Origin of the sequence: Aureispira sp. CCB-QB1 (genome assembly GCF_000724545.1) — a bacterium.
In the GTDB taxonomy this organism is placed as follows: Bacteria; Bacteroidota; Bacteroidia; order Chitinophagales; family Saprospiraceae; genus Aureispira.
The window spans coordinates 1-52,417 of sequence record NZ_JHBV01000139.1 but is presented as its reverse complement, the minus strand read 5'-3'; the positions used below and the strand labels follow the sequence as shown (position 1 = coordinate 52,417).

At 32.3% G+C, this 52,417-nt stretch carries 44 protein-coding genes and 1 pseudogene; 13 read left to right on the top strand and 32 right to left on the bottom strand.

The features are described 5' to 3' along the window. On the top strand, positions 1-261 hold a 261-nt coding region (locus CG11_RS30705), incomplete at its 5' end, for a zincin-like metallopeptidase domain-containing protein (RefSeq protein WP_255351995.1). Between the two features lie 314 nt (positions 262-575). Next, complete coding sequence (locus CG11_RS27070) at positions 576-2,195, top strand: hypothetical protein (protein ID WP_052600039.1); 1,620 nt, start codon at positions 576-578, stop codon at positions 2,193-2,195. A 389-nt stretch (positions 2,196-2,584) separates the two neighbouring features. Here CG11_RS27070 and CG11_RS27065 read toward each other — a convergent pair whose 3' ends face one another. After that, positions 2,585-2,923 (bottom strand): hypothetical protein, encoded by a 339-nt coding sequence (locus tag CG11_RS27065; protein WP_052600038.1) that lies wholly within the window; start codon positions 2,921-2,923, stop codon positions 2,585-2,587. 75 nt (positions 2,924-2,998) lie between these two features. Then, positions 2,999-3,730, bottom strand: coding sequence for a ParA family protein (locus tag CG11_RS27060; RefSeq protein ID WP_052600037.1), 732 nt, complete (start codon positions 3,728-3,730; stop codon positions 2,999-3,001). 204 nt (positions 3,731-3,934) lie between these two features. Here CG11_RS27060 and CG11_RS27055 point away from each other — a divergent pair, with 204 nt between their 5' ends. Beyond that, a complete protein-coding gene (locus tag CG11_RS27055) occupies positions 3,935-4,807 on the top strand; it encodes a Bro-N domain-containing protein (RefSeq protein WP_197043995.1) in 873 nt (290 codons plus the stop codon). Between the two features lie 885 nt (positions 4,808-5,692). Here the strand turns inward: CG11_RS27055 and CG11_RS27045 are convergent. From CG11_RS27045 to CG11_RS26995, 11 genes are all read right to left on the bottom strand, one after another. Then, a complete protein-coding gene (locus CG11_RS27045) occupies positions 5,693-6,586 on the bottom strand; it encodes a tyrosine-type recombinase/integrase (RefSeq protein WP_081909673.1) in 894 nt (297 codons plus the stop codon). Between the two features lie 299 nt (positions 6,587-6,885). Beyond that, positions 6,886-7,773 (bottom strand): tyrosine-type recombinase/integrase, encoded by an 888-nt coding sequence (locus CG11_RS27040; RefSeq protein ID WP_052600033.1) that lies wholly within the window; start codon positions 7,771-7,773, stop codon positions 6,886-6,888. A 113-nt stretch (positions 7,774-7,886) separates the two neighbouring features. Next, positions 7,887-9,176, bottom strand: a complete 1,290-nt coding sequence (locus CG11_RS27035) for a type IV secretory system conjugative DNA transfer family protein (protein ID WP_052600032.1) — start codon at positions 9,174-9,176, stop codon at positions 7,887-7,889. A 20-nt stretch (positions 9,177-9,196) separates the two neighbouring features. Continuing rightward, a complete protein-coding gene (locus tag CG11_RS27030; protein ID WP_052600031.1) occupies positions 9,197-9,949 on the bottom strand; it encodes a relaxase/mobilization nuclease domain-containing protein in 753 nt (250 codons plus the stop codon). 27 nt (positions 9,950-9,976) lie between these two features. After that, entirely contained in the window at positions 9,977-10,459 is a 483-nt protein-coding gene (locus CG11_RS27025; protein ID WP_052600030.1) for a hypothetical protein, read from the bottom strand. Between the two features lie 347 nt (positions 10,460-10,806). Continuing rightward, a complete protein-coding gene (locus CG11_RS27020; protein WP_052600029.1) occupies positions 10,807-12,078 on the bottom strand; it encodes a relaxase/mobilization nuclease domain-containing protein in 1,272 nt (423 codons plus the stop codon). Between the two features lie 5 nt (positions 12,079-12,083). Beyond that, positions 12,084-12,626: a plasmid mobilization relaxosome protein MobC gene (gene mobC / locus CG11_RS27015; RefSeq protein ID WP_052600028.1), complete on the bottom strand. Its 543-nt coding sequence runs from the start codon at positions 12,624-12,626 to the stop codon at positions 12,084-12,086. A gap of 23 nt (positions 12,627-12,649) precedes the next feature. Further along, positions 12,650-14,230 (bottom strand): type IV secretory system conjugative DNA transfer family protein, encoded by a 1,581-nt coding sequence (locus tag CG11_RS27010; RefSeq protein ID WP_197043994.1) that lies wholly within the window; start codon positions 14,228-14,230, stop codon positions 12,650-12,652. 59 nt (positions 14,231-14,289) lie between these two features. Continuing rightward, positions 14,290-14,988 carry a hypothetical protein gene (locus tag CG11_RS27005; protein WP_052600026.1) on the bottom strand — a complete coding sequence of 233 codons (699 nt, stop codon included), beginning with the start codon at positions 14,986-14,988 and terminating at the stop codon, positions 14,290-14,292. Between the two features lie 62 nt (positions 14,989-15,050). After that, complete coding sequence (locus CG11_RS27000) at positions 15,051-16,235, bottom strand: hypothetical protein (RefSeq protein WP_156039938.1); 1,185 nt, start codon at positions 16,233-16,235, stop codon at positions 15,051-15,053. 132 nt (positions 16,236-16,367) lie between these two features. Then, positions 16,368-16,790, bottom strand: a complete 423-nt coding sequence (locus CG11_RS26995) for a hypothetical protein (RefSeq protein WP_052600024.1) — start codon at positions 16,788-16,790, stop codon at positions 16,368-16,370. A 133-nt stretch (positions 16,791-16,923) separates the two neighbouring features. Between CG11_RS26995 and CG11_RS26990 the strand changes: the two genes are divergently transcribed. After that, positions 16,924-19,242: a hypothetical protein gene (locus CG11_RS26990; RefSeq protein ID WP_052600023.1), complete on the top strand. Its 2,319-nt coding sequence runs from the start codon at positions 16,924-16,926 to the stop codon at positions 19,240-19,242. Positions 19,243-19,277: 35 nt separating this feature from the next. Then, positions 19,278-19,841: a JAB domain-containing protein gene (locus tag CG11_RS26985; protein ID WP_052600022.1), complete on the top strand. Its 564-nt coding sequence runs from the start codon at positions 19,278-19,280 to the stop codon at positions 19,839-19,841. 58 nt (positions 19,842-19,899) lie between these two features. Here CG11_RS26985 and CG11_RS26980 read toward each other — a convergent pair whose 3' ends face one another. Genes CG11_RS26980 through CG11_RS26970 form a run of 3 tightly spaced genes read right to left on the bottom strand, consistent with a single transcriptional unit; the run spans position 19,900 to position 21,903 of the window. Next, positions 19,900-20,325 (bottom strand): hypothetical protein, encoded by a 426-nt coding sequence (locus CG11_RS26980; RefSeq protein WP_052600021.1) that lies wholly within the window; start codon positions 20,323-20,325, stop codon positions 19,900-19,902. 24 nt (positions 20,326-20,349) lie between these two features. After that, on the bottom strand, positions 20,350-21,381 hold the full coding sequence (locus tag CG11_RS26975; RefSeq protein ID WP_052600020.1) for a hypothetical protein: 1,032 nt from the start codon (positions 21,379-21,381) through the stop codon (positions 20,350-20,352). Between the two features lie 18 nt (positions 21,382-21,399). After that, positions 21,400-21,903, bottom strand: a complete 504-nt coding sequence (locus tag CG11_RS26970) for a hypothetical protein (RefSeq protein WP_156039937.1) — start codon at positions 21,901-21,903, stop codon at positions 21,400-21,402. Between the two features lie 140 nt (positions 21,904-22,043). On the opposite strand from CG11_RS26970, the gene CG11_RS26965 reads away from it, so the two are divergent. Both CG11_RS26965 and CG11_RS26960 read left to right on the top strand, forming a co-directional pair. Further along, positions 22,044-22,310 carry a helix-turn-helix domain-containing protein gene (locus CG11_RS26965; protein ID WP_052600018.1) on the top strand — a complete coding sequence of 89 codons (267 nt, stop codon included), beginning with the start codon at positions 22,044-22,046 and terminating at the stop codon, positions 22,308-22,310. A gap of 63 nt (positions 22,311-22,373) precedes the next feature. Further along, entirely contained in the window at positions 22,374-22,688 is a 315-nt protein-coding gene (locus CG11_RS26960) for a hypothetical protein (protein WP_052600017.1), read from the top strand. Positions 22,689-22,790: 102 nt separating this feature from the next. On the opposite strand, the gene CG11_RS30700 is transcribed toward CG11_RS26960, so the two are convergent. Both CG11_RS30700 and CG11_RS26950 read right to left on the bottom strand, forming a co-directional pair. Next, complete coding sequence (locus CG11_RS30700) at positions 22,791-23,048, bottom strand: hypothetical protein (RefSeq protein ID WP_052600016.1); 258 nt, start codon at positions 23,046-23,048, stop codon at positions 22,791-22,793. Position 23,049: 1 nt separating this feature from the next. After that, entirely contained in the window at positions 23,050-23,982 is a 933-nt protein-coding gene (locus CG11_RS26950; protein WP_052600015.1) for an ArdC family protein, read from the bottom strand. A gap of 530 nt (positions 23,983-24,512) precedes the next feature. Here CG11_RS26950 and CG11_RS30265 point away from each other — a divergent pair. The 3 genes from CG11_RS30265 to CG11_RS26940 all read left to right on the top strand — a co-directional run bounded on the left by CG11_RS30265 (position 24,513) and on the right by CG11_RS26940 (position 29,685). Then, positions 24,513-24,686, top strand: a complete 174-nt coding sequence (locus CG11_RS30265; RefSeq protein ID WP_156039936.1) for a hypothetical protein — start codon at positions 24,513-24,515, stop codon at positions 24,684-24,686. 732 nt (positions 24,687-25,418) lie between these two features. Continuing rightward, entirely contained in the window at positions 25,419-26,696 is a 1,278-nt protein-coding gene (locus tag CG11_RS26945) for a helix-turn-helix domain-containing protein (protein ID WP_052600014.1), read from the top strand. 91 nt (positions 26,697-26,787) lie between these two features. Then, entirely contained in the window at positions 26,788-29,685 is a 2,898-nt protein-coding gene (locus CG11_RS26940) for a type IIL restriction-modification enzyme MmeI (protein WP_156039935.1), read from the top strand. A 14-nt stretch (positions 29,686-29,699) separates the two neighbouring features. Here CG11_RS26940 and CG11_RS26935 read toward each other — a convergent pair whose 3' ends face one another. The 14 genes and pseudogenes from CG11_RS26935 to CG11_RS26860 all read right to left on the bottom strand — a co-directional run bounded on the left by CG11_RS26935 (position 29,700) and on the right by CG11_RS26860 (position 50,249). Next, positions 29,700-31,028: an HlyD family secretion protein gene (locus tag CG11_RS26935; protein WP_052600012.1), complete on the bottom strand. Its 1,329-nt coding sequence runs from the start codon at positions 31,026-31,028 to the stop codon at positions 29,700-29,702. A 3-nt stretch (positions 31,029-31,031) separates the two neighbouring features. Further along, positions 31,032-33,224: a peptidase domain-containing ABC transporter gene (locus CG11_RS26930; protein WP_052600011.1), complete on the bottom strand. Its 2,193-nt coding sequence runs from the start codon at positions 33,222-33,224 to the stop codon at positions 31,032-31,034. Positions 33,225-33,230: 6 nt separating this feature from the next. Then, a complete protein-coding gene (gene gwsS / locus CG11_RS26925; RefSeq protein WP_052600010.1) occupies positions 33,231-34,328 on the bottom strand; it encodes a grasp-with-spasm system SPASM domain peptide maturase in 1,098 nt (365 codons plus the stop codon). A 168-nt stretch (positions 34,329-34,496) separates the two neighbouring features. Further along, positions 34,497-35,471, bottom strand: a complete 975-nt coding sequence (gene gwsG / locus CG11_RS26915) for a grasp-with-spasm system ATP-grasp peptide maturase (RefSeq protein ID WP_052600008.1) — start codon at positions 35,469-35,471, stop codon at positions 34,497-34,499. Then, on the bottom strand, positions 35,468-36,331 hold the full coding sequence (locus CG11_RS26910) for a hypothetical protein (RefSeq protein WP_052600007.1): 864 nt from the start codon (positions 36,329-36,331) through the stop codon (positions 35,468-35,470). The genes gwsG and CG11_RS26910 overlap by 4 nt, the downstream gene beginning before the upstream one ends. Positions 36,332-36,402: 71 nt before the next feature. Further along, complete coding sequence (locus CG11_RS26905; protein ID WP_052600006.1) at positions 36,403-36,627, bottom strand: hypothetical protein; 225 nt, start codon at positions 36,625-36,627, stop codon at positions 36,403-36,405. Positions 36,628-36,660: 33 nt separating this feature from the next. Then, positions 36,661-36,864, bottom strand: a complete 204-nt coding sequence (locus CG11_RS26900; protein ID WP_052600005.1) for a hypothetical protein — start codon at positions 36,862-36,864, stop codon at positions 36,661-36,663. Positions 36,865-38,041: 1,177 nt separating this feature from the next. Then, on the bottom strand, positions 38,042-38,452 hold the full coding sequence (locus CG11_RS26895; RefSeq protein ID WP_052600004.1) for a hypothetical protein: 411 nt from the start codon (positions 38,450-38,452) through the stop codon (positions 38,042-38,044). A 698-nt stretch (positions 38,453-39,150) separates the two neighbouring features. After that, complete coding sequence (locus tag CG11_RS26885) at positions 39,151-41,499, bottom strand: BACON domain-containing carbohydrate-binding protein (RefSeq protein WP_052600002.1); 2,349 nt, start codon at positions 41,497-41,499, stop codon at positions 39,151-39,153. A gap of 144 nt (positions 41,500-41,643) precedes the next feature. Then, a pseudogene (locus tag CG11_RS26880) lies at positions 41,644-42,225 on the bottom strand (recombinase family protein); the annotation flags it as partial. Positions 42,226-42,439: 214 nt separating this feature from the next. Next, positions 42,440-45,433 carry a caspase family protein gene (locus tag CG11_RS26875; protein ID WP_052600000.1) on the bottom strand — a complete coding sequence of 998 codons (2,994 nt, stop codon included), beginning with the start codon at positions 45,431-45,433 and terminating at the stop codon, positions 42,440-42,442. Further along, complete coding sequence (locus CG11_RS26870; protein ID WP_052599999.1) at positions 45,430-46,356, bottom strand: DUF6615 family protein; 927 nt, start codon at positions 46,354-46,356, stop codon at positions 45,430-45,432. Before CG11_RS26870 ends, CG11_RS26875 begins: the two co-directional genes overlap by 4 nt. A gap of 91 nt (positions 46,357-46,447) precedes the next feature. Then, entirely contained in the window at positions 46,448-48,427 is a 1,980-nt protein-coding gene (locus CG11_RS26865) for a UvrD-helicase domain-containing protein (protein WP_052599998.1), read from the bottom strand. Then, the gene (locus CG11_RS26860; RefSeq protein WP_052599997.1) at positions 48,411-50,249 is read right to left on the bottom strand and encodes an ATP-dependent endonuclease; all 1,839 of its coding nucleotides are present in this window, start codon (positions 50,247-50,249) and stop codon (positions 48,411-48,413) included. The genes CG11_RS26865 and CG11_RS26860 overlap by 17 nt, the downstream gene beginning before the upstream one ends. 112 nt (positions 50,250-50,361) lie before the next feature. Between CG11_RS26860 and CG11_RS31090 the strand changes: the two genes are divergently transcribed. From CG11_RS31090 to CG11_RS26850, 3 genes are all read left to right on the top strand, one after another. Continuing rightward, positions 50,362-50,610 (top strand): HNH endonuclease, encoded by a 249-nt coding sequence (locus CG11_RS31090; protein ID WP_072011017.1) that lies wholly within the window; start codon positions 50,362-50,364, stop codon positions 50,608-50,610. A 213-nt stretch (positions 50,611-50,823) separates the two neighbouring features. Further along, a complete protein-coding gene (gene dcm, locus CG11_RS26855) occupies positions 50,824-51,465 on the top strand; it encodes a DNA (cytosine-5-)-methyltransferase (RefSeq protein WP_076784554.1) in 642 nt (213 codons plus the stop codon). Between the two features lie 130 nt (positions 51,466-51,595). Then, positions 51,596-52,363, top strand: a complete 768-nt coding sequence (locus tag CG11_RS26850; RefSeq protein ID WP_052599995.1) for an ArdC family protein — start codon at positions 51,596-51,598, stop codon at positions 52,361-52,363. Positions 52,364-52,417 lie beyond the last annotated feature (54 nt).

Sequence of the window (52,417 nt, the reverse complement as noted above, 5' to 3'; positions counted from 1 at the left end):
TGGAAGTTTTGGCTGAGAGAGCAATTTCGATATTACAACAGTACGGTAAAGAATATACGATTACTTATTTCTGAGTACTTAATAGCTGAACTTGGGGCTTGTGTTCTTGCTGCTTTGACAGGAATTCAGAAGGAAAATCTTTTGCACAACTCCGCAGCTTATTTACAATCTTGGTTAGCTTGTATGAAGGAGGATAAACGATTTATTTTTCGAGTCGCTCCACAAGCTGAAAGCGCTGTCAAATATATTCTTGGCAACTAAAATATAAACTTATTTATTCTAATCTTGGTGGAATGGAAGTAGCTTAGAGGCTGTTCTTTTGGACAGTCTCTTTTTTATAAGAAAAGAGATTATAACATCTTTTTTGATAACTTATTTTAATAAAAAATATCAACGGAGTAAAATTGTAATACGAATAAGTGTTATGCAGTAATAGTCATTTTTCAGATAAAAAACCTTATCTTTGATAGAAGTTAATACTCTAGTAACTTACTAGGTAAACTTAGTTTACTTGGTTTTTCAGATTTATTTTATTTACCCAACAAACTTGTTTTATCTCTCAAAACGAACTCATTATGTCGAAAGAAAAGGAAACTAAAAAGCATATTGTTCCTGTAAAAAAGGAACCACTGACTCCTGAACGACAATCAAACATGAGTATTGATGGGTTCAATCTTGCAGAATTTTCTTTGTCGCCCCTCACCTATCAAACACGAGAATTTGCTCATAAAGAACTTTTTTACGAATGGGAACAAGTCTTAGATGGCGAACTGCGCCAGTGTTATTTTAAAATCTCTTATGGAGAGACACCTCCCAATGCAGACACAGAAGATTACTTATTATTACTGTTTTTTCTTGGTCAAATAAAAAATACTCCTCTCGCTTTAGAAACAAGTTTTTATGAAATTCTAAAAACAAAAGGAATAGATTATACACCAAACAAACAACAAATTCATAGTATTATCCGTCATTTAGATGCTCTTATGGATTTGAAGATTGAGACCAACTTTATTTATGATCGGAAGACAAAGAAATGGAATAAAGGAATTAAGACAGGTGTTATTAGTGGATATGAGTATAAAAGCAAAAAACAACGCTTAAAGAGACTCTCTGCTTCAGATACTATTGAGGATATCCAAGAGCTTGATACCATATATTTTGACCCTGCTTTCTATAAATACTTTGTGGCAGATAATATTTCTTTTGACCTTGCAACGTATTTTCTCTTAGAAAACCCAACTCCTAAACGGATGTATCGGTTTGGGAATAAATATGCAAAAAATTTTGGATCATTTGGTCTTGACCTTGTTCATTTTTGTATCACTCGCCTTGGAATGAAAAAATCATATGTTGATGGTTTTAAGTATATATCCAAACTAGCCTCAAAACTTCGTCCTCATGCTTCACGAGTAAATGAAACTGTAGACGAATTAGAAATTACCATTCAGAAAGATAAAAAACAGCCTTCTGGGTATAAAATATACTTTTGTGACAATACAGAAGGCGAGCAGAAAAAGGCTTCTCTTGAAGGTTTTACAAAAGCAGAGAAGAAACTCTATGAAGAACTTTGTAAAGAAGGTATTTATCCAAGTCCTGCGAGAAACTTAGTAGTAAAACTACGAACATACCTTGGAAGACTTGGTGCTGCTTATGCGGAGTATACAATCAAAGCATTTAGAAAATACGAAAAGAAGGGGCTTAAAATAGATAAGAAAAATCGTGGGGGTGTTTTGCTCCAGGCATTCAATGACCATTGGTATTATCCTGCCTTTATGGAATGGCATAATAGTAAAGAAAAACGAGAAGAAGCAAAAGCACTCAAATATCCTGAGAAAAATGCAGTTCAGCAAGTTATAAATCAAAAACCCCAACAAACTTTGAATTTCCCTAAAAAAGAAACGCCAATAAAGAAACCTAAAGCACAAGATGCCCTCAAAACACCTTCAGTAGAAATTAAAAAGACAAAGTTTAGGCTAGAAAAATTTAAAGAACTATACCCTGATGTTTTTGCAAAAATATACCAATACCAATTAGAATCTGCCAAACGAGCTTTAGCAACTTTTGGTGAAGCTATTGTAACCAATAATGGAAAAAACACCTTTGACGAAGGTGTTTTACAGAGAGTTGAGTTCTATTGCCATCAGTGTCATAGAGAGTTTGAGAAAGGGCGTTCTGACTACTTCCCTCCTATGTAAAATGAATTACATTGTTCTTATCGGATACTTAGGGGTAAAAATGATAAAACAGCTCTCGGATACTTAAGGATAAAATACTGTCGGATACTTAGGGGTAAAAACACAAAGTATCGGATAGTTAAAGGTAAAAAAGTATCGGATAGTTAAGGGTAAAAAAATAAAATAGGTGCTCAATCTTCGATAAACAAAGGCTTTCAAGCTATTCTTTTTTTCTCTAAGTCTTTTATATTTAAGTATAAAGATTTATATAACATAAGTGCTTTTTATTTTTTCTTTTAAAATTCAAAAATTGAAATGAAAAAAGAATATACTTGAGTTTACTTGGTTTACTTTGAAATTTTAGTATACTCTATAATCTCAATAACTTAAGTTTACTTAGTAAACTTAAGTTATCTTCTTTTCGATTTTCGTTTCTTTTTTGCTCTAAATTCTTCGTTTTCTTTTTCCCAAGCTTCTACGTATTCTTCAAGTGCTTCTTGGATAATCTCTTTTAGCATAGCTCTTTCCCAGTATGCGATGTCTTTAAGTTTATTTACAGTACTTTGTTTGATTATATAAGTCGCACGGACTTCTGGATCTACTTCTTCTTGGTGTTCAATAATAGACTCTTTTGTCTTGGATTTTTTAGGTGCTTCTTTCTCGTTGATATTTTTTTCTTCTTTGTTTTTTTGTTCTGGAGTATTTCCTAGAAGTTTATCGAATCCAGAGCTAAAATTTTTTTTTGCCATAATATACTCTATTTATTAAGTAAACTTAGTTTACTAAAGTTTTTTATTTTACTTGGTTTGCTTTATTTATTGAGATTACTTGCAATAGGCTATAACTTCTTTTACAAGTGCTCCATAATCTTTTGCACCATTACTTTTAGGGCTATATCTATAAATATCGATTCCATTTGAAGGAGCTTCAGCAAGTGTTACATTGCTTCTTATAACAGTTTTAAATGCTTTTTCTTTTAGTGCATCTTTTACGCTATCGTGTACGTTTCGATTCAAAATTTTCCGACTGTCGTAACGAGTAATAAAAACCTTGTCTATTTCAAGACCTACTTGAGATATTGCCTCTCCGAGAATTGTATAGCCTTTTAAAGCCAAAAATTCAGACTCAATAGGAACAAAAATTTTGTCTGATGCTACAAACGCATTTATTGTTAAAAGACCTAAAGAAGGAGGGCAATCAAGAAGAATGAAATCATATCGTTCTTTTATCGGCTCTAAGAGTTTGGTAAGAATGCTTTCTCGTTTAAATTCATGACTTAGTTCTATTTGAGCTTTGATTAAGTCCAAAGAAGAAGGGACAACGTCTAAGTTTTTAGTAACATTAATAGGCTCTAGTGGATATTGCCCTCTAAGAGCCCCATAAATTGGCTTTTCTGCTTCATTTATGCCAAGGCTCTGTGAAAGATTAAACTGTGGGTCTAGATCTATCAACAGAACCTTCTTTTTCTTTTTGGCGAGCCCTGCGCCAATATTGATAGTTGATGTAGTTTTCCCTACACCACCTTTAAAATTGGCAATAGAAATAATAGTAGTCATTTTAGATTATTGCATTTACTTGGTTTACTAAGATTCTTAAGTCATCTAAAGATACTAGGTTTTTTGAGTTTTCTGATATTATTGAATCAATATTTTTTATCTTGTGAGAAGAATAATGATACAATTTTTAATAGAAGAGGTGACCTCTTTGATGAATCAGTAAAAAAAATTCGTACAATTTGTTTGGTAATATAATTTATGACTATGGCATCTATTAAAATATTTGATGGGAATAAAGTTCGGTCTTATTGGGATGAAGAAAAAGAAGAATGGTTTTTATCCGTTGTTGATGTAATAGCTGCTTTGACAGACTCAAAGAACCCTCGAAGATATTGGAGCGATCTGAAAAAGAAGCTTAAAAAAGAAGGGTATGTTGAAGTGTACGATAGAATCGTACAGTTGAAAATGGAAGCGTCCGATGGAAAGATGCGGAAAACAGATGCTATTGATTTACAAACATTTTTCCGAGTAGTGCAATCCATCCCTTCTCCCAAAGCAGAACCTTTTAAACGTTGGTTGGCACAATTAGCTACAGAGCGTTTACAGGAAATAGAAGACCCATCTCTTGCCGTTGAACGTGCAAGAGCCTTATACAAGCAGAAGGGGTATGATGACGAATGGATAGAAAAGCGTCTTAAAAGTATTGCGATTCGTGAATCACTTACTAATGAATGGAAAGATAGAGGTGTAAAAGAAAGTATAGAGTATGCAATTTTAACCGCAGAGATAAGTAAAGCAACCTTTGGGCTTTTACCGAGCGAATATAAATCACTTAAAAAATTGGATAAAACTCGCGAGAACCTTCGAGATCATATGACGGATCTTGAATTGATTTTTACGATGCTTGGAGAGGCTTCTACAACTGAAATTGTAAAAAGAGCCGATGCTCAAGGGTTTGAGGAAAATAAAACTTCTGCTCAAGAAGGAGGGAAAATAGCAGGTGAAGCTCGAAAGTCTTTAGAAGAAAAAACAGGGAAGAGCATTATTTCTGGGGACAATTATTTGGAGCAAATTGAGGCTTCTAAGAAGAAGCAGAAGAAGTTGGATTTTGGAAAAGAGGAAAGTGAATTGGATTAACATTATAAATGATTCTGCCAAAACTTAAAAAAAAAGAAAAACTGTGTTTATGTGTGACACAGTTTTCTTTTTATATGCTCTTGACTTCTTTTGCTTAAAAGCAGATTGAAAAAGAAGAACTAGCTTTTAATGCTAGTTAAGAAAATAAATATAACTCAAAGTGAGAAATCCTGCAATAGAAATTTCCGTGGCAATCACTATAATTTCATAAATACTGATTGTGATAATCACATCATTCTGTAAAATATATCGTATTTCGTGTAATACCTTATCAAAATATACAAACATCTTGTCTATGTATGTAGTCAATACTGTAAAGCCTTTTTTTGTTTGTTGAAACACGAAGGCTCGTAATTCAGAGAAGAGAGCAGCTTTAATCATTTCTAAAATAGAGAACAATAATAGTTTTATCATAAAATAAAGAATATTTAATAGCTGCTAGTTCTTTCTATTCCCTTTTACGCTGTGAAAGGAAATCCATTCTATATTTAAAAGCAGAAATGTGTGCAAACGGCACACTCGTCTCGAGCATTGGATTTGGAATCAGACGATTCCCAATTTGATTTTTCATAATTGAATTTTTTTGATATGAAAAAATAATGCTCTTATTCCCAAAAGTAGAATGGAAGACAGGATCTTGACAAGGTATTTTATTTTACTATTCTGTCGTCGTGTGCTTCTTAGAGTTTCTTAGGTTCATAAAGAAGCATCGTGGCTCTTTTGAGTAATCCCATCTACTTTGTGTAGGTGGGATTTTTTTTGAGCTTTTTGATTTTTTTTTATACGGTTAGTGTTGAGGGAATGTTTTGTTAATTTTGTTTTTTTATTCAATTTTAGGATATTATTCCAATTAATTCTTTCTAACTTGCTCCACGAAAATAAAAATTACCAACACAAAGGATGCTTATGAATTTGCTTTTGTAGATGAGTAACTGAGGCACTTAAATAAAGCGTTGTTGTCGTAATATCTGAGTGTCCTAGCATTTTTGACAAACTGTAAATATCACAACCGCCTTCAAGCATAAGGGTAGCAAAAGTATGCCGCAGTAGGTGAGGATAAAATTGAATGCCACTAGCTTCTTTTAATTTTGTAACAAGTTTACGAACAGTTGTTTGCCCCATTTTATCATTCTTTTTAAGGGAAACAAAGAAATAAGGACAAGTTCTATTTTTCTTGGCTCGTTCTCTAATGTATTCTTTTAGAATGGTGATTAGTCGAATATTCAGAGGTATAACTCGGTCTTTATTTCCTTTTCCAGATCGAACGGTTAAGGTTTTAGAGATAAAGTCTACATCAACGATTTTTAAGTTATACAGCTCTTGTAATCTTATGCCTGTGAAAATGAAAGTTGCAATAATTGCTGTTGCTCGATAACGTTCAAAAGAGAAGTGATAGGGATAGTTTTCAGTCCAATCAATCAAACTTAAAGCCTGTTCTTTATTCAGAGAGGAGGGCAGTTTTCTGGATACTTTTGGTTTAGGAATTAATTTTGAAAAATTCTCTTTAATGTGTCCTTCTTTGACACACCAGTCTAAGAATATACTTATGTATTGCAAGTGATTTCTCGTTGTTTTTGCTGTCCACTTTCGGTCTAATCTTCCTTGTATAAGAAATTCTTCAATGGTGGCTTTGTCAAGCTGTTCAAGAAAGTCGATTTCCATCGTTCTTATAAAATCTAAAAAACCGAACCGCATGGATCGGATAGTTCTTGGAGAGTTATTTTTGAAGACTAAAGCATACTGACAAAACTGTTGGTGGAGGGGTATAATATTGACCATTTTAAACTAATCGGGTTATTCCCGACAGAGCTACTTTGTCAAGTTCCGTTTTAATTAGATGCTATTATCTCAGTTATAGACTCAAAAATGGAGGTGGGAGAGTAGTAGAAAATTTCGTCTGTCATATTATGAGCCCGACGAGCTACCGCTGCTCTACTCCGCGATGTGTACTTAAGTCAATGGTAGTCTGTAATAATAGCCAATTGAAAGGGAGAGAAAAGTATATCGCTCTGCGCCTGTCGGGTTAAATTAAGTAGTATTGCCATTATGCTTTTTTCTCTATTCTTGTAAAGGAAAATTTATGGAAAATGAATTTGATAGAAACTTTCTTGTAATCCCTTCATGGAAATGGAAGCATATCGCTCGGTTGTTGTAATACTACTATGTCCCATAAGCTGTTTCAGCTTAAAGAAAGGAAGGTTTTGATCGGTACAGTTCCGTCCAAAGGTATGGCGTAACATGTGTGGAGTAAATTTTATCCCTGATTGAATAGAAATTGTTTTACACAATTGATGAATGTATTTTGCGCTTATTTGTGCTTGTTGCCTGGTGCTTGCAAAAAGCCAATTATTGGCTTGTTTTCTCTTTTCTAAAAGTGATATATATCGTTCCATTAAAGGAAGTAAATGCGGATGAATAGGAATGAGTCGCATTTTATTTCCTTTTCCTTTTTGAATGCAAAGTGTTTTTTCCTGAAGACTTACATCGTGACATTGTAGATGTCGTAGCTCATTTAACCGAATACCTGTTTGCAAAAATGTTGCAATAATCAAATGATTTCGAATTGCAATGAAAGACGATTTACATACAATCTGTTTCGATTGTTGCATAATTATGGCAACTTGTTGTGCTGTTAAGTAACGAGGTAAAGAAGTAGGCAATTTGGGTTTTTCTATCTGCCGAGCAGGGTTAAAAGAAAGATAGTGCTTTTTTATAGCCCAATCATAAAAGCTGATAATACTTTGTAGGTGATTTCGAAAGGTTTTGGGAGACCATCCCTTTTGTCTAGATTGGGTATAAAGGTATTCCCGAAGTTGCGCTGTCTTTATTGTCTTTAGATTGTCGTTTTCTAGATAAAAAAGACAAGTATGTATATTTTGAAGAATTGTTTTATAGGATTTTACTTGTAGCCCCTTTTCACGAAGACAAAATTGTTTGAACTCTGGAACTAATGAATGAAACTGCATGGATAGAAAGCTAGAAAATTAAAAGAGAAGGGAAATATCCCACCCCCAAGTATGCGATTGAACCAGTTTTTTATTTTTTGAACACAATATTTATTCAAAAACAGATGATTTTATTACACTCTTTTTTGGAGCATAAATTGTTGAAACCAAGCTTTGGTTTTAAGTAAAATAGGGCGTTGATTTCCAGTAATAAATAAAGCACGATGGATAGGCATGGTTCGAATAGCATCGTTGCTCATGAGTGGTTGTTGAGTCGTTCTTATTTTTCCGTTTTGTTGTTTAGAAACTATTTTCGTGCCCAATATTTTTTCGAGTTGTTGGCAGGTGTTGAGTCCTAGTGCTGGATAATAAATATGATTGTTGCATCCACCATTGATAATGGTTTGTGCTTGGTTTTTATATTGAAATTCAAGTTGTTCGAGTTCTTGAATAATAATGCTAATAGAAACCTTTCTTTTGCGAAGGACAGTGAGATAAGTAGGAAAATTGGGAATGTTCATATTTCCAAACTCGTCTAAGAAAAAACGAATGGGTAAATAGGTGTTTTTTCCTGTTGGCATGGAGAGACAGAATCGAAATAGTTGACTGTATATCAAAGAGAGCAAAAAGCTAAAATAGGCCAATTCTTGCTCTGGGACGATAATAAAAAGAACAGAGGGCTGTGTCCGTAATGTTTCAAACTGAAGTGTTTCTTTTGCTGTAATATTTCTAATAAATACATCAGAAAGAGGGTGAAGTGCTGTCTTACAGGTAGAGAGAATACCAGCTATTGTTTTTCCATCTTGAGCATGAAAGGCTTTATAGCGTTCAAATTGTTCTTGGTTGAGTACTTGGCTAAATTTCTTGTATAATTGTTTTTGATTGAAGCTCATCTGTTGTAAGAGTTGATAGAGTTTTAGTAGGGTAGGAGGATCTTCTTTTTGTTGTGCAAGATATTCGATCAATAAGCCTAAGAAAGCTTTGGCAGAATCTACCCAAAAGGTATCGCCTCCTTGAGTAGGATAGGCAGCATGGATGATAATATGAGCCATTTTTGCTGCATGAGAAGAAGATTTAATCCGAGTGAAAGGATTGTATTGTAGACTTGGATACTCTTCTCGTAAATCAAAGCATTTGACCTGATACCCTTTCTTTTTTAGATAGCGATGGGTTGTGGCATAGATTTCCCCAGAAGGGTCGGTAAATACGGCAGAACAGGTACCATCCAATCGTAATGCGTTGGTCAAAACATAGCGACTGGTTTTTCCATATCCTGTGGGAGCCACTAATAAAAGGTTCTCATAAGACTTGTTTAGTGGTATTTTATTTTTTCCATCAATAACCAATCCTTTGTTCCAAGGATTGAGTAAGAGCCAACGTTTCCAAAAGGGTAAAAAATGAGCAGATTTAAAATGTTGTGGCATAGAAAGGGATAAAGAAATAATTAGCGTTCTCGTGATGTACCTCTTGTAAAAGCACGGTCAATTTGATGAAGTTCTTGTAGGCGTCTAAAAATCTTAAGATCAATCCCAAAATCTGAGAACGTATATTGTTGATTTTGATAGGAGAGGAGTTGCTGTTTTTTATCAATGGAAAGCATATTGGGGAGTGCTCTGTGTAGGAATTGGAAAAATTGCGTTTCATTTTCTGCTTTGTCGTAGGCATGAAAAAGTGTTTGTTGGAGTTTTCTTTTTGGAAAGGTTCTCATTCTCTCATACACTAAGCTATGCTGTAATTGTGGGTAGTGTTTTTGTTGATACTGCTCTAAAGTCACTCGAAGTTGATAAAATTCTTTTCTACTCTGCCTGGTTGTCTGGACGCTTTTGTATTGATTCCCTGCAATGAGTGCATGGATATGAACATGCTCTTTATCGTGATGACTTTGTGCAAAGCAAGGCGTATGTGGAGCCCTCAATTGGATGTATTTTTTTATTAAATCATAGAGTATATTTGGTGTGATAAAGGAATTATCTAGGGTATGAAAGGAAAGAATGGAGTGGTAACAAGCATTGCCATTTTTGCGGGGTATTCGATAGGAATCATTTTCTTGAAATGCTTGGATAATAGCCTCTGTTTTTTGAGAGGGGAGGCACTGAAAAAAACGTAAAGGGTGTTGATTATGTGGTCTATCTTGGGTAATGTAGTGAATTAATTGAGCAAAATTGGGAGATTTACGAGCAAAGGTTTTGATAATCATGTCATCAAAAAGGGAATAAAAAGACGCTTATGGAGACATTCTTTTTTCGATGATTTCTAGACGCTCTTTTACCCAAGTATGAAGATGAGGATGGTTTTGAACCATTTCTTCTAAGAGTGTTTCTAATTTTTGTGGTTGGTGGAAAATACGATGCAATGAAGTTTCAAGAATGGTGATTAAATCTTGAATTTCTTGAAACTGGTCTGCGGTAAAGTCCTGTCCTTTTTGAGCAATATGATGAATGGCATCGCTGACTTGTCGAAGGCTTCTTTCAAAGTGTTTGATTTGTGAATCATCTGGTAGAATATAAACGCCTTGAATGTATGCTAAAGCAGCTTGTTTGATGAAAACAGTAATTCGTTTTTTGTGAAGTTTGGCTGCTTTTTGAAAGGCTGAAAGTTCATCAGCCTGAAGTCGTATTTCTTTTTTGATTAATTTCCTTTTGGAAGCTTTTAGTTTACTCCGTTGTACTTTTTGCACTACAGCTATTTTTTCTAATGGCTCTGTCATAGAATAAAAATGAGAAGATAAAAAAAGCAGCCTCTGAATTAAAGAAGGGGCTGTTTGGTAGAATGGACTATATACAGAGTTACTGGTTTGACCAAAAGTTTTTGAGAAATTTTGAGTAGCGTAAACTTTAAAAGATCATAAGCGTAAACTTTAGAGAGAGTAGGAGGTCGATTGCAAGTATGCAAGTTGTAACCAAACTCAAAGAGTTTGAAGCTTTCACTTGCCCAATCATACTTATGATTGGTTTGCAAGGGGATCCCCCTTAGACCCCTTCAATGCAAAAGAGTTTGACTCCAAACATAGTTTTGGAGTCAAACTCTCTTTTTAATTTAGGTTGTAAAACAGGCTTAGAAAAAGAACCCTAATCCATCGATATAAAGTTGTGACTCTATATCTTGCTGAATGGTGTTTTGTTGTTTATTCTGTTCTTTTTTCTTTTGGTAAGCATCGAATATTTTTTGTTTTTCACGAATGTTTTCTTGGAGTTGAAGGTCTTGAAATGTATATAGATTTCCTTGGTGTTTTATGCCAGTAAGTTTCCTGTTTTTGATAATAGGTTGCAACTCTACTTTTGAAAAAAAGTAAAGGAGTTGTGGCATACTCCGTGATGTCTCAATGAGTTTTTTGAGCACCTTTTTTAGTTCCTGTTGTTGGTGTTTTTTTGTTTTTGCATTGATGGAGCGAATATGGTTTTTATATTGTTCAAGAGATTTATTTTGAATTTCTTGGCGATTGGATTTGAGATACTCTTGGAGTTTTTCATTGCTTATTACCATACTGAGTAAACTCGGTTTTTCTTGTTGATGTGTTTTGGGGGGAACAATTGTTTTCTGCTCAAGACTACGAAGCATCTCTTTACTTATACCAAGCGTTGTAAAGCGATATTTTCGATTATGATAGCGCACTCCTGCTAACTTTGATCTGTAGTAATAATGGCTTAATTGTGGCTGTTGGTTGATAATGTCAATGAATGTTTGTACGCTAGAGCTTTGCTCATACATCTGTATTATAGCTTGAGCCAAACGCTCTTTATCTAGTTTTTGTGGGCGGTTTGTTCTTTTTTGTGCTTGTCTATATTTGTCTTGGCGTTTTGCTTTCCCTCTTGGTCGTGCTTTATCAGAGTTTTGGTATACGAGAGAGTGATTCAGTAGAGGATACTGCTTCTTTTGGTAGGTTTCTATAGATTTTCGAAGTTCTTTAAACTGATTTTTACTCATCCGCATGGACTTCTTGCTTCGTACCTTGTTGCCACTGATAAGTAGGTGCACATGTGGATGTGGTTCGTGTATATGGGGAACAGCCAAAACAAGACCATTCCCCTTTGTACGAAGCTGTATATACTGCTCTGTAAGATCTTTCATCGTTTCTGTATTTAGTCCCTCCCATTGCTTCCAGGAAAGAATTTCATGATGCAAGACGGTTCCATTTTTGCGAACTTTACGAAAAGCATCATTGGCAAGAAAAGCTTGTTTGTATGCTTTTTGGGTATAGCCAATGATGTTTTGTGTGATGACAAAAGAATTATCTTTTTCTGTTCTCCTTCCTTTATCGTGGAGTACATATTCTATCAATCGTGTAATGTCAGACCTGTTTTTGCACGAAAGTGTTTTGATAACCATATTCTCTATCTATTTGCGGTGCGGATGATCTCTAGCATACGTCGCTGATCGTTTGGAAATGCTTTGATGTGATTTTGTAGAAGGGTATCTAAACGAGGTGGTGTACAGAGTGCGTTGATAATAGTTTCCTCAATCGTGTAAAGGAGCTTGTAGATGATGTCCAATTGTTCTTGGGTAGTTGTATGATATGTGTTGGCATGGTGTGCTATTTGGTTTATATTTGTACCAATCTTTCGTATCTGAATAATAAGTTGCTCGATGATTTCTGGCTTAGGAACAACGTATGTTTGGTTGAGGTAGGCAAAGACAAATTGTTTGATGCCATCATTAAGCTTTAGATCATATTCTTTGAGTATTTTTTTTAGCTGACGATCTTCTGATACACTAAGCGTAATTGTTTTTCGGATGCGTTTTTTACTGTAGGTTTTGTGATAATACTTCTGGTAGTCTTTCCTCCATTGTTTTTGAAGGCTTTTGCGTTGTGCATCGTTGAGCGAATCGGTTAAATCGTGTGCCAAGAGGTATTCTTGAAAACTTTTGTATTTCATAATGAGAATTTTTAGTCGTTGTGTTAAAGGTCAAAAGAGATATTAGGAGGACTGTCTTTAGGAGGTACTTGAGGTTTTGATAAGTCGGGTAATGGGATTAAGGGAACAGAGGGGAGTTGATTGGAATAAAGTGGTGGCGGTTTTATCGCTGCTCGTCTACTAAGCTCTTTATCTTCATAGTAACCCCTAAAGTTTTTTAGCTTCACAGGAAGATAAGCACCATGAACAAAGATAGCTTCATCGGATTTGAGTCGTTGGACTTCTTGGGTAAGCATCAAGTCTCTTGGGTATGGATTACTCTTATTTTGTGTCCAAGGATCAATATCTTCGTATGTATGGGTGCCAAGTTGTTTTGAGATTTCTTCGGCTGTGTCATAATCAAGCCCTCCAAGATAGAGTCTTGAAGCAATAGCACCTTTTATAAGTGTATTGGCTCTATCCCTTCCATAGAGAGCATGAAGTTGGGATGTTGATTGGCATACCAAAATACAGGCTATGCGGTATTTTCTGGTGATAGAAAGGATAGAATCCATGTTTTTGATGCCCATGGCAGGAAATTCGTCCATGTAGCAGAAAACATCTCTAGAAGAGGAGGTAAAGTTTTTTGTGAAGAAATCGAAGAGCTGTTGATAGAGACAATTAATAAAAAATTTCAAGTGCGGAATATCGGTTTCTTTTGCGGTGATATAGAGGATGCTTTTCTTTGTGCGAAGACTCTCTATATCCAGCTCGTTTTTACTCGTAAGTGCACAGAGCTTTTGGTCTGTAAACACTCGTAAAGCTGTCCGCGCATTTGATAAAATGGTTTGGAGTACTTTGGGGTGTGTTTGAAGAATACCTAAAAATTCACTATACAGTGTTTGTAGTACTTTGGGGTTTTGGAATAACGGAAGAAGTATCGAGCCATCACCAAAGTTATTTATGAGCCACCGTACATTGGCGAGGTTCGTATATTGGGGCTCGTCAATGGATTTAAGCAGTTTGATAAGAATCTCAATAAGAGAAGCTGATGATTGATTCCAAAATGCATTATCTCCTGTATCAGGAAGGGCGGAGCTAATGAGGATATTGGCGAGATTTCCAATTTCTCTGTCTGTTGTCGCAAAATGAAGCGGATTATAAAAGATAGACGTCTCTGGCGAAGAAAAGTCAATCCTTTGAATAGAGTAACCACGAAGTTTTCCATACCCAGCCGTTGCCTTGTAAAGCTCGGATGACACGTCTGTAACAATAATGCTTGCATAACGATCCATCTGATTTAGAATTGATGGAATGATAACGCGACTTGATTTGCCTCCTCCGCTAAAACTTGAAATCAATAAATTAGAATATGATTTCTTTAGGTTTAATGTGTACTTAGGCGAATTGAGACAAATACCAGAAAAGTTAGAATCGAGTAATTTTGAGTCAATCATCTCTTGATCGGTCATGAAATGCGTCTGCCCATATCGGTTACTAGGGGATTCTAACTTGTTTTTGATGTATTTGCCTGCATACTTTCCTGTATGTTTTCCTAGAGACACGGTAGTATCTAGAGCTGTCTTGGCAGTTTTTTGCGTAGCACCAAGCAGTATTTTAGTCGTAAACTTAAAGAGTTTTTTCATTGTTGTTTGAATTACCCCATGCAAGAAAAGTCTTTGCATGGGGTTGTGAATGGAATAAATTAAAGTTGCGTTGTAAATCTTATGTTAGTACCTTTCAGTGCTTTTTTCCAAAGAGGTTGTATAACTTCTTTATGAAGTTTATCTTGTTGTACTGTTTTTGGGGTAAAAACAACAATAATTTCTAGATTAGTAGGGATCTCGTAGGAGGTTTTACTTACCATATCCAGAAAGGCAGTAGTGTCTTTATACAAAGAACCTCCTGTATGGGAGTGATGCATTAAATCTGAAAAAATAATAAGAGATTTTTTACTCCCTTGCTTTCCATCTAGTTCTTTTATTGCATCTACAATAGGTTGGTACAGGTTAGATGATTTTTTTTGTTGATTTTCTACCGTTTTTACTAGCTCTAATGCTGATTGAATTTGCTTATAAGCTTGTTTCTGATTCTCAAGACGTTCTTTGGTAATTTGCGTAAACATGGAGTTTCCTAATGGTAGTTCTACTGATGCTAACATTGGATTCTCATAACGATCCGATAATGCTGAAAATCCTATGCTAAATCCATTATTAGAAACTTCATCTATACTTAATTCTAATAGTTCTCGAAATAAAAAATTGGCAGAACTTTCTATATCAATTTGTTGTGTGATAGTTGTGTCGGTAATATCAGTTAAAACAAGTACATGATTATAAGAAGAGTGGGGTGGTTGGCAACCTGTAATGAATAGGAAAATTAGCCCTTGCACTAAATATTTCATATTGATAATTGTTTGGTGTACCAACTGAATAGAGTTCAGTTGGTACGTTATGATAAAATTTATTATTTCAAAGGTGCTTCGTGTTGTTTTTCTAGAAGACCTTCTTGGTGGTGTACATCATATGTTTTTAGAATGGCTTCTTTTGAGGTCTGAATTCTTTTCTGAAAGCCTTCTGCATAGGTTCGTATTAATTTGCACCAATAATCTGCATCTTCGATAGAATAATTTAGGGGTATACTTTTTTGTTTTGTTGTTGTTTGTTGGGTCGATTTTTTTGTCTCTTCAATGAGAGCAGTAATTTCCTTATCTCGCTTTTTTCCTATCTTTTCAATTTGAACAAGAATACGTTTCTTTTGAGAATAAGCGTCTTTCATTATTTTCTCATTAGAGCTGCGTATTTTTAGGGTCTCTATTTCTTCATTGGAAAAGGCATATTCATGAGCAGCGATAGATGCAACACCATAAAAAGTGATATTGAATAAGGTAAGTAAGATATTATCTTCGAAAAATAATCGAAGTAGGAGTAGTATAGTAAAAGTTCCAATTGCAATTAAAATTGAGAAAAAAGCAGCTCTCATTTTATCCTCTTTAAGGGCTTTTCCTGTTCTATGTGCAAGATATCCGAAACCTAGAGCAATAGCCGTAGAAAATAAGAGTGACATTATCTTTGGCATTTCCCCAACCAATTCAACAATTTTAAAATTGACGAAAATATCTGCGGCGAGCAAAAAGATTAAAAGTGCATAATATAACGCTGTAGATATTAGTGTTCGATATGGAAAGCCATTGATAGCGTTTCGTAACTCTGCTAATTTTAGTTTTGCATTTTCAATAGCAGCATTTAGAATATTGGCTCGTTGATTTAGATCATTAATATGACGTTGGGCGTTGTCATTACAATTGACGATTCTTTTATCAAGTATTTCTTGATCTAATTCCGTGATTTGTTTTACTTCTTGTATTTGGTTCTCTGTGATGTGAATTTCAGCAAAGTGTTTTTGTGCCTTACTGTTAGGAACCATTGCTTCATCAAAAAAGGTTTGGGCTTGTATAGCAACGTCAGAGTATACGGCATCAATTTCATTTTTAGTTGCGTTTTTACCTTGTTCCAACGGAATGCCATTATAACCATCTTTGAATCCTTTTTTGTGCACGTACAAGGTCATTTTTTTATTTGTGTCTATTAGAACTTGTTCCATTTCAAGACTCTGCATGTTGGTAGTCCGTTTAAAATGTATTCGTTTCATGATTTTATATTTTTTGTTTTAAAAAAATGCTAGAGCTGACGCTAGGCTCTTTGTGCGTTGATGTATTAAACTTGGGTTTTATGTTTAGTTGTTAGATTTGTTATTCCCGATTAGGTACTAGCTTCTTGGTAATTAAATCTGATTTCTTGGATGCTTTTCTTCTTCGAGGTTAAGTTGAATAGTTCTCTCTGCCTTATCTATCACAGCAATTTCTTGGAGTGAAGTAGTTGCTTTGTTTGTACTTGTTCCCTTTATATTGTATGTTCTATTGGTTGCAAGTCTGACGTACTCACGAATAGATTCAGGAGTACGAGCCTGCTTAAATGTGTTATGAGCGACAATTTTCAATTCTTGAGTTTTGTACTTGATCTTGTTTCCCATAGAAGTGGGGATACCCTTAGTATTATTGTAGTGAGGAATATTTTTGCCTCCATCTTCAACACCCCAAATTTTGGCTTCTAAGGTGAGTTCGTTTTCGAGTTCTTTGTAGAGTCGCTCTAATTTCGGAAATCGAATGACGGATGAAATAGATGCTTCAAAATTGTTTGTTGACATAATTAAAATGTTTATTTTTATAAATATTACACAATGAGTTATGTTGTGTGATTTTGATTATGTCTGCAAGATAGTTGAGAAGGTAGTGGCATCGGTGGCATGCCACTTTGCCACTAAAAAAAGTATAAAAACTATGGATTTTCGTTTTCCAAAGTCCTATTTAGAGGATTTTTTCAAAAAAAAAGTAAAACCTGATTTAAACGAACGCCCTAGCTTTTTTCGTAAAAAATATAAAAAAGGCAAAAAACTTAATCCTTACGATAAGGATGTATACAAAGCCATTGAAGAATTTTTATCAACTCATAGAGGTGAAAATTTTCCTCCATATATAGACTATGTATATTGGGAATCGTCAGATGAAAAGTACAGTACGTTCAGAAGGTTTTTTTCTAAATCTGCATCAAATTCAGGATTCTCAATAGAACTAATGGATGCTGTAACTCGATATCTCGCTGATAATACTGATACATCTTTATTTATTCAGTTCAATATTGACTCAACTACTAAGTTGAGAGAATTTGTCCATCCCAAATCGCTAGAAGAATTTGAGCAGATACGAACAGATGAAGACATATTGAAACTATACAAGGATTGGGAAAAAGGCTTGCCAAAGTATCTTGAGGATCATATAAAAAGTATGGAGATTGACCATTTTGAAAAGATGGAACCGGATTCTCAAGATGCCCCAAACGAAGAAAATGATGAAGAGTTCCAAGATCAACCAAATGAACAGCAACAAAACGGAAGTTGGTGGGTTTATATTCAGAATCTGTTCCAAATCAATAAATATTTGGAAGATAAAAGCCAACATGTTCATTATCATTACAGCAATGAGCATGATTCAAAAAATCTTATAGAAGATCGATCTAATAAGAGGTTGCAAAAAAATAATTGGTGGAAAAAAATAATACCAGTTGTACTTCTAGCTCTTTTGGGTATTTATTATTGTACCTCTAGTAAAGAGAGAATTGATATGCCAGAAAATGAAGAGCCTGTATTAATTAAAAATGATGATGAAATACTGGTTGTAATTCCTTCTTTTTCTAATTCAAAAGATAAAGATTTTCTGAAAGTAGAGCAGATTTTAGCGCAAGAAATGGGAAACTATCATCAAAAATTATTCGAAAATAAAAATCTGAAATTTCGAGTTGAAGTTTTGGATACTACAAAGTACAGAGAGCTTGTAAATAGGTATTTGAATAAAGAAGAAGCAAGAAAATTAGGAGAAAAATTTAAAGCAGATATTGTAGTTTGGGGGAGTTATGAATATGATGGGGATACAGCTTTTTCTTGTGGAATAGAAAGTTTGTGGTTACATGATATTGGGGATATTATTCCTTCAACTAATAGCTTTTTGAATAGTCTTTTTGATGGAGTGTTTGATCATAAAAATAGAAATCATTTTAGTGTTCATATATCAAGACATAGAAGAGGGGAGAAGTATCTTGAGGATTTGATTCCTTTAATTGAGCAATTTTTTGCTTTGGAATATATAAAAAGAAGACAGTTGGAGAAAGCTTTTGATGTTTTAAAAGGAACTACAGATAAAAGGAGCTTATATCTATTAATGCAAATTTCTCTTTATTCTGAACCAATTCTTGAGAAATTTGAGTCTTTTTATGTTGATAGTATTGAAACAAAAGATCTAAATGTAATAGGCATATTGGCAAATGCTTTTCATGTGAATTCGTTATATAATAAAGCAAATAAACCACTGTATAAAGCAAATTATGCTAAAGCTTTTTCTCATGCTAAGGAATTTTTAGAAAAAACAAAAAATGTTCCGGCTCAATTAAAAGCAGGTAATTTGATGCAATTTGATTTGTTATCAAAACAAGCTTTAAGAGTAAGTTGCTTATTCTTATTAACACAATATATTTATACTGAATTAGGTGATAGAGAAAGAGCTTTATTTTGGGGAGTAAAGACAGAAGAAGAATACCAATTTTTTTGTGAGCAAGCAGATTTTAAGAATGAAGAATTATTAATGCATATATACCGATTAATGATGGATATTTTTATGAGAAAAGGTGATTTTGAGAAAGCTATTAATGTAGCTTTACTCTGTCTAAAAATAAGACAAAGATCATGTATAGATTTCTCTCAAATTTTACGTGAAATAGATTTTGATAAAGGATTTCCTGTAGGTGATATATACGCAAAAATTTTATACAATTTCTACCGAATGAAAGAAATCCAACGTTGTGAATTAATACACTATAAAATTTCATTGTGCTACACTACAAGTGATAGAAATGAAATGGAGCAAAAATTTTATGCTATTGAGTGCAACTCATTTGCTAGTGAATATAATAAAAGAATAATAAAAGCTTTGAATGAGCAAAGAATACGTATTTTAGATTCTTTAGACTTTGATATGTATGAAGCTAATATTACCAAAGGCAAATCAAATATATCTACCATAGACATGGTGAAATCAAACTGTGAATAAATTGTACATATTTTTATTTTTATTATAAGATATTGATGAGTAAAATATTTCATCAATACAAACTCACTTGTTCTTTACAGGATATATATGAGTTTAATATAAAAATTATGTTCTTCTTTCAAAAAAATGCAAAAAAACAAATAGGAAAGATACCTCAATTATTCAATTCAAAATCAGATGTTTTATTGAATCAACCAGATTTGGAAAAAACACATATTATAGACTCGTCGAAACTTGCTTGGCAATTTTTTCATCAATACTGGAATCACAGTATGATAAACTTACGTGAAGATTATATGGTTTTGTTTTTAACAAAAGATTTGTGTGCACTAGGTTATAGTATCGAAGATGAAGGAGATCACTGCTCATGCACCGTGAATTTAAAAAGGGTCATATGTAGGGCTAAAGCAATAGGTTCATCGGCTATTATAACCGCTCATAATCACCCCAAAAGTTTAGGGTTGCCCTCAATAGCAGATATAAAAGCAGAAAGAGCTTTAAAAAAATTTGCAAGTTTGAGAGGTATACGACATCTAGAGCATATTATTTTGTCAAAATCGAAATGGCATTATTCTTTCGCATCAATGTTTATTCTCTAAAGACATTTTACTACTAAGGCTTGCTCTAGAAGCAAGCCTTATTTTCTTTAGTCATTGACTAAAGGCGAACAGGATATTTCACGAATACCCGCATTTTTTTAGGCAAAAAAGATAGAGATCGTTTAAAAGGTTTGTATTGAAGCCATTGCCTACCAACTTTTTTAGAAACACTAAACTCAAAATGATCGCTCATTGTATTACAGGATAACTTATAAATAACATCTTTTCTTGTGATAGAGAATTGATCAAATGTGTGCATTTTTCCTTGAAAAACGTTTGTACCCCTCGACCAAGAGATAGAGGGGTCTTTTTTTGAAATATAATAGATCATGTTTTGTTGGTTGGATGTTTCTATCCGTTTCATATTTTTGATAGCAGGGTATAGGTTTAGGAAATCGTCAAAATCCCTTTGGCTAGTAATTTGACCTAAAATATTCGTTACTACAATGCAATTGATAAAAAAGAGATAAAAAATTGTTTTCATAATTCTTCTAAGTTGATGGAGTGATTAAAGAGTTGGGAAATTGAGGGTATAGCGGTAATGTGCTTGACGAGAAGATGTACTGAACCGAGCAAATGTTCGAGTTACCAGTTTTTTTGTTTCTTTATGTATTATTTCATAAAAACCAAAAGCAGAAGGGTCTTTATCGGGTGACCAAGGGTGGCTCATATTTTCTTCAAATACGTATCCTATGATTTGATATTGAGTAGGATTAGCGCGTAATAGGCGTGCTTGGTTTATAGGAGTACCCAAATATTGAAGGTGCCATCCATCCTTACATACAACATCATCAAAGCGTCCTTTGTCAGCGTTGTATTTTCCAAGCTGTTCAATATCAAATATCATTGTATGGAGCTTTCTAGGATTCCGTTTTTTTTCGATTTCTTTTTGATAAGGTTGCACAATATCTTTTCTAATTGTGTAAATGTAACTGGTTATGTGCTTTTCAATCAGCTTATCTAACACAGAATTGATGGCTTTTGACATATCTTCAAATCGTTGACGTTGAGCCTCTGTCGTTTCGAACTCGTCTCCTCCAGTAGAGGACGAAACAACTACCTTGAGTGTAGACTGAGCTTGATGTGAAGACATATAAAAAATGAGTCCAAGTTTGTACGAAGGAAACTGTTGTTGGAGTTCTTTTTCAATGGATTTTTTGATCTGCTCTTTTGTTTCGGACCAATTTTTTTCTTTTAGAAATATTTTGAAATTGGTGGTTTGTAGATGCCTTGGATTCTTTTGCTCATAGACATGTATGGAGAAGCGTTCTAACAAATCATTTTTCTTTGTAGAAACTTGGGCAATCTCTCCATCTAATATGGAAAAATAGTCATGTGTATTGAGGCTAAAATAACTTCCAGAAGCATCTGTTCTTTTCTCTACAATTCTCGCTTCATTAAATTGTGTGCAAGACATATTTTCTATTTCATAGAATGGTATGCTGATATCAACTTTTTTTTGAGTAACAACAAGTGACTTATTTTGTGCTAGGCTTTGAGTGAAAACTCCAAATAGGAGGAGAAAAATTAGAGTATACATAATAAATGTTTTTAGAGGTTATCTTTTAGGGGGGGCAACTTTGTTTTGTGCTTTTATTCTTGGGCAGGAATCGGTTTTGTAAACTACTTTGTCTCGTGTAAGTACTTTGATCGCCTCTCCCGTCAGTGGTCTAAGGTAATAGGCTTTTTTTCTGTAAAGATTTTCTTTACTTAAATCCCAAATTTCTGTGGCGACTAGTTCGCCTGTATAGGAGTATTTTTCTACAGTAATTTTTGTTGTTTGAATCCATGTATCAGAAGTATCTGAGCAGGTATATAGAAAATACTGGGCTTTTAAATCCGCATGTCCATATCGTGTATCCTGTGTTGTTACATATCCTGCGATATATAAAGGAACTTTGAATTTATAAATGCCTCGAGGTATAGGACCATCTAGTTTTGAAAATTGTTGTTCATCCATTTTAAAAAAAGCAGTGTTTCCTGTCTTTATTTTTTGTGCATAAGAGAAATAGGGAAGCATAAAAATGGAGGTTGCTAGTAGGTTGAATAGTATTGATTTCATCAGAAGAAGTTTAGAAATAAATGAGTTGATACATTCAAAAGTAAGAAAAAAAAACAAAAAGCCTGTTTAAATAGGCTATTAAAAATAAGGGTCTATTTTTTATGTTTAGTAATGAGCACTATTTATCGGATTTTTGCTAAATGACACGAAAAATAGAACAACATATAAAAGATAAGCTCTTAAAGGTAGGAGCACGTTTGCGATCTGTCCGAAAGCAAAAAGGCTATACTAATTATGACCATTTCGCATATGAACACAATATGTCTCGATCTCAATATGGAAAATATGAGACGGGGTCTGATATGCATTTAAGTACACTTTTCAAATTGTTAGAAGCCCATAATATGACAATCCAAGAGTTTTTCTCGGAGGGTTTTGAAATACCACCTAAAGAGGAGGATAGTTGACACCTTTTTGAATCATAAATATCCTTTTCCTGCTAATCTAATTTTAACCAAAAAAGCAATGAAATGGATATTACAGATGTTGGTTGGGAGCATAAACCTCCTGAATATACAACAGGAGATTACTGGTTTGATGGAAAGTTCTTTGTGACGAGGAATGTTCAAAACACCTTGTCAGAAGAAGAAATTACTTTAATTTATGCGCATATTATAAATTTAGTACAGCAAAAAGGTGGGCAAGACTATTTGCAAGTATTTGAGCAAAAAGAAGCAGAATACAAACTCTTCTTTATTGACCAAGTCACAAGAGAGTCGCTCCAAAATGGAGAACAGCCCAACGAACACAATTATTGTACACTCTTGTTTGATTGGGAGTACTAAGGATAATTGCCAAGGTGCCAGAAATATCTGGCGCCTCTTTTTTATTTAAAAAAGGAGGTTGTTATTAGACAACCTCCCTGCTATTTCCCCACCAAAATAATATTATAGTAATTCGTAAAAAAAGTGAATTCGAGACCATTCTACGCAAAGCAATTGTTTTTCTTTATAGAAAAACTGCTTGACTGTTACATGGTAGTCTCGAAATAAGGTTTCATTGTCAAAATCACCTGTGTCTATAATCGCTTGTTTCTGTACTCTGGTAGCATTTTTCAAACTAAACCAAAGTGACTCATAGGCTTCAATTATTTGAAGTTGTTGAGAGGTGCAATAAATACAATTGAATATAAATCGAACCTCCATATCAACCTCGTCTTCCTTCCAAAATGTAATCGACTGCTTGTTGAGCTCTAGATGCTACACGAAAGATGAAGCGCTTATCTTCCTCCAAGGCTTGTAGCCATGAAGAAATATAGTCCGAGCCTTCTTCTAACTGTGTAAGTTGCTCTATGCCAACGATTGCTGTTAGCATACAAGCTCCTAGTTCTGCAATCAAACTTTCTTCTACATAAATACTTGTTTCACCTAAGGTATTATCCATAATTCCTGGGCGTGCCAGTCGTTTGATATTACCAGTCCAATGAATCAAGTGATGAAACAACAACACATAATAAGTCTCGGGGTCATTGAATGCTTTAAATTTGGGCAATACGATATGATCTAAGACAGGATTGTAATAGGCATCAAAATCTTCTTGATGTTTGAGAATGGGAGCTTCTTTGAGCGCATCAAGAATCAAATCACAATGACTAATGACATCCTTTTTGTGTCTTTCTTCTGGTGCTTCCCATACAATACCACGAGTATACGCAATGTTAAAAACATGGTGTTTTTTTAAGTACGAAATTCGTTGTACTTCTTCGTGGCGTGCCTCTAGTTGCTTTGCTTGAACAACCGAAATCAAATGTCCTGCTCGGTTTCTATAGTAAGAATTGAAGTAGAAAACCTCATTGGCTTTTGTTCCCTTCAATACGTTACCACCGAGTTTTTGGACTTGATTCCAAGTTAAATAGAAGGGCACTTCATGAGAGGTCATAAGGTTGAGTAGTAGCCAATTTATTCCACGGTATTTTCTAGAAGAAAAAAAATTCTTAGCAAATCCAGTATAAGGATGACTTAATGTTCTTCGCCATGGTATTTTACCTTGTTGAAGCTCCTCAATAATTCTTCTCGTCACCACTCGGTAGAAATCTACTCGTTGAGAAGAAGAAGAGTTCTCTTGATTTGTCTTTTCCATAAAATTTTCATTTTTGTTTGTCAATGGTAGGTCTGTGAAATAGCAAAAACAGCCCTTTCAAAAGGACTGCTTGTGGTACTCTAACACAGGTGTTATATCTGCCGAAATGAAAATTTGGAATTCCTCAAAAACAGGATAACAGCTAATCGCAAATCCAATTACAGCCTAGCAGACCTAGTCCAATAACAGGTATTAGTGTTATCCTGTTATTAGGGACTATTGTGATGGGATGGTAGGGTTGCTCTGTATAGAACTGTTTTTGGATTTGCAATTAAATTTTAGAAAGAAAAAAAGCAAAGTCAATTCTTTTGTCTAGAAGATGTGTTGCCATACATTCTCGTATAGAAAGCAAGTGAAATTTTGGATGCTAAACCGCTTTAATACTTGTTGTAGAAGATTTGAGGCTTGAGGGAAGAAAAAAGCATTTTGTGTGAGCAGGTATTTGAGTAGAATTATTCCTGCTCTTACTTTTTGTCAGAAAATTTTCTCGCACATGTTTGTGCGTTTTTTTATTCTTCATTTTCTGACCTATGAAATCTCTTATAGTTTGCCAAACACTTTATGCCGAAAGTACAGAAATTGGTTCTGGTGCTTTTGTTGCTTTAGACAAAGCAACACCACCCATTATTAATTTGCTTAAAAGATCTTACTTAAATGATCCACAAACTCTGATAGGTGACATTCCCTACTTATTCTCTCTTTAGAACTGCTATTTCTTGAGACAAGAAGTAAGAGCATCAAAAAGAAGCGTTTTTCTATTTTTCAAACTCTTTTACACAACATAACCAACTTTGTACTTTCTGCTTTTTCTTTCTAACAAAAATCGTAATAGTTTGTCAATGAATCAGTGTATTACTTTAGATCAATAAATCTAGAAGAACGTAGTCAATTGTTGTTAGAAGTTTGTTCTTTTATTTAATACTTCGTTGATTTTTTAGTTTTCCTACGAAAAACATAAAAAAGCATCTTGCATTAGTTTGATTATCAGTCTTTTACCACAAAGGTTAACAGAAGCACATCTTACTGATAATCAAACTAATACGATTTTTCAACGGAGTAATGTTTATTTGGACAGAGATTTAGTTCATCTTAGTTAGGGATGACAATGATTGTTAAAATTACAACACAACGTAGGATAAAAGAACAGACCAGTCAAGAAATGAGATTTTATATTTAGTAGAAAAAAGAATATACAAAATTTCATCTATGAGATGGAGGTTACTTAGGCACAAGCATAGAATAGATTTAAAAGTAAGTACTCTCTCTAAGATTCATAATTACTTTCGTACCTTAATAAATATTCAAAGAATATTCTATCAGAGTAGGATAAATAAGGTGTAGTTTATATATTTAGAATAATTTCATTGTTCTTATTATATTTTGTTTTGGACACACGAGTCATGTGTTCTTACATGAATACTAAATTAAACGACATAATGTTTGCTAAACATGTATCTGACTTAAAATACTCTGATATAGAATATCTTGTAAATGATAGAAAAGAACAGGAAGGGTATCACTTAGATTATAAAAAAAGTTTAGGGAACCCTGATAGGGCAAAAAATGAACTTGCAAAGGATATTTCATCTTTTGCAAATAGTAATGGAGGTTACTTAATTATTGGGGTTAATGATAATTTAGAGATACTTGGAGTTGATAAAGAGATAAACAATAAACCTATTGATGAATGGTTAAATCAAGTTGTTGGGTCTAATATAGAACCAAATGTTCTTTACTATGATCCTAAAATTATTGATATACCAAGTTCAAATAAGGTATTAGTTGTCATACACATTCCCGAAAGTACAAAAAAGCCACATATGGTAAGCAGCCTATATACTTATTATGTAAGGATTAACGACAGCTCAAAAAAAGCAAATCACTATCAAATCAGAGATATGTTTGAATTTTCAAGAAATAGAACAAGTGACTTTAATAAATTTCTTGAGAAAAAAAATTTATTAGATGAGGATGATCCTAATTTTGGAATAAATAGAAATTCTAAAAAATTATGGAGTATGGTACCTGAGAAAACAGGAAAACCTAAACCTGTAATTTTATTTTCATTGATTCCTCAGTACCCTAACGAAGAAAAAATCAAGCTTCCTATAACCGATTTAAAAATGTGGTTAGAGCAAAATAAATCGGGTTTAGATCCTTTACCATCTAAATCGCTTTATTATACATATCAATATGATTTAAAACTTGATAGTATAGTGCTTAAAGTTATTAACAATAATTCTTTTTCATCCTATTTTGAAATTGCAAATAATGGGTATGTAGAAGCTGGTTTTTCAGATACTTTTACTTCTCTTTTTAAAGACTATACCCAAGAATGGAAAATATCCACCTACCTAAGCCATATTATTAGTTATGAAATGCTTCTTTTAGAGTGGGCAAGAAAACTCTATGAAATGATGGATTCATTTGATGATGTTTTATTGCAAATAAGCTTTAATAGTATATTGGATTTTAAACTCTATGGATTCAATTCACTATGCCGAGAAGATACTATTGGTATTGGTAAAAATATCAATAAGCAACATACTAATTTGAAACTCAATTTTGCTTTTAATCCTAGGAAATTGACAAAAGAAGATATACTTGATGTTGCGAAAAGGCATAGTGAGCAAATTTGTAGAGTTTTTGGAATAGAAAAGGAATGTTGCTTTGTTGAAAACAAAATATCGCCAAAAACACTTTTTCAACTTTAAGCGTAATAATAATCAAATTCTGAGGGAATTTTTTAAAACAAAAACTACATTTTGTAGTGCATTTCTCTCTTACAGCTTTAATAGGACAACATTGAAGAAACAACAACCTATCATCGAAGAGGATTTTCTAAAGAATCATTTAAACCTTTTTCATCTTAGTACAATTGATGGACTCGAATCAAAAAAGGTCATTCTGAATGATTGGTTTTTGAAGTATCGATCTGGGAAACTTGAAGGACAAAATGAGACCTCAATAGCAGCTGATTTTATTAATGATATATTTGGGGACGTGTTAGGGTTTAATTATAGAAATCCTAATAACTGGAACCTTCAAAAAGAATTAAAGACTCTTATTGATAGTAGGAAGCCAGATGGTGCAATTGGTTATTTTAATGTAGAAGAAGATCTAAGCACAAATGTATATGGAGTTATTGAAATGAAATCTGCCAATACAAATTTAGATAAAAAGCAGAATAGAGCTGACAATAAACAGACCCCTGTTGAACAGGCTTTTTCGTATGCCCCTAAATATGGAAAAAAGTGCAAGTGGGTTATAGTTTCTAATTTTGTTGAAATTCGATTATATAAAAGTGATGATGCCAGTAAATATGAAGCTTTTTATTTGGATCAACTGAAAGATGAGTATCAATTAAAAAGATTCTTTTTTCTTCTTAAAATAGAAAATTTATTAAGTAAAGATGGCACCCCTAGACTTGAACGACTGATAGAGAAAAGTCGAGAATTTAAAAGCCAAATGGCAAATAAGGATTCATCTCATATACTTGATAGAATATACAATCTCATCAAGAAATTCGATGGACTCATGTATGTAAATCCTAATATTTTAGCAAATGCAATGCCTTTCAATAAAGGGAATAGATATGTGCACCATTATTCAAGTTTCACTTTAGAGTCGACTGAAAAAGACATATTTAGTCTGTTTAGTGGTATTACAATAGAATCTCAAAAAATCCTACTAAGCGAACCTCTTAGAAAAGAATTAACAGAATGGGGAGTTGTTGAATTTCAAGATAAAATATCCTTTTTAATCAAACGATTTAATGAATGTTTGATATTTAAGATCAGATGTTATGAAAATGTAGACCTAGTTCACGAGCACCTTAGTCAAAGTAATTCATCTATCGAAGGTATTTTAAGCCATGAAATGAGAGATTATTGTGGTCAGATGCGAGAGTTCTCAATAGACTTAAGTAATCACGAAACAAGATGTGAGTGTTTAAGGTGTTGCTATAAAAGGCTTGATTTTAGTACTGTACTAAAAACTTTAAAGGCAAGAGAAGGAAAAGAAGAGCATAACACGCTTGAATCTGGATATTTTCATCATATCGTTGGCACCAATAGATTTAAAACGAGCTTTCTTATCTATAAAAATATTGCACGCCAAGAAAAAGGGGGAAATCAATTTCTTTACTTTATTGCAAAATACAATCTCTTAAGACTTCATAATTTAGTAGATAGAGCATATTCTTTAGAGGATAAAGAAGAAATCATGAACGAAATAAAGTCTATTGATTTAGATGCTATTTTACATGAATTAGATGTTATTGATTTGGATCAAAGAAAGGCTTTAATTGAAATAAAAGATGAGACGATAAAAAAAAATACAGAAAAAAATATTGAAGAAAAAATAATTAATTTAAAGAAAGCTAAAGCTTCTTTTGAAAGAGGTCCAGATGGAAGCTTTCCAGACTATACTTTTCAATTAAATAAATCACTGGCTGCATTTTTATCTCATTATTCAACCAATTATATTTTGGGAGATACTTTTACAGGATATAAGAATCTTTGTAAAAAAGTATTAGAGGGGTATTTAATTAGTTACTCAAGTCATGGTTATCCTGCTCAGTTGAAACAATTAGAAATTTTTCATGTAAACCTTATAGTCTTTGATCTATATTCAGAAACCGTTAAAGAACTTTGCAAGACATATAAAATAAATGATATTGCTCTTTCAGAGAATGCAAAGAATGATTTACTTGAGAAAGTAAAGAATTTTTTACAATCTAATCATGGTCGAATAATATGGTTTGAGCCAATAGAAAATGTATATTTAATACAAGCATTAACAAGCCTTCATTTTAAGCAAATATATGAGCATATATTCTTTAATTTATTCTTTCTTTTGAGTAGAACAGAACTCACAGAAGATCAATGTAGAACATTTATTCCTGTTATAATTCCTTTTTTGAAAGCAGATAATACACTTTATGCTCCTCGATTGAAAACTTTGTCAAAGTTCATTACTAAATATGGAAATTACTTTAAATCAAATGAACTTACAAGCATTTTAAGTATAACTCTTGATAAAAGAAGGCTATCAGATAATTCTTTGATCAAGGCAATTTTTTTCGCATTAAATACCTTTCATTCTGATTTTAAATTGGAAGATGAAGTTATTATACAGAAAGGAATTTTACGTTCGATTGAAGATCATAAATATCATGACAATTTAGTTCTATTTTGGGCTGTTTCAACAGATACTAATAAGAAAATTTTAGAAACAGAATTTTTCAAAAAACTAGATCGAAAATTTGCACCCTATTTCTACCGAACTCTTCTTTTTTATAATGTTATAAATATTGATTACAAGGATTATTTTTGTCAATATGTTAAATCGGTTAATGCGTCTAAAGGGAACGGTAATTATAAATTATGGAATGGTGAGCCAAATATTCGGAATTTTGACTTTATTAACTTTGCATTGCTTCTTTATAGTTTAAATATAGATACCAATGATACTAGGATTAAACAGCTCTCTAACCTATGTGAGTGGCATAATTGGCTCATTAATTTAGACTCTTTTGATTATTCAAAATTTAAAGTTGAATGGGTACTTATTTTTCATCACGAGGTTATTCTGAAACGACTTGGAGATGTTCCAATTATCAGAAATAAAGTAAAAAAAGAACTGACAGAAAATTATCACCCAAGATTAGCGGATATATATATTAAATATCTTAACAAATAAACATATGTATTAAATTATGTATTTTTGAGAATGTTATTCAGTTTATCAAAAACACGCTCTAAAATTCTTCTATCCTCTGTTATTATATTAGCTGTTCCTTCCATTTTTTGCCGAAAAGGGATTGTTTTACTGTAGGTAGTTACAAGGTTGTCTGGGAGGATAACTTCAACTAAATAATTGGTAGTTTTTTGCTCTATTGAGGTAATAGGAACAAGGGAAATTCCACCAACTTTTGCCTTTATAACACCATATTCTTGAAAGGGAAATCCATCTAATTGGATATTTATATTTTGACCTATTTTCACCTTACCCGAATTGGCAATAGGCAGTTCAGCTCTACCGATAACTTTTCCTTGTTTTTCATTAGGAACAACTGTAAAAATAGCTTGATTGGCATTCACAAATTGTTGCTCACTCCATATTTGAGAAAAAGATATTGTTCCATTTATTGGAGCCACTATCAAATAAGATTCCTTCCAAGTTTCTATTTTACTTCTCAAATCTTCTATATTAGTGATAATATTTAGTTCATGCTCTGATTGTAGATTATTTCTGTTTTGGTTAATTTCTGTGATTTGAGTTTGTAACTGCTCTATATTGATGTTGTTGGATATAATTTGATTTTCAACACCCTCCAATTGTCTTTTGTATTGTAAAAAAGCAGTTTCTACTCTTTCCAATTCAACATTTGAGATAACCTTCTCTAAATGTAGTTTTTTATTACGATTTAGGTCTTTTTTAGAAAGATTTACTTCTTCTAATAAGGTAAGCTGTTGTTTCCTTAAATTTGTGTTTAATTCACTTATATATTGAATTTGAGCCTTTAAAGATTTACTCTTTTGAATACCATCTTCTTGTTCTAAAAAATATTGATAAGCATTTATTTTTTGTACTAAAGAAGCATAACTTCCTTGTAAATTACCTAGTGCTAAATTGGGGATAACTGGTATTTTTGTATGTTCATTTTTTTCAATAACAATATTTTCTAAGAAATGAGATAATCTAATAACATCGTCTGCGGAGGTTGGGTTGTCTAATCTGGCTAAAATATCCCCTTTATTTACTTCTTGATTGTTATGAATGAAAAGACTATCAATTTTCCCACTTGCTCTAGCTATAACTTGAATAACTGGTTTTTCTGTAATAATCGTAATTTTTGTTGGAATAACGTCTGGGTATTTTATCAACCATGCAAGCCAAGCAAAAATAAGTACTGTTAAGAATATAATCGTAATCCCCCATCTTAGCAGCCAATTTGGGGGATTACCTAAAATTTGGTCAATTTCATCACTATTATTGAGTTTAATATTTTCCGCTTTTTCTATCAAAGGTTTTGTTGCCATAATCTAATTTCCTAATTCTAATTGATCCTTGATTAATTTAAAATATAACCCTTGATTTTGGACTAGTTCCTGGTGCGTTCCAATTTCTTTTAGTTCGCCTTTTTCAAGAACAACTATTTGGTCAGCATTTTTAACTGTACTAAGCCTATGAGCGATAATAACAACTGTTTTTCCTGCAAAAAATTGGTCCAAATTTTCTACAATAATTTTTTCATTTTTACTGTCTAAAGCATTAGTAGCTTCATCGAAAAAGAGAAAATCAGGATTTTTATAAACTGCACGAGCAATTAACAATCGTTGTCGTTGTCCTTGACTAATTCCATTTCCTTTTGCTCCAATATTGGTATTGTAACTCAATGGTAAGTCTTCTATAAATTCTTGAATATTGGCTATTTTTACCGCTTTTAGTAGCTTATTTTTATCTACTGATTCATCACTTTCTGCAATATTATTAGCGATGGTATTTGAAAAGATATAGCCATCTTGCATCACAGCTCCACATTTCTCACGCCATAGGCTTTTTTTAATACTGCTAATTGGTGTATTCCCGAGTTTAATACTACCTTTTCGTGGTTTGTAAAAACCAAGTAATAATTTAACTAGAGTTGTTTTTCCACTTCCACTCGTGCCCACTATGGCTGTTACTTTACCCGCTGGAATTGTTAAGTCAATCTCCTTTAATACATCATCATCGAGTTCATTATATCTAAAGTTTACGTTATCTAGCCTTATAGCGACATTTTTAGGCACAATATCTAATTCAAGTCCATCTTTTTCTTCCTCTTCTTTGCCATGGATTTCATTCAATCGCTCTAAACTAATTTTAGCATCTTGAGCCGTCCGAATGAAACCAATCATTTGATACAAAGGAGTATTTAATTGTCCTACAATATATTGAACTGCTAGCATCATCCCAAGTGTCATACTACCTTCAATGACTGCTTTTGCTGCGATAAATGATATTAAAATATCTTTTACCCTATTGATAGAATTAGCTCCTGTATCTTGATACTGGCTAATGGAGAGAGAACGAATATTAGCATTGAAAAGTCTTGCTTGAATATTTGTCCAATATCGTTTATGCTTATGTTCACTATTTTGAAGTTTTATTTCTTGCATACCGTTGATTAACTCAATAAGTGTACTTTGATTTTGAGATAGTTCACTAAAGAGTTGGTAATCGACCTCCTTTCGTTTTTTTAGGAAAATAAAAATCCATAGAAAATAAATAACACTAAAGCCTAAGAAGAGTAGAAAAATAGTACTATTATAAAGTAATAGAACGACTCCAAAAATCAACAAATTAATTAAAGAGAAAAGAATATTTAGTGTTGATCCTGTTAAGAAGGATTCAATACGTTTATGATCTCCTATTCTCTGTAATAAATCACCAATCATCTTAGTATCAAAAAAACCAATAGGTAATTTCATTAGCTTTACTAAAAAGTCTGACACTAGAGAAATATTAATTCGAGTGCTGATATGCAATAATATCCAACTTTGTAATAGACTTACTCCTGTTTGTCCTACAAAGACCATTAATTGAGCAATCAAAATTAACCATATAAAGCCAATATTTTGATTCTGTATTCCTACATCAACAATAGATTGGGTTAGAAATGGAAAAACAAGCTGAAAAAGACTTCCCAACAACAACCCTATCGATAATTGAAAAATTAATTTTTTGTAAGGGGATAAGTATTTGATTAAAAAACCAAATCCTCTTTTTTCAATTGCTTCTTTTTCTTGCTCAAAAAACTGGGGTGTTGTTTCTAGTAGTAAAGCAATACCTTTTTTATCATCACTAATCCAGTTTTTTTGAAATGTTTTATGCTCTAGTTTGTGTTTACCACTTGCTGGGTCGGCAATCCAAATATATTTTTTGCTGTATTTGTATACTACTACGAAATGCTTTTGGTTCCAATGTACGATACAAGGCAAAGGCGCTTCTGACAATCCTACAATATCATTTCCTTCACTATAAAGTGGAACTTTAATTGACATAGTACGAAAACCAATCGTTTCTGCGGCTTCCATTATACCCTTCAAAGAAACCCCATTTCGAGAGAAATAACTTTTAGAACGTAGGTGTTCTAATGTATAGTTTTGACCATAATAAGCAGCAATCATCTTTAGACAAGTTGGACCACAATCCATTGTGTCATGTTGTTGATAATACGGAAACTGTAAGGGCATAAAATATTATGATTTGAGTTCAGATTCTGTTATTATAGTATTTAGTTTGTAATGTTGTATGGCTTGCTTTTTTAATGGGTTTTGACTCCATTCCTCCCATTCTCCTGTTATTGGATCATAACCACATTTCAAAGGAGCCGAGTAAATATCATCAGGGTTCTCTAAATAAGCTCTACAATCTGTACAGATATATCTAAATTCACAAGTTTTGCATTTTTTTATATCATCCTTTTTTATATTCCAAACTTCTTTAAATATAGAACTTCTAATAACTTCATCTAAGTCTGTTGTTTCTACATGACCATAAGAGTTTTTCATAGAAGGGCAGTTTTTAATTTGACCATTCTTATCAACGGATATTTTTCTATTAAGGCAAGTATTATATACTTGAGCTTCTGTAAATGTATTGACATTTACAGCAAAAAAACCTGTATTAATAGCACCACAATGGGACTCACTATGTATTTGGTTAGATATTAAATATACTCCTACATCAGCAAAGTACTCGCTTTTATATAATTGTTCATCTTTAGGAGCAGAATGAATAAACAAAGACGAAGTCCGTTGGTTAGAAACAAATATTTTCTCAAAATTCCAATTATATACATCTGGATTGTAAGCAAAGAATACTTTAACATCTCTTATTCTTGTTTTCTTGAAATAGGATAAAATTTCATACAGTCGTTCTTCATTAATACTATGAAAACAACGAACTTCTATACCTTTGCACCCCCATTCTGTCAATTTATCTACAAACAACCCTACATCGTGAGTTGACTTTTCATCAAAATCTAATATTGCATTTGTAATATTACTAGGATGTTTCCATTCAATATTTAAAGCTGGAAAATTCTGAGGAGTAGAAGTATAAAATGCTAAATCTTGCATTTCTAAATAATCAAAAAATTCCTGTATCCGATTATGAATATCCTTATCGTATTTTTGAAAAATAGCATCAATCGATAAGTTCTCATATTTTGTGAATATTTCTACAATACCATCAGGTAATGAAAAGATTTCTCCTCGTTGTAAATCACACAAAATGCTTCTAGAAATTCCTTTTACTATGATACAGTTCGCATGTAATTTTATATAATTACTCATGATAATTTTGAAATGGGTTTACTGAATTTATGACAACTAGACTGTGTACTATTATAAGATTCAAATATTTCTATTCGACTACTATTTTTTGATACGTCAGATATATCTTCAGTTGTTAGATAACGAAAATTTAGAGGTAGTTTTTTAATAATGTGTTCAATATTAAAATTAGAGGTTTCTTTCTTCATTTTGTTGGATTAAATATTGGGCTATTTTTTCTTCTAAAAAATAATTACAAGGGCTAGATGTCATACCAAACTGACCGATTGGATTTACTTCCAAAAACACATATTGATTATCTAAAGTCTTAATTAAATCCAATGACCCACTTGTCAAACCAAGTTTATTAACGAGTATATGAAGCGCATTTTCTATATCCTGTTCTAATAGATAAGGTGTTTTTCTATTTGGACGATCTAGGTTATAATTTCTAAAATCTACTTTAGTTTTTTCATCATTTTGCGAAAAAATTGCCATAGGATAAAAAGTATTATCCATATAGAAAATTCTCAATTCAAATGATTTATTGATCTGTTCTTGAAATAATGTTGGGAAAAATGAATTTGGAATATCTTTAAGCGACTCTTTCGTAATTAAACAAGTTTTTAAGCTATGTATTTGTTTTTTATCTCTAAAAAACGAAGTTTCTCCTAATGGTTTTGAAATAACGTCTCCTACTTTGGAAATAAACTCCAATAGTTCTTTTTTTTCTGTTGTTACAAGCGTTTTAGGTATATTAAGACCTACTTCCTTTGCCACTTCTAAAACATTTAATTTATTAACATTTGCCTCTTTAGGATGAGATAACCATTTTTTTGATTGAAGTTTTTTTATAAATAATTGTTGAAGGGTTTTATATTCTCGCCCTAAATATTTTAAAATTTCAGCCTTATTGTCATAATTACTCTCAATACCAACTATCGTTTCATCAAAATAGTTTTCGGATATAGACCGCCTAAACCAACATACATTAATTTGTTCTAGTGAAAAATTTTTAAAACTTAAACTACCATCTTTATAATTAATATTTTCAAGTACATCTTCACCATTTACTCTGATATACGGAGCATCATAATGCTCTAACCAATCCATTATATCTTCTGTAGAGTATTCTGACTCAGCTTTGCTAAGTATTAGTATCATCCTTCTATTTTTTCAAGATTAAGTACCAAATGATATGAATTAGGTAATTGATAATCTAGTTTTACAAATCCATATTCCTCATGATACCAAAAATTCAAACTTGTTTCTACCTCTTCACTTGTACCTTTTGCATCTATTCTATGACAAAGTAGTGTGCCAAGTGGTGTTTCTACCTCTTTTTTCCCTTTATAAGTATATTCAACATCAAGACCAATACTTTCTTTATAATCTAATTTAGCATCCTCAAACCAATAGGAGGGTATATGTAACGTAGAAGTCCAACTTTCCTTACCTTTTCTAATTTCAGGAAATGGACAAAATTCTGTTAGACAAAATCCGAAATTACGTGGAGGATGTAAAAAAACGCTATTGCTGTCCTCAACTACTCCTGTCTTATCTCCAAAAAGAATTCGTCCTTTAGAATTTAGATAATCATACTTAATAATAGTTTGAGTATTAGAAAGCGAAGTATGACCTTTTGATTCAAAGACGGTTAAAGCTATTTTTTCAATAGGGTAAAGACTATCTGTATCAAAATTTGCTATAGGGCTTATTTCCCAATCTATACAATCTATTGAATTGTTTTCGATACATTTACGATTAAACTTAACAATAGAGTGAAGCTTTTTTTCATTTGTTTGTGAAAGAGTATAATTGTAGATGAATTTTCTTTTGGGAATGAATGCAAGATTGTCTTCATTCATAGACCAATTGGAGCTGTCATCATCAACAAATTCAGCAGGAATAGCAACATTATACCAATTAGGAAGGGGCATTTTTTCTGTTTTTTTAGTATTCTTAACAGTACAACCTACTATAAAAAGCAAACTACATAAAATACTTATTTGACTAAGATTCATAAATATTGTTTTATATTTAAACGAAATAGCAATCCTGTTTTAATAAACAGGATTGCCCTAGAACAAAAATATTAAGTAGCTGGGCTTAATGGTTCAGGAGTACATGTATCATACCAATCACCATCCGCTTCTGTATCACCATATCCATTTCCACTCATAACATTATATTTCCAAGTACACTTAGATGTATTAGTAGAATACCCAGGATCTGCACCACCAAATATATTTTGTGTAGTGTCAAGTTTAGCTATGTCATTCTCAAATGCTGAGAAGTTATCTTTTTTTGATTTTTTCATAATTCTTTTTAGGATTTTAAATTTCATTAAATATTAACAATCAGAGTACCAGTCGCCAAATTTCTCTGAATCATAATCTGTAGGACCAAATACAGAAGACATTTCAACTGTTCCTTTACAGTTTTCTGTAGAATAACCACAATCTTGTGCAACAGCGGCATTTTGATTAGTTGCTCCTCCTGTAATTAAGTCTAATTTCTCAATTGAAGAGGTAAACTTTTCAAAGTCTTTTTTCATTTTAAATAATTTAAAAATTTGAGTTTTCTCACTTTCACGTAGGTGAGTTTCACGCCTGTTTGAGGTTACTATTATATGATCAGTACAATAGCAAGGATACAGGGGTCCTCTCATTACTAATAGTAATAATATCCTTTATTCTTTATTAAGAATTAGCCAAACTTAAAAGGTTGATTTATATCAATAGTGAAGTGTTTTGGGGATTCATGGGATAATTTAATATTTGAGATTGTTCGTAATAATATTACATTAAAGTCAAAAATTCAATATTTTAATTATTTTTTTGTTTTTTTTAACGAAACAAGTAAAATATTTCAATAAATATCAAAATGATATTCTTTATGGGTTTAGTCTCAAAAAGACTTATCTATGGAATGTTTTTGATTTTTGTTCGATATTATTCTAAGTTCCCTTTCTTTTATGAATGTTACTAGTTTGTAACTTGAGTATGAGCTCCAAATTAGGTAAAATTGCTTGTATAACCAATAACGTTAATTTAAGTGTGCTCCATCACTTTTAGTAGAGGATATGTTTAAGTAAAAAGTCTTTTAGCGGGTTTAAGTAACTATTGTCTAAATCCCATAAGTCGGAACCAATAAATACTCTTTCTCCTTCTTTTGCTTTTTCACTTCCTTCATCAGGTTAAATTCACGAGAACTAGGTTTCAGCGTTTTTGCGATTTTTTGTATCAAAACTCGTTCTTTTGAATGAGAATGAAACCAAATTTTGTTAAACAGTTTTATTCAACTTAGGAAGTTTAACTTTTAAATCAAACCAATTTTTTGCAAAAAACATCCAATTTTGAACCAAATTATGCAAACGCCCTTCTCGTGAATTTAACCTGCTTCCTTCATACAACATTGGGTAAAGTCGAACAAAAGTCAAAAATGTTTCATAGGGCTATTTACTTGAATTAATACCTCCAGATCTCATTTTTCCTAGAATTAGTTAACAGCTTCAATCCAATAACCAGATGCATCACATATTAACCATAGTAAAAGCAGTACTACTGCTATTATACCCCATACAATAGACTTTTTCCAAGTCCATCCTTCATTAGTCTCTTCTGACTTTTGCATAGTGATAGTTTTTATTGCTATAAATTTGATTTTGAAGAATAAAGAAGATATCAACATAAAAATTTTAGGAAGATACTCCTTTTGACAAGGTATTTAAATTATATTTTGACTCTACGGCTACTATTTATTTGGTTGTGGATTGTTACTAAAGGCTCTCCAGTTGTTTCATCAAACTTAAGTTCAAATTCTATAGCTTGTACAACTCCTGTAATACTTTTTCCTGGGTCATGTGTTCCTCCTATTTTATTCCTTTGCTTTATTCGATAAGGCATTTTCCAAAAAAATATGGACGTCTCATATAAAGAACTACCTTTAGGCGTGTAAGAAATTTTTTCAATGTTAAGTGATCTATAATCTAAATGGTATCCTTTTTTAGAAACAGGAGGTTCTATATTTAATTTTATCTCTTTCTTTTCCACAAGTTCATCTATGAGAGGTATAGAACTCAAGTAATCAATTACTTTTTCCTTAATAATTTCTGTTACTTCTTGCATATGCTCGTTATTCATAGTTTTTTTTATTTTTTTGTATTGTCCAAGGTACAAATAAATCTAGATGGGGTATAATCGATATACATTTAAAAATTGCCACATCTAAGGTTATAGGAAATAAAATTGACTACCTTCTTGTGTTTGTTAGTATGAATATACTGTTAATTTATAAGATGCATCATTATTTTTTTCGCTTTGGGATGATTTTAATTTTATTCTTATTATCTACATCTGCTTATGCAGATTTGTCAAAGACATTTAATATAGATATTCCTGATGCTTACGTTTTTTTAGAAGAATCCTTTAATACAAATAATAATTACACATTAATTACCGTATTAAAAGTAATTCAAACGAATCATTCACAAAAAAGTATTATTAGTTATAATCACTGCCCTAACGATTTTTTGTATGACATGGAAATATCATTTTATGATATGTCTAATTTTCAAAAAATTTCACCAGCAAATTGTTCCATAGAAATCCCACCTCGTAGTAGTAATATCTCCTTCATTCGATATAAAACAAAAGGTCATTTAAATGAAAATAATGTATATATATATTTCTATCTAACGAATCGTTATTTTGACATAAATAATATTTATCTATATTACAATCCAGATAAATATACATATCAAAGTAATGACAATTCTCTTTTCTTTACCATTATATAAATAGATATTTTTTAGTAAAAAAGCTTAAATTTCCATAGTAACTTATTTGGATATTACTATTTTATATGTATTTAAGTCGTTTTTTCTGATTATTTGAATGAAATAGGTTCCACTTTTAAGAAAACTGATATCTAGAAAGTCAGTATCACCATCTGTTAGGCTTATAATCTTTCCAAGTACATCTAAAACTTTGATTTTAGAATCAACAGATATTTTATTTTTAAAATAAACGATCCCATCACTAGGATTAGGATATATAGTATTCAAACTTTTGTTTTCTCCCTGATATTTATCTATTGATATCGTTCCACCACCAGCTCCACCAGATACATTTTCTTCAATATGGATATATTGTGTTGGTAATTTATTAGAATAGCTTCGTGGCTTAGATAGATCAGCAACTATAAGACTGTAATTACAAAGATTAGGATATAAATTATAATTTGATATTCTAATCTGATTGCCATCCACGCATTCTACAAAACCGACATGACCAGCTGAACCTACAGGATTTCCTTCGCCTGGACCTGCACCATCGTCTCCTGGTTCCCAATGTGCAATTGATCCATTTGCTGGGATAGTGTCAACTCTTACTCCATTAGCTCTAAAAATATCATCCCAACGGCAAGCATTACGTAATTTTTCTGTACTAGAACTTGGCGAACAGTCAGTATTAGTCCCTACTGGCGTTCCCGAAATATGATACATACCACTATGTAAATCTCTATTCAAGTAATCATTGACTCTATATGCTACCCAAGAAGTGCAATTATATTTTACCATACCCCAACCATCTTGTCCTACAGTAGCCTCTGTGCATTCTGTCCCATTGTAAGAACCATTGGGATATGTATTTTGTGAACTGGAATTGCAATCTGGAAAAATTGTAATTGAAAAATCTGAGCTATATATAGTTTGGTTATTTATGACAGCTCTATATTTATAAGAATAATCGCCAATCTCATTTAATTGCATAGATTTACCATAAGAATTTCCAGAAACATTGTTCATTGCTTCTGAAAAGAAATTATTCTCAGGAGATATAAAATCTATATACACAATCGGATTTCCTCCCCCTGTAAAACTAGCTCCAAAATTTAAGGGAGTTTGATCAACAATCGCTTTAGCACTTAAAATAGGAGGATATCCAACTAATTGAACTTGCTGTAGTTGAGTAAAATTAATAGTTTCATTATTGTTTCCAAAACCAGAGACAAATATTGTTGCCAACTTGTCTGTATTACTTGTGTTAGGGGGGAAATTTAAAGTAATTGTAGCGTTCCCAGTCCCTGACGTAGGATTTGTTGTCATCCAAGCCTGATTATCTGAAATATTCCAAGAACTATTTGAAATTATATCAAATGTTGTTGTTGTTTCATTCCCATTTACAGTCAAGTTCATAGGAGAGACGGTCAAATTTGCATTTTGTCCCGCTTGAGATATATTGACAGTTCTTGATATTCCAGAGCTAGATATGGTTACATTTCCTGTTCGTGATGAAGTGCTTGTATTTGCCGATAAGGATACATATACATTTCCGTTATTACTACCAGATGTAACATTTGTAGTAATCCAAGAGGCACTAGAAGATACACTCCATGATGTGTTAGAACTAATGGTGATTGGAGAAGTACTACTACTCGCACTTTTATTTAAGCTCATAGGAGAGACGGTCAAATTTGCATTTTGTCCCGCTTGAGATATATTGACAGTTCTTGATATTCCAGAGCTAGATATGGTTACATTTCCTGTTCGTGATGAAGTGCTTGTATTTGCCGATAAGGATACATATACATTTCCGTTATTACTACCAGATGTAACATTTGTAGTAATCCAAGAGGCACTAGAAGATACACTCCATGATGTGTTAGAACTAATGGTGATTGGAGAAGTACTACTACTCGCACTTTTATTTAAACTCATAGGAGAGACGGTCAATGTGTTATTTGCTGACACATTAACCGTAACAGGTTGGGCATAATACCTTCCTCCCGATGAAGATGTAATGGTAATATAGTAGGTTTTTGATTGTCCAGAGGATAGTCCATGATAGATAGTTTTATTACGATAGCTGTATCCTGCTGTATAGTTTATAGATCCACCCAATACAGGTCCACATACACTACCATCTTTTACGTACATTGTACCATTACTAGAAAAAGTGGTTCCATCACACTTTTCCATTCTAAATATAATTTGAGAAGCAGTTAGACTAATAACTTTGACTCGAATTATTCCATGAGCCCAAGATAATCCTGAACAATTTAATGTCGAACCAGAACAATTTGTAAATGTATTCAGATTTGGGATACTGGAATAAGTTTGTGCATTTAGTTGATTTAATCCTAAAGTAATTAGAGTGAGGAAACACAATGATTTAAATAAATTCATATAGAAATATTTTAATAAAATTCATGTATTACTTTGTTTACTTATTTTTTTCTAAAATGTTTCAAATCAGTGATTACTTATTTTTATATCTAAGCTAGTAAAGCTTCAACCAAGCTCCCACTAGCTTATTTACTATTTCCGCTTACGAAAACCACTAATTTCAACCCCTTGGTGACGAAGGTATTTGTAAAGCGTAGCTTTACTGATCGAAAGATTTGTACAAATTTCTGATATACTCAATTTTTCATCCTTATAGAGTGCCTGAGCAGCAATCGCTTTTTGTTGGGCATTTGGAGATAAGCCTTTTGGTCTTCCACCGACTCGTCCTCTTGCTCTGGCTGCTTTGAGTCCAGCTTGTGTGCGTTCCCGAATAATGTCTCTTTCAAATTCTGCGAGGGAAGCAAAGATATTAAAAACTAATCGCCCCTGAGAGGTGGTGGTATCAATTGGGTCATTGATACTTTGGAGTCCAATTCCTTTTTCATTTAGTTCATGTACTAACTCAACCAGATGTTTGAGAGAGCGCCCCAATCGGTCTAATTTCCAAATCACTAAAATATCACCCTCTCGTAATTGAGAAAGTAGGCGATCTAATTCTACTCTTTCAGTTTTTGCTCCACTGACTACTTCATGGTAAATTTGTTTACAACCTTCCTTTTTTAAGGCGTCAATCTGTAAATTTAAAGATTGATCTTTTGTGCTGACTCTTGCATATCCAATTTTCATTTACAAGTTTACAAAACTTATTTGAAAGCATAAAATTAAACTTAGATTAAGTAGACCAGTTTTTTAAACATAATTATGAAGTAATTTGTAGATCTTCTAATTTTGAAGTTGAGTTCACATAAACGGTCCTTTTTTTGAACTTATTATATATACAGAATAATTATTTAAAAACGTTAGAATTATCATTGTTGATTTGAACCTAGCAGAATATTTATCATAACATTTTACTTGAAATATTCCACAAAAAATAAGCGATTATTAATAATACAACAAAGAATATAACAGACAAAGCAACCACAATTTTTACAATTAAACTCCATGTCTCTTTTTCTTTATCCGTGTTGCTCTTTCCTGTTTGTATTAAATTCAACCTTTGACTAACTTCCTTTACATATAATCCTTGATAACCAAATTGCTGAATATAGTTAATACAGAGTTTTTCGCTGTTCTCTGCCATGATCTTTTGAAAGAACTCTTTCTCTTTTTCTAGATTAACTAATTCTCGCCTTCTTTTTTTAGCATATTCTAAATGCTCTTTTGTATGTGGATGTGGAGTACTAAGATAATTCTTAAAAGCCTCTATTGTATCTTCCTGTTTTGCTTTATTAAATGCCTCTTTTTCTTGTTTTTGATTAAGACCTTGCTCAAGTAATGTTTTAATTTCATCTATATATGTCCCATTTGGATACTGCTCACAATAAACTTTATAGCTCTCTATGGCATCTTGTTCTTTTGCTTTTAGAAAAAATATCCTTTCTTCTGCTTTATTTCTATTCATTCCATTGGGGAATTTTTGTAAATAAGATTTCAATTCATTGATATTATTGGTATTTTCTATTTTTAAGAAAAAAATGCAATCCTCCGCTTTATCAATATAAAGTCCATTGGGATAATTAGCCTTATATTCCTCTAGTTTTGATGATTCCCCAGATTTTTTTGCATCAATAAAAGCTTCTTCATCCTTTAAATTTGCCTGGACTTTTAATAAGATTTGCCTTACAGAGTTTATTTTATCTCCTTCTGGATAAAGATCTATATATTCTTTACAGCTATTTTGTTGCTTATCTCCCTCATATTGAAGAATCTCTTGATATAATTGACCTTCTTTTTCTTTACGCTCGATTTCAAGTAAGATAGATTTTACATTTTCTTTAAGCCCATCCTCATCATCATATTCGGACAAGAAATCTTTACATAATTCTTTTGTAGGATTAGCTTTTATTGAGTGGTATAATTCTTCCCGATTTTTCTCAATAATTAGAGATTTTATTCTGTGATCAGCTTCTTCTCGTTTAACTCCTCCTTGGTATAAATCTAAGTACTTCTTTAACTCCTCGATAGTCGTTAATCCTTCATAATAATTCAATTCTTCTAGTCGATCTTGAACCTCTATGATGTATTTGCCATTATTATCTTGGAATTTTAAAAGATATGCTTCATAATCATCTTTTTCTTTGGATTGTTCTGCTTGTCCATAAGATTTTTCATCTATTTCATGGAATTTATCTTGTAGTTCTTGAGCATATTTTGATCCGTTGTACTTTTGAATAAATTCGACTATCAAATCAATTGAATCTTCATTAATTGCTTTGTGATAATCTCTTTCTCTTTGTAAATCTAAATTATTTATTTCTTTACTAATTTGTTGATAACACTCTTTGTATATTGATTGTTCCTCTTTTGAAGTACCCTCCACATAACTTTTTAACTCAGATAGTTTTGCATAATTTGCATTCTTTTTGGCATCTTCAAAATCAACATTTAGTTTTTTAATCTTCTTCTCAATGTTTAAATCTTCTAGCTCATTTGTAGCTTCTTTCCTATATTCGCCATTTGAAAAAGTATCTAGATAAAGTTCAATCTTTTCTTTTTTTCTGTGAGGTGACTTCTCTTTGGTTATTTCAATCCAGTAACTTATGTCTTTTAATTTCAATTCAGCTTCACTGAAATTACTACTATAAGGAAAAGATGTAATATAGTCCAAAAACCTAGCCTTCCTATTTTTAGGTGGTGTTCTTTTATCTGGTATATCTTGCCATGCTTCCTTAGCTTCTGCTCTTTTCTTTAGCTCTTCAATGAAAAGCTTTGCTTTTCCAGCATATTTACTTGTTGGAAACTTTTCTATAAAGATTGTGAAAGCTACAATATCACTACTTGTTTTGATTTTTTCCCACTCTTCTATTGCTCTATCGTCCTTTGTTAAATCAGACTTAATTTTATCTATATGTTTAAGCAACTCTTTTGCCTCTTTCAAATATTTTGGACGGTTCAATTTTCTATTCTCTGTAAATTCTTGAAACTTATTAAAGGCATTAGTTAAGTGACCGAGCCATTCTTTTCTTTCAGTTATTAACTCATTTCTACGATTTTCGGCTTCTCTCTTATATTGTGAACTTGGGAAATTTCTAATAAAATCATCATACTCTTCTACTCTATCTTCTTCATTTACATCCTTCCATCTTTTATGTTCATCCTCTTTTAGATATAGAAAAAAATCTCCCCCATTGTGTCCTTCAAAATAACCATCTGTTGGATTAGATTTGTATTCTTCTTTTCTAAATTTAGCTTTTGTATATGTAATAATAGTACTCATCGCTATTTCGTAAGAACTAGCATTATTCCTTAACACTTCAACGATTGTATCTATAAAAGGGCTATTATCTAAATTTAATAAAGTACCATCATCAACGGGTTCATTTGTATTACCAGATGTAAATATTATTCTTGATTTATTACTGTTAACACTACTATATGTTCTTATAAGAGAAGATTCCTGAAACAGGTTGCCAGCCATACAACCATTAATAAACAGAGTGATTCCCTTTAAATCTTCAACTTCCTTTAGTTGCTTTTGGAAATCATAAAAAGAATACCAGTCGCTCATATTTTTGGCAGAACTACTATTTACAAACGGCATATAAAAGCCACCATTCAAAACATTTCCATGACCATTATAAAAAACTAATAACGAGTCATTTTTTGTTATTTTTTGTTTTAGTTTAAGGAAAGAATCAGCAATTTTTCTTGAAGTAAAATCTGTGTTATGAATCTTTTCATGAAGTTCGACTTTGTATTTATCTAAAAGTATTTCTATAACTTTATTAGAATCATTGACGGCACTTGGCAGGCGACTTATATTTTTATCATCATAGTCAGCAATCGCAATTGATATTAAATATGTCTTCCCAGATTGAATTGACGATATCATAAATTGAAATTTCTTTTTCGGAGATAAATAGGTTCTTTTGTTATGAAAATGCGGAACCGAGGAGCAAATATACGAGGATTTATAACCACTGAATTATTCATAAATTCATTGATAGAAACACTTTTTACAAATCTTTGTGGTGGGCTATCAGCAGGAGGATTCATCTCAACCCATCCTGTCTGTTTTAATATTTCAGCGTCAGTATAGAATTTAACGGGTAATTCCTTTTTGTCATTTCCCCAAAAACTATTCATGTCCTGCTCTTTAACTTCTGTTATTGAATGAAGAGGTTTTGCAGGGGGGTGTAAATGCCCAAAAGTTAAATTTTCTTCAAAGTGTTCATTAAAATATTGTTCGGCAATATATTGAGCACTTATTAATGTACTCCCCAAAAGCTCTTTTTCGTGATAGAGTGAATTTATACTTTCTTCTTCAGAATAGTTATACAACAAGTATAACGGATATGCACACAGAGAATATGCATAGTCTAATAAAGCTTTAATTTGGAATTTCTCATGTACATTATTGGTCTTATGCCAAAATGCCGAGTATTTAGCTTTTGAAATGTTTTTTTGACTTTTATCAACATAAAGCCTCTTTGCCTGACATGGAAAAATCACATTTTTATTTTCTTCAAAAGCATAAATGATTTCAATATCGCTTCCATTTGTTTTCTCATTCTTTGAATGAAAAAGTCTTATTGGTAAATGGATTTTTTCTTCATTTATGATTCGTGCTAACTCTCTTATTAACTTATTGGTTAATTCTCTTTCATCTACTTTCGAGATTTCATTTCGCTGTTTAGCAGAAAATTGTAATTCCTCCCAGACATATACTGAAAAATAAGCTAACCAATCTTTTAACAGACCATTCTGATAAAACTTATTAAGGTAAGCTTCCTGTTTTTTAGTTGAATAATGCATGTTTCTTGTATTAAAAAATGGATTTTTTTTCTAAAAATATCCCATATTGTAAATGAAGGTTTATAAAAAGATTCGATGAGTTTCACATGACCTAACTAACAGTAACTACATTCCATTGGCTTTGATCTATACCTGATAAATATTGATCAAACCGATCTTTATGCACAGCAATACAAAGTAAATGGGTTGCTCTAGAAAAGCCTACATAGGTCATTTTAGCAGTTTGTCTAATTTTTCCTTTACTCGTTACACTAGTTCCCAATGTTTGATTAATGTCGATATTCAATAGCTGATTTCGTATTCTTTCAGATTCATAATTTCCATATCCACGTTCGAAAAAGGTCTCTAAATATAATGTAGATGTATGTGTTTGTCCTTTTACAGAATGAACTGTACCTATTTCAATTTTTATATCATTAAGTTCATAGATATTTGATTGTCCTATGATTTCTAATTGTTCTGGGGTTATACTTGATGGATTGTTAATAAAATCAATAGATTTATCTATTTCTTTGGCAAATAAGGACAAAAAGGATGGAATAAATGATTGTAAATTTTCATATACCTGATCTACATTACCTCTGATTATAGAGAAGGACCACTGATAAAGTTTAAGCTTAAAAGACTCATATTCTGAAGAAGAATGATCTTTTAAATAAGGCATCAATGTTCTTTTAGAATAGATTCGATCATACTGGTCAAAAACGCCTTCTAGCCTTAATATTTTCAAAAGAGCATTTAATATATTTTTTCGAATTGCACTCAATGTTTTAACCTCCTTGTCAAAAAATAAAAGGTAATCTTCTAATACTTGATAATCCACTTTATTTTTATGACCAATTACCGAGTATTCATTCCAGTAATCAGAAAGCCCTAATTTTCCTATTTCTGAGTGTTCTTTACGCCAAGCAACAGCTGCAAATTTATTCTGAGAACTAGTAGGTATTTTCCCGACTTCCTGTAATTTTTGAATTATTCCTGCATAGGTAGGTATAACTTGGTGTATACTATCATCATCAAAGAGTAGGATATAAGGTTTTATATCTATTAAAGAGCCATCATCGTTTTTTCTCAAGCCAGAAATAGTATTAGCTGTTAAGGCTAAGTTTTGCACTATTGGAGCTAAATGATGATTAATTCTGTGACTCCCATTAATGTAGAGAGTTGGAGTCCTTTGATCCCATATATGAGTTTCATGTTTTGAAAAACCATTAAAAATAGCTTGATTACAATCTCCTATTCTTTGGTATATAGAAGTGCTAGTTCCTTCATCGAAAAAAAGTTTTTCAAGTAACTCATATTGATGGGTATCCATGTCTTGCATTTCATCTACAAAAACATATTTAAACCTCTTTTGTAATATACCTTTTGTCTTAGGGTAAGATGCTAATTGATAATTTGCAAGCGTGTATCCATCATCAAAATGTAAATATCCTTTTTTTAATAACCTTAATTTAAAATTAAATAAAGCTTTATAAGTAGGTGAGTCTGGATTCTTTAATTTAAAATTCTCGATGGTTCCATTTACATATTGAACAAGTTTTAATTCCTTTTTTGAGAGCCTAATTGATTTCAAAAAAGCTAAACCATCTCTTTGTCTATTTAAGAAATTTGTTAGTGTCCTATTAGGTGTATTATGATAGAACTGTTCAACTTGTTCGTAGTATGTTTCATTATCAATTCGAAAAGGTCTTGTTCTAAACTCATTTACATAGAATGGAATAGCAAGAAAGGTATCAACAAAACTTTGAATAGTTCCTATAAAGCTAGGGTATTGGAATAATTGTGGGCAGTAAGTACTAATTCGTTCTTTTATTTCATCAATAGCTGCATTTGTATGAGATAGAAGTAGAATCCCTTCATTGTCATCAAAAGGCATATAACGATCCAATATAAGCAGCTTTGCTAATAATGCTGTAGTTTTTCCACTGCCAGGAACAGCTTGCAAATCAAGTGTTCTGAAATCTCGAATGAAATCTTTTCTTTCATCATCAAAAGATTGACTTGGTTCTAATAAAATTCTTTCTGCATATAAAATGTCTTCATCTGTGATACTAAGCATTTGTTCCATATTTTATAGCGTCAATCAAATATTTTATAGATGGGTCATTTTCATCTATTACAATACTACTATCAGAACTTAGTTTTTGAGCTAACTGGTGTGCAATTTCTGTCTTTTTTAATCCTTTATTTATAAGTTTTTTTCCGAGTTCCATTTCCAAAGAACTAGGGTCAACTTGAGGATGCACTATTTTGAAAATGTCATTAAAAGTAGAACCAAGAGATGTTGATTTATATAAAGCATATTCAAGTGTCCAGTTGGGGGCAACGAAAGCCTTTACAACTTGTTTATTCCAATCTTTTTCTATGGTTGATTTTTTTGCTATAGATTCGTTCTGAACATCAGTTGAATTTCTTTTGATATACTCATAAACAACCTTTCCATCAGAACCCTTTATAACTTTCCCCTGTGCATCTAATTTTGCTCTTTTTTCATAGTCTCTAATGTCAACATCTGTAATGAGGGAAACAGGAATATCCATTATGTTTTCTTTATCTGTTCGAAGAAATATCTGAGAGTATCTTAAAAAAGCGGTATTCCCAATATTTACCACAGAAACTCCAGCCTCTGTTAAATTTTTAGGAATAATACCTTGTAACTTTAATTTTTGAGCAAAAGCAGGAAGCAGCAATTCTTCTGCCCAACCTTCAACGAATATTAATCCTTTTGCAAAGAATAAATTTGCTTTTGTTGCATCTAGGAATCGTTCCAAAAATACATAATCCTCTGGGATAAGTTCAGTGTATTGACTTCCCAATGGGAATGCTGAATTTTTACTACATAAAATTAGATTTTCAAGGTTTAATTTAGACCCTAAACTTGGAGAATGTGTGGTAAGAATTAATTGAATATTTTGTTTTTCTTGAAGTGCTTCGATTATTTGCATTTGAGCTTGTGGATGCAAATGTGCTTCTAATTCTTCTATAAGACCTAAACGGAGACCACTCCAATTATTTTTTTCAAGATGCAAGAGCTCAGATGCCATAAAAAGCCTATTCAAAGTACCCAATCCTGGGTTTATTTCATCTTTTAATGATAACTCTAATCGTTCTAATATATTTTTCAGAGATCCTCCTGATATTCCAAAATTGGATTCTTTTTCTTGATCGTAAAAAGATTGTATCAGTTTATCTACTTTAGATTTTAGTTCCTTTCCTTTTAGATTATCTCCGACTAAGGGATTTTGATCTTTATCTTTTCCTTGAAAATAATTTTCTACAGAAACGTTGAATTCTTGGAATAATTGAACAAGAATATGATTTTCTTCTTTGTCTTTAAAAGCTTCATGACCTTGTAATATTTTCGATAATCTAGAATTCCTTTTAGGAATGAGTTCGGTTTGAGCATCTCTTAATGGCTTCAAATATGTTACTTTTAAGTATTCTCTTGCTTCCGCAGTAAGTTGATAACCTCTTTCATCAACTCCAGCTTTTACATCACTAGGATAAATAAAGTAGTCCTCTAAATTTCTATGAACATTATAAATTAGTCGTAGAAAGGGAGCAGCTTCCTCTCCTTCGCCTTTCCAACCAAGCCATTCAATAAAGTGCTTAGCTTCATTATCTGATAAATCAGAAAACTCTAATTCAATTCTTAGATTTGTGGAATCTTTGAAGAAATCTTCATGGCTAATTCTAAGCCAATCATAACTATGTGTCTTTAATACTATTTTAATAGCATCAATAATTCCACTCTTCCCTGAGTCATTTTCCCCAATTAGTACATTAAGCCCATTCTTAAAATTTAAATCCAGATTAGGTTCTTCTAAGTCTAGTTCTGATTCAGAACCATATTTTCTAAAATTCCAAAGTTTTATATTTGATAAATGCATTCTAAGTGTTTTAAAGGCTATTTTGTAGATATTACGTTTTTTAGTAAAAATATATATTTAAATACATTAACTTATAACGATTATACTATTAAACACTTAGTTTTTTTAGTTTTTGACGAATTTTGTTTTCTGTACGAAACAAAAATGTAGGTTTTGTGGGATAGAAGAGTCTGTAGTCTCTTTTTCAATAGGGGCACATGTTTTACCAAAATTATTAGGAGAGAATAATTTTACAAGTAATTTTGAATGTGATGACTGTAACAGTAAATTTAGTAAGTATGAGAGTCATTTAACAACACTATTTCTATCAAGTCTTTCTATTATGCACATTAGGAAAAAAAGGAAAGTACCTATATTTTAATCAAGAGAAGAAAACAGAGATAAGAATAGAATCACAAAATTAAAATCTACAGATACAAATCAAAAATAATTCATTATTGGAAAACCAGAGGACTATAAAATAGGTCAGAAAGAGAAGAAAGTAACAATTACTTTTAGAAATAGTGCTATTAATCCTAGTTATATATACAGAGCTTTAGTCAAAATTGGATTATCTCTTCTTCCTCAAAAGGACATCATAAATCATGAAAAATCATTTTCTTGGCTTTTAAATGAAGATGCAGATAATGATATTGGATATATACTCAGCGTAAAAATGCTTAATGCCGCAGACTATGGAATTCCACAGGACAGAAAACGAGTATTTTTCGTTGGTTTTCGAAAAGACCTTGGAATAAGATATCAATTTCCCAAACCCTTTCCTTTTAAAGTTACCCTTCACCAAACAATAAAAGATCTTCAAACAAACGTTCTGTCTGAAAAAGCAAACAACTACTCTAACAAGGAACAATGTGCTATTCCCTATCATGAATATATGACAGGGGACTTTTCTTCCCGTTACCTTTCTCGAAACCGTGTCCGAACATGGAACCAACAAAGCTTTACCATTCAAGCAGGTGGAAGGCATGCTCCTATTCATCCACAAGCTCCAAAGATGATACAACAAGCAAAAGATGCATACACCTTCCTACCACAAAAAGAATCGCTCTATCGTCGTTTAAGCATCAGAGAATGTGCTCGAATACAAACCTTTCCAGATAACTTTCTCTTTTTCTATGACCGCTTAACAACGGGATATAAAATGGTTGGGAATGCTGTTCCTGTCCAACTTGCCTTTGTCATCGCAAAAAGCATTCAAAAGCAATTATTAGAGTAGAGATAGACTTCAATCATTTTCTTTTCGCCCTCCCTCCTATCTATGCTATCATCCGATTACAGCTCTCTTTTCGAGGGCTGTTTTTGCTATTTCACATTCCCACCACATTTTTTATCAAAACAACGATGATATGCAAAAAAATAAAAAGAATGCTTTGGATACAGATGTGTATCAAGAAGTAACCGATAAACTTATCCAATTACTTGAAAACGGTACCATTCCTTGGAAACAACTGTTCAAAACTTCTGAATACGGATTTGCCCAGAACTTCTTCACCAAACACCAATACACAGGAATCAATTGGTTCTTGCTCAACTTTATCGCAGAATATGAAGTGCCGTATTACTTGACCTGGAAGCAAATTCAAAAATTAGGAGGAAAAATCATTAGAGGTTCAAAAGCAGAATACATTTATTACGTCAATTTTTATTGTACAGATGAAGAAGGAAAAAAGCTTTCTGCTACAGAGATACGAACGGCGGAAGAAAACGAAACTCCAATTCAAAAACGTCCTTATTTAAAGCGATATACTGTTTTTAATATCAGTTATACAGAAGGTATTGAATGGGAGAAGCTAGCTCTTGAAAAACAAGAGATTCGACCAATTGAGCACTGTGAATCACTGCTTGATGCAATGGAAGAAGCTCCTAAAATTCTATTTTCAGATGAAAATAGAGCTTACTATGCACCTCTTCTAGATTATATCAATATGCCTAATCTCCAACAATTTGTAGCACATGGTGCTGAAGCTTATTACAGAGTTCTTTTTCATGAACTAATTCATTGGACTGGGCATCGTTCTCGGTTGGCACGAAAAGGAATTCTCCAGATGAAGCAAAAAAATAAAATGATTTACGCTGAGGAAGAATTAAGTAAGGTGACAAAAGAAACCGTATAATAAAAATAGTTTATATTAGCAAAATGAAAAAACGGTACATCAAGTTAACAGAAT

Bases quoted from the DNA above. Each gene is read 5' to 3' on its own strand.
- CG11_RS27070 (WP_052600039.1), top strand. From the start codon at position 576: ATGTCGAAAGAAAAGGAAACTAAAAAGCATATTGTTCCTGTAAAAAAG.
- CG11_RS27065 (WP_052600038.1), bottom strand. From the start codon at position 2,923: ATGGCAAAAAAAAATTTTAGCTCTGGATTCGATAAACTTCTAGGAAAT.
- CG11_RS27060 (WP_052600037.1), bottom strand. From the start codon at position 3,730: ATGACTACTATTATTTCTATTGCCAATTTTAAAGGTGGTGTAGGGAAA.
- CG11_RS27055 (WP_197043995.1), top strand. From the start codon at position 3,935: ATGGCATCTATTAAAATATTTGATGGGAATAAAGTTCGGTCTTATTGG.
- CG11_RS27045 (WP_081909673.1), bottom strand. From the start codon at position 6,586: ATGGTCAATATTATACCCCTCCACCAACAGTTTTGTCAGTATGCTTTA.
- CG11_RS27040 (WP_052600033.1), bottom strand. From the start codon at position 7,773: ATGCAGTTTCATTCATTAGTTCCAGAGTTCAAACAATTTTGTCTTCGT.
- CG11_RS27035 (WP_052600032.1), bottom strand. From the start codon at position 9,176: ATGCCACAACATTTTAAATCTGCTCATTTTTTACCCTTTTGGAAACGT.
- CG11_RS27030 (WP_052600031.1), bottom strand. From the start codon at position 9,949: ATGATTATCAAAACCTTTGCTCGTAAATCTCCCAATTTTGCTCAATTA.
- CG11_RS27025 (WP_052600030.1), bottom strand. From the start codon at position 10,459: ATGACAGAGCCATTAGAAAAAATAGCTGTAGTGCAAAAAGTACAACGG.
- CG11_RS27020 (WP_052600029.1), bottom strand. From the start codon at position 12,078: ATGGTTATCAAAACACTTTCGTGCAAAAACAGGTCTGACATTACACGA.
- mobC (WP_052600028.1), bottom strand. From the start codon at position 12,626: ATGAAATACAAAAGTTTTCAAGAATACCTCTTGGCACACGATTTAACC.
- CG11_RS27010 (WP_197043994.1), bottom strand. From the start codon at position 14,230: ATGAAAAAACTCTTTAAGTTTACGACTAAAATACTGCTTGGTGCTACG.
- CG11_RS27005 (WP_052600026.1), bottom strand. From the start codon at position 14,988: ATGAAATATTTAGTGCAAGGGCTAATTTTCCTATTCATTACAGGTTGC.
- CG11_RS27000 (WP_156039938.1), bottom strand. From the start codon at position 16,235: ATGAAACGAATACATTTTAAACGGACTACCAACATGCAGAGTCTTGAA.
- CG11_RS26995 (WP_052600024.1), bottom strand. From the start codon at position 16,790: ATGTCAACAAACAATTTTGAAGCATCTATTTCATCCGTCATTCGATTT.
- CG11_RS26990 (WP_052600023.1), top strand. From the start codon at position 16,924: ATGGATTTTCGTTTTCCAAAGTCCTATTTAGAGGATTTTTTCAAAAAA.
- CG11_RS26985 (WP_052600022.1), top strand. From the start codon at position 19,278: ATGAGTAAAATATTTCATCAATACAAACTCACTTGTTCTTTACAGGAT.
- CG11_RS26980 (WP_052600021.1), bottom strand. From the start codon at position 20,325: ATGAAAACAATTTTTTATCTCTTTTTTATCAATTGCATTGTAGTAACG.
- CG11_RS26975 (WP_052600020.1), bottom strand. From the start codon at position 21,381: ATGTATACTCTAATTTTTCTCCTCCTATTTGGAGTTTTCACTCAAAGC.
- CG11_RS26970 (WP_156039937.1), bottom strand. From the start codon at position 21,903: ATGAAATCAATACTATTCAACCTACTAGCAACCTCCATTTTTATGCTT.
- CG11_RS26965 (WP_052600018.1), top strand. From the start codon at position 22,044: ATGACACGAAAAATAGAACAACATATAAAAGATAAGCTCTTAAAGGTA.
- CG11_RS26960 (WP_052600017.1), top strand. From the start codon at position 22,374: ATGGATATTACAGATGTTGGTTGGGAGCATAAACCTCCTGAATATACA.
- CG11_RS30700 (WP_052600016.1), bottom strand. From the start codon at position 23,048: ATGGAGGTTCGATTTATATTCAATTGTATTTATTGCACCTCTCAACAA.
- CG11_RS26950 (WP_052600015.1), bottom strand. From the start codon at position 23,982: ATGGAAAAGACAAATCAAGAGAACTCTTCTTCTTCTCAACGAGTAGAT.
- CG11_RS30265 (WP_156039936.1), top strand. From the start codon at position 24,513: ATGAAATCTCTTATAGTTTGCCAAACACTTTATGCCGAAAGTACAGAA.
- CG11_RS26945 (WP_052600014.1), top strand. From the start codon at position 25,419: ATGTTTGCTAAACATGTATCTGACTTAAAATACTCTGATATAGAATAT.
- CG11_RS26935 (WP_052600012.1), bottom strand. From the start codon at position 31,028: ATGGCAACAAAACCTTTGATAGAAAAAGCGGAAAATATTAAACTCAAT.
- CG11_RS26930 (WP_052600011.1), bottom strand. From the start codon at position 33,224: ATGCCCTTACAGTTTCCGTATTATCAACAACATGACACAATGGATTGT.
- gwsS (WP_052600010.1), bottom strand. From the start codon at position 34,328: ATGAGTAATTATATAAAATTACATGCGAACTGTATCATAGTAAAAGGA.
- gwsG (WP_052600008.1), bottom strand. From the start codon at position 35,471: ATGATACTAATACTTAGCAAAGCTGAGTCAGAATACTCTACAGAAGAT.
- CG11_RS26910 (WP_052600007.1), bottom strand. From the start codon at position 36,331: ATGAATCTTAGTCAAATAAGTATTTTATGTAGTTTGCTTTTTATAGTA.
- CG11_RS26905 (WP_052600006.1), bottom strand. From the start codon at position 36,627: ATGAAAAAATCAAAAAAAGATAACTTCTCAGCATTTGAGAATGACATA.
- CG11_RS26900 (WP_052600005.1), bottom strand. From the start codon at position 36,864: ATGAAAAAAGACTTTGAAAAGTTTACCTCTTCAATTGAGAAATTAGAC.
- CG11_RS26895 (WP_052600004.1), bottom strand. From the start codon at position 38,452: ATGAATAACGAGCATATGCAAGAAGTAACAGAAATTATTAAGGAAAAA.
- CG11_RS26885 (WP_052600002.1), bottom strand. From the start codon at position 41,499: ATGAATTTATTTAAATCATTGTGTTTCCTCACTCTAATTACTTTAGGA.
- CG11_RS26875 (WP_052600000.1), bottom strand. From the start codon at position 45,433: ATGATATCGTCAATTCAATCTGGGAAGACATATTTAATATCAATTGCG.
- CG11_RS26870 (WP_052599999.1), bottom strand. From the start codon at position 46,356: ATGCATTATTCAACTAAAAAACAGGAAGCTTACCTTAATAAGTTTTAT.
- CG11_RS26865 (WP_052599998.1), bottom strand. From the start codon at position 48,427: ATGGAACAAATGCTTAGTATCACAGATGAAGACATTTTATATGCAGAA.
- CG11_RS26860 (WP_052599997.1), bottom strand. From the start codon at position 50,249: ATGCATTTATCAAATATAAAACTTTGGAATTTTAGAAAATATGGTTCT.
- CG11_RS26850 (WP_052599995.1), top strand. From the start codon at position 51,596: ATGCAAAAAAATAAAAAGAATGCTTTGGATACAGATGTGTATCAAGAA.